This is a genomic window from Mycobacterium sp. UM_Kg27 (assembly GCF_000972905.1).
Taxonomy (GTDB): domain Bacteria; phylum Actinomycetota; class Actinomycetes; order Mycobacteriales; family Mycobacteriaceae; genus Mycobacterium.
Genome location: NZ_JRMM01000011.1, coordinates 1 through 55,139, shown reverse-complemented (window position 1 = coordinate 55,139; position 55,139 = coordinate 1). Strand labels below are relative to the sequence as shown.

Genomic DNA, 55,139 nt, shown 5'->3' with positions numbered 1-55,139 from the left:
CGCGGCCACCATGTCCCCGGATCGGTTGTAGATCTTGCCCTGGGTCAGCGCCCGGCCGGCGCCCGCCGAAGGTGATGACTGGTCATAGAGCAGCCATTCGTCGGCTCGGAAGGGGCGCATGAACCACATCGCGTGATCGAGCGACGCCACCTGCAAGTGGTCCCGCTCACTCGGGTGGATCGCCCAGGAGGTGCCCAGCAGGGTCAGGTCACTCATGTAGGCCAGCGCGCAGATGTGCAGCACCGGATCGTCGGGCAGCCGGTCGCGGTGGCGGAACCAGACCTGCTGCTCGGCAACCTTGCCCGGCATGTGCGGCAACTGCTCACGCGGCACCCGGCGCAGATCCCACTCGGCGAACGCTTTGAAGCCTTCGTCGTCGAAGGCCTTCATCGCAGCGATGTCGGGCAGGTCCTTGGGGTCGGGGGCATCGGGCATCACATCTTGGTGCTCAATGCCCTGTTGCTCGGTCTGGAACGAGGCCGACATGTTGAAGATGGTTTCGCCGTGCTGAACGGCGTTGACACGCCGCGTGCAGAACGAGCCGCCGTCGCGGACCCGCTCCACGGTGAACACCGTGGGCGCCTTGGCATCTCCGGGACGCAGAAAATATCCGTGCAGCGAATGGACCCGGTAACGCGGATCCACGGTGCGCACCGCCGAGACCAGGGCTTGACCGGCGACGTGCCCGCCGAAGGTGCGCTGGTTGTCAGCCGAGAGCGGGCTGAACACCGTCCCCCGGTAGATGTTGACCTCGAGTTGTTCGAGGTCGAGGATCTCTTCGATCGCCACACTAAGACCGTCTGCTCGTCGCGCGAGCGCTCATCGCCGTTGTCACCAGCCGCGTTCGGCAAGCCGGTGCGGTTGCGCGATGTCCTCCACGTTGATGCCGACCATCGCCTCGCCCAGCCCGCGCGACACCCGAGCCAACACGTCGGGGTCGTCGTAGAAGGTGGCGGCCTTGACGATGGCTGCCGCACGCGCGGCGGGATCACCGGACTTGAAGATGCCGGAACCGACGAACACGCCCTCCGCTCCGAGCTGCATCATCATCGCGGCATCCGCCGGGGTGGCGATGCCGCCCGCGGTGAACAGCGTTACCGGCAGCTTTCCGGCCCTGGCCACCTCTGCGACCAGCTCGTAGGGTGCCTGCAATTCCTTTGCGGCAACGAATAATTCGTCCTCTGAGAGCGACGAGAGCCGACGAATCTCGCCGCCGATGGATCGCATGTGGGTAGTGGCGTTGGAGACGTCACCGGTGCCGGCCTCGCCCTTGGAGCGGATCATGGCCGCACCCTCGGTGATCCGGCGCAGCGCCTCGCCCAGGTTGGTCGCCCCGCACACGAATGGCACGGTGTACTTCCACTTGTCGATGTGGTGGGTGTAGTCGGCGGGGGTCAGTACCTCGGACTCGTCGATGTAGTCCACCCCCAGGCTCTGCAGGATCTGCGCCTCCACGAAGTGCCCGATCCGCACTTTGGCCATCACCGGGATGGTGACCGCGGCGATGATGCCCTCGATCATGTCCGGGTCGCTCATCCGCGAAACCCCGCCCTGTGCGCGGATGTCGGCGGGCACCCGCTCCAGTGCCATCACCGCGACGGCGCCGGCGGCCTCAGCGATGCGGGCCTGGTCCGGGGTGACGACGTCCATGATCACGCCGCCCTTGAGCATCTCTGCCATGCCGCGCTTTACTCGCGCAGTACCCGTTTGCCCGTCGGGTGCCGAACCGTTCTGCGCCGCGCTGTCCACTGAATGTTTCTCCTTGCTGGCCTGTAATACCCGCTCAGTGTAGTGGGCCGCCGCCAGCCGTTTTCCCGCTCATTGCCGCTACGTGGTGAACACCAGCCCCGCCGGTGGTGGATCGGCGAGCAGCGCGGGCAATACGAACACCCGCACGTAGCGGCGGACCTGGTCGGCGTCCTGGGCGCCGGGGATAAGGCCCAGCAGCAGTCCGAGTGCTGTCGAGAGCACGAATCGGGCCGCGTCGCGGGCATGCAGACCGGGCCGCAACTGCGGGCCGGCCTGGCGGAATCCCATCTCGTAGAGCGCGGCAAGCAACTCGCCCAGCGTCGCCGAGCGCGCGATCAGCGCGGCGATGTTGCCCTCGTCGGTGTGCTCGGAAATGACCCGCAGCAGTGGGTCCTGGGCAACCTCGGTCGCCACGATGACCAGGGACTCCGTCACCAGGTGGCCCGCGTCATGGGGCGGTGCCAGCCGCGCGGTGATCTCGGCGATCTTGCGTGCGGCCACCCGCACCACCAATGCGTCCAGCAGTTCGTCCCGGGTGGCGAAGTGGCGGTAGATCACCGCACGGGTGTATCCGGCTTCCCGCGCTATCACCTGCATGGTCGAGGCCCGATATCCGCGCAGAGCGAAGGATCGCTCTGCTGCGTCCAACAGTAGCTCTCGGGAGTGCTCGGGCGGGTTCCCGCCGCCGCGCGGTCGCCCCCGGCCGCGAAGCGTCACGTCTCGCCCGGCCGAGTTATATGGACATTCCAAGGCATATGTCTATTATTAACCGCACTGCATCACCCCGCGTTTCCGACGGAAGGCTCGTCGTATGGCGGCAACGACTACCGGCGTTCCCGAGCAACGAGACTGGCGGGCCGTGGCCGGCTCCTGGCGCCTGCTGGCCGATCCGGGCCGCAACGGAGGATCCGCCTTCGAGTTGATCGTCGGCTTGGCGGCTCCGATTCTGGCCCGCAGTTATCACCAACTGCGCGCGCATCCCAACGGCCGGCGCCTGTTCGCCGAGAAGCCCGATCTGTTAGCGCTGCTCGGCGACGACGACTATCTGGCCTCGTTGCCGCACGGCTCGCTCGGCCACGCCTACCGCTCGTTTCTGCGCACCAATCGTTTGGACGCCGGGGTGTTCGACGTGGACACGGTGATCCGGCCGATCGCGGAGCGTCGCGGCTGGGACGACGATTTCTTCTACATGATGCGGCGCGGCACCGCCCTACACGACATGTTCCACACCCTGGGCGGCTACGGTCCGGACATGGGCGGCGAGTTCGGCAATCTGGGGTTTCACTGCGGCCAGATGGAACCGTCCGGCGCACTCAAGGCGCTGACCCTCGGGCTGCTCGGACCCCTCATCCCGGCCTCGCCAGTGCGCAAACTCCGTTACTTCCGCGAAGCGGTCCGCCGCGGCCAACGCGCCGACAACCTGATGGCAGCGCCCTATGAGGAGCTGCTGGACCAGCCGATCACCGAGGTTCGCGCGGCGTTGGGCGTGATGCCGACGCCTAGCGCCCACCCGGCCGGTCATATGTTCATCAGCTGGATGCCGCCGGGCATGAGACCGCCGACCCGCTGGGATTACGACGCGACGTTGCCGGCCGCCTGAATCCGGCCGTCGGTCAGACGGTCAAGACCATGCGGTAGCGGGCCCGCCCCTCTGCCATGGCGGCATAGGCTTCGGCGGCCTGGGCAAGCGGACGCTCTTCGACACGGGCCCGAACCCCGGACAGCACCGCGAAGGACATGGTTTCCTCGACATCTCGGGCGGTGCCCGACGGGTGGCCGGTGACGCTGAGCCCGGGGGTGATCAGCTGCACGGGGGCGATCGGGAGCGGATCGCCGGTGACCCCGATGATCACGAGCTCCCCCCGTGGCGCCAGCCCGCCGAGGGTGTCGGCCATCGCGCGCGAATTGGCCGCCGTGGCCAGCACCACCGACGCACCGCCGAGCGCGGCCAGCGCCGCGGCGACGTCCCCGGCGGTCGAGTCGATGTAGTGATGGGCGCCGAGGGCAAGGGCGTCAGCTTCTTTGCCGGCGCCACGCGCGATCGCGATCGTCTCAAAGCCCATCGCCCGGGCGAACTGCACGCCCAAGTGTCCCAAACCACCCAGGCCCAGCACCGCCACCCGGTCCCCCGGCCGCGCCCGGGTCGATCGCAGCGCGTGGTAGGTGGTGACGCCGGCGCAGCCCATGGGCGCGGCTTCGACGAAGGACAGCTCGTCGGGGATACGGGCCAGCGCATTGGCCGGAACCACCACCGATTCGGCATAGCCGCCTGGATAGTGCCAGCTGGGCACCTGCCCGTTGGTGCAGTGAATGAAATCGCCTTTGCGGCAAGGAATGCAGTGGTTGCAGTGTCCTCCGAACCAGCCGACCGCAACCCGCTCGCCGAGCTGCCAGTCGGTCACGCCCGGCCCCAATTCGGCGATCGTGCCGGCGATCTCGTGCCCCAGCGTCAGCGGCCAGGTCATGGCGGGGAAGCCACCGCTGACGAAGGCGTGATCGGTGCCGCAGACACCGCAGGCGGCGACGGCGATACGGACCTGACCGGGCCCGGGCGCGGCGGTCTCGACATCGACAAGCGTCAGCGGCGCATCGACAGCGGCTACGTGAACAGCGCGATGTGTTGGCATGGCGGCTCCCTGGGTAGCGAGGATGACGGGCCAAGGCCAGTTCAGCCTAAGCCGCGTCGGTCAGGAAATCCGCCGAAGATCGGCATCGGCTCCGGCGACGCCGTCGGCCGCGCGAGCCGCCTCGGCCAGACGGTCACCCAGTTGCAGCGGGTAAACCTTTTGACCGCTGGCGGCCAGGGACGCGATCTCTGCGGGATCGCACCAGCGGTGACCGTGCAGGTAGCGCTGCTCCAGCCCGGTCCGGCCCACCCCAGACGGCTCGAACCGCGCAGTGCGGTGGACGAAGAAGAACTCCTGGCTGTCGAGGCGCTCGCCGTTGAACTCGAACACCGCGTCGCGCCGCCAGATCGGTCCGACCAGCGCACCGGGTTCGACCCGCAGACCGGTCTCCTCGGCCAGTTCGCGGGCCGCCGCCTCGGCCAGTGACTCGTCCGGCAGCACCTGCCCGCCGACGGTGAACCACCACCGTGGCGCCGGGTTGGCCGCATCATCGGCCAGCGCCGGATCGTGACCGCACAACAACAGCACCGATCCGCCCTCGTCGAGCAGCACCACCCGCGCCGAGACGCGCGGGTCCAGCACTCCGAGACCGCCGTGGGCGACCATGCCTGCGCGCTCCACAATCTCGAAATACGTTGGCATCGAAGCCGTTCCACCCAAGTGCAGGACCCGAACCAGCGGTCGTTCCCGCAGTGCCACCGTGTCACGGACCGCGTCATTGTGGAACCGGCGGGCCAACAGCACTCGCGCTTCGGCGTCCGCCAATTCGGCGACCATCACATGCGGCAGCGACTGGGCATCGACCATCGCCAGCTCGGCCGACAGCGCGTTCTCGGCGGCCTCCCGCGCGTGGCGCGGCGCCCGCTCGGCGGCATCGGCAACGGCCGCCAGCCGCCGGCCGGCCACCTGGTCCCCGTAGGCGTCGATCGCGACCGCCCGGGCCACCACCGCGCGGCGCGCCAGCGCCCCGTCCAGCGCCTGCCAGGACAGGTCACAGCGCACATGCAACCGGTTGAGCCGGTTGGCGGTCTGGTACGCCCAGGCCACCGCGGCGGCCAGCACCGCCACCACGACCAGCACCAGCACGGTTGCCACGATGGTCAGCTCCATCAGTCGCCCACCGTCACCTTGCTGCCGACCCCGGCGACCGTCTCGTAGACCCGGATGATCTGGTCGGCGACCACCGGCCAGTCGAAGCGGCGGACCGCCTCCGCGCCGGCCGCCACATACGACGCCCGCAGCACATCATCGTCGAGCACTTCGATCAGGGCGGCGGCCAACGCCGCGGAGTCGTCAACCGGGACCAGCCGACCGGCTTCTCCGTCGCCCAGCACCCGGCGAAAGGCGTCCAGGTCGCTGGCGACCACCGCGGTTCCGGCGGCCATCGCCTCGGCCAGGACGATCCCGAAGCTCTCCCCGCCGGTGTTGGGAGCGCAGTACACATCGGCGCTGCGCAGGGCCGAGGCCTTCTCGGCATCGTCGACCTGACCCAAGAAACGCAGGTGGCTCGCCAATTCCCCTGCGTTGCGGCGTAAGTCGTCCTCGTCGCCTCGCCCGACGATCAACACCTGCACGTCGGCGTGTTGCTCGACCAGAGCCGGCAGCGCTCCCAGTAGTACCGACATCCCCTTGCGCGGTTCGTCGTAGCGGCCGAGAAACAGCACCGTGCGGCCCGCCCGCGGATAACCCGGCAGGGGCTGCGCCGTCGCGAACGCAGCCACGTCGACCCCGTTGGGGATCTCGACCGCATCAGAGCCCAGGGCCTCCATCTGCCAGCGCCGGGCCAGATCGGAAACCGCGATGCGGCCGATGATCTTCTCGTGCATCGGCCGCAGCAGGCCCTGCACCACACTCAATGTCAGCGATTTTGTGGTCGAGGTGTGAAACGTCGCCACGATCGGGCCCTCGGCCACGTTCAGCGCCAGCATCGACAGGCTGGGGGCGTTCGGCTCGTGCAGGTGCAGCACATCAAAGTCGCCCTTCATGAGCCACCGTTTGACCTTGCGATAGGCAGCCGGGCTGAACTGTAGTCGGGCCACCGAACCGTTGTACGGGATCGCGACGGCCTTGCCGGCAGACACCACATAGTCGGGCAGCACGACATCGGGCGACGCCGGCGCCAACACGCTGACGTGGTGTCCGCGGGCGCGCAGCACCTCCGCCAGCTGCAGCACATGAGCCTGCACCCCGCCCGGCACATCGAACGAGTAGGGGCAGACCATGCCGATCCGCATCAGGTCTCCCCCAAGCGCGCCCGTCGCGATTCGGGAAGGTCGGCGATCCACTGCGGCTGCATCATGTGCCAGTCCTGCGGGTACGTCGCGATGCCCTCGGCGAACTTGTCGGCCAGCGCCTGGGTGATCACGCCGACCTCCCCGCTGCTGCAGTCCAGCGGGGCCTGGATATCGATGCCCCAGCCCGCTCCGTCGAACCAACAGTGCACCGGTAGCAGCGGTGCGCCGGTCTCGATCGCGAGTCTCGCCGAACCGGCCGGCATCCGCGTGACGTCGCCGAAGAAGTTGACCGCCACTCCGTTGCGGGTCAGGTCACGGTCAGCCATCAGACACACCAGGCCGTTGCCGGAGAGTCGCTCGGCGAGAACCTCGAACGGTGGCCGGGGGCCGCCGGACAACGGCAGCACCTCGAAACCCAGGCTCTCCCGAAACGCCAGGAACCTCCGGTAGAGCGATTCGGGTTTGAGGCGCTCGGCGACAGTGGTGAATCCGCCGTGGGTCTGGGCCAGCCATACCCCGGCCATGTCCCAGTTGCCGCTGTGCGGCAACGCCAACACCGCCCCACGTCCGGCCGCCAGCGCCGCGGTGACGTGGTCGCGGCCCCGCACCGTTTCGTGCAGCTGCGCCGCCAGCGCCGCGTGGTCCATGGCGGGCAGGCGGAACGCCTCACGCCAGTAGCGCGCATAGGACGTCAGCGAGGCCCGCATCAGCTCCGCCGAGACCTCCTGCGGCGCCACCCCGACGACGCGGGCCAAATTCTTGCGCAACTGCTCGGGTCCCCCGCCGCGCGAGGCGAACAGGGCGCCGGCGTCGAATGCGTTGCGAGCGAAGAATTCCGGCATCGCACGCACCAGCATCCAACCCGCCGCGAATCCGGCGTCGGTGGCCCAGGCATCCAGCTGGCTGAGCCCGGGAACTCGCAGGCCGCTCGGAATGAAGGTCACGGTCCCGCGGCTTCCTCACCGTCGGAACTGTCGGACATCTGCGGCAAGGGCTCCACCGCGCCCGGCGAGGTCCGCACGGTGTGCAGCCGCTGGGCGCAGGTGATCAGGCTGGCCACTGCCAGCAGCCACATCGCCACCGGCAACGCCCACGGCAGCGGGAAGACCGGCAGGCCGGACAATCCGGCGCCCACCAGCACGATGATCAGCCGTTCGGGCCGCTCGATGTAGCCGCCGTCACCGCGCAGTCCGCTGGCCTCCGCGCGGGCCTTGATGTAGGAGATCACCTGCGAGGTGACCAGGCAGATCAAAGTGGCCACCACCAGTGGCGGGTTGTCCAGACCGAACGCCGCCCACCAGGCCAGCCCGCAGAACACCGCGCCGTCACTGATCCGGTCGCAGGTAGCGTCCAGGACCGCACCGAACGCGCTGCCGCCGCCGCTTTGCCGAGCCATCGCCCCGTCGACCATGTCGAAATGCACGAAGAACCAGACGATCAGGGTGCCGGCGAACAGCTGACCGGTCGGGAACAGTGTCAGCGCCGCCAGCACCGCGCCGGCGGTGCCCACCATCGTGACGATGTCGGCGGTGAGTCCGGCTCGCAGCAGGACCCGCGCCACCGGCGTGGTGATGCCGGCGAACGTAGCCCGCGACAGAAACGGCAGCCTGCTCATTACTGCTTGGCCCACTCGTCGGCGAGCAATCGGCGGGTGTCGCGCAGCAGTTGCGGGATCACCTTGGAGCCGCCGACGATCGTGATGAAGTTCGCGTCACCGCCCCAGCGCGGCACCACATGCACGTGCAGGTGCTCGGCCAGTGACCCGCCGGCCGACTCGCCGAGGTTCATCCCGACATTGAATCCGTGCGGACGTGACACGGCCTTGATGACGCGGATCGCCTTCTGGATGAACGCCATCAGCTCGCTGCCCTCGTCATCGGTGAGGTCTTCGAACTCCGAGAACCGCCGGTAGGGCACCACCATCAGATGGCCCGGGTTGTACGGATAGAGATTGAGCACCGCATAGACGTGATCACCGCGCGCCACCACCAGCCCGTCCTCATCGGAGAGCGTGGGGATGTCGGTGAACGGTTGGGTGGATCGCGCCGACCCGGAGTCCGCACGCTTCAGCGGCGCCTCGGCCAGATAGTTCATCCGGTAGGGCGTCCACAGTCGCTCCAGTCGGTCGGGATCACCGGCGCCGGTGTCGACGATCGCCTCCTCGCCGGTCTGCTCGCCGCTCACTTCGCCTCACTCGCCTCGGAGCCCGCCTCGAGGCCCACCTTGACCGTCTCCGCGGTCGGCACGGTGTTGGCGCGTGCGGCGATCCAGCCGACGATGGCCGCCACCGCCTCATCGCGCGGCACCCCGTTGATCTGCGTGCGGTCGGCGAACCGGAAGCTGACCGCGCCCGCCTCGACATCGCGGTCGCCGGCCAGCAGCATGAACGGCACCTTCTGGTTGGTGTGGTTGACGATCTTCTTCGGCATCCGGTCGTCGCTGGCGTCGACCTCGACCCGCACCCCGTGGCGACGCAGTTGCCCGGCGAGGTCGTCCAGGTAGGCCACGTGCTGGTCGGCGACCGGGATGCCGACCACCTGGACCGGCGCCAGCCAGGCCGGGAAGGCGCCGGCGTAGTGCTCGGTCAGCACACCGAAGAAGCGCTCGATCGAACCGAACAGCGCCCGGTGGATGAGCACGGGCCGCTGCCGGGTCCCGTCGGAGGCGGTGTACTCCAGCTCGAAGCGGTCGGGCATGTTGAAGTCGAGCTGGATGGTCGACATCTGCCAGCTGCGCCCGAGCGCATCTTTGACCTGCACCGAGATCTTCGGTCCGTAGAAGGCGGCACCGCCCGGGTCCGGTACCAGGGTCAGTCCGGACGCCTCGGCGACCTCACGCAGGGTGTCGGTCGCCTCCTCCCACACCTCGTCGGAGCCGACATATTTCTCCGGGTCCTTGGTGGACAGCTCCAGGAAGTAGTCGTCCAGGCCGTAGTCGGCGAGCAGGTCCAACACGAAGCGCAGCAACGAGGTCAGCTCGTCACGCATGCTTTCGCGGGTGCAGTAGATGTGCGCGTCGTCCTGAGTCATCCCGCGCACCCGGGTCAGCCCGTGCACCACGCCGGAACGCTCGTAGCGGTAGACGCTGCCGAACTCGAAGAGCCGCAACGGAAGTTCCCGGTAGGAGCGTCCCCGCGACCGGAAGATCAGGTGGTGCATCGGGCAGTTCATCGGCTTGAGGTAGTAGTCCTGGCCCGGCTTGCGCAGCGTGCCGTCCTCGGCGAACTCCGCGTCGATGTGCATCGCCGGGTACATGCCCTCGCGGTACCACTCCAGGTGTCCGGAGGTCTCGTAGAGTTCGGACTTGGTGATGTGCGGGGTGTTGACGAACTGGTAACCGGCCTCGATGTGCTTGCGCCGCGAGTATTCCTCCAGCTCCCGACGGATGATTCCGCCCTTGGGGTGGAAAACCGGTAGCCCCGAACCGATTTCGTCGGGGAAGCTGAACAGGTCCAGCTCGACCCCGAGTTTGCGGTGATCGCGGCGCAGCGCCTCCTCGATCAGTTCGAGGTGACTGTCCAGTGCCTCCTGCGATTCCCATGCGGTGCCGTAGACGCGCTGCAGGCTGGCGTTGTTCTGGTCACCGCGCCAGTAGGCGGCCGAGGATCGGGTGAGCTTGAAAGCCGGGATGAACCGGGTGGTCGGGATGTGCGGGCCGCGGCACAGATCACCCCAAACCCGTTCCCGGGTGCGGGGATTCAAGTTGTCGTAGGCGGTGAGTTCGTCGCCGCCGACTTCCATGATGTCGCTGTCACCAGACTTGTCGTCGACCAGCTCGAGCTTGTAGGGCTCGCCGGCCAATTCAGCGCGTGCGGCATCCTTGGATTCGTAGACGCGCCGAGAGAACAGCTGCCCGTCCTTGATGATGGCGCGCATCCGCTTCTCCAGCTTGGCCAGATCCTCGGGGGTGAACGCCTCGGGTACGTCGAAGTCGTAGTAGAAGCCGTCGGTGATCGGCGGGCCGATGCCGAGTTTGGCGGCCGGAAACAGGTCCTGCACCGCCTGGGCCAGCACGTGGGCGCACGAGTGCCGGATCACGCTGCGGCCGTCGTCGGTGTCGGCGGCCACCGGGGTCACCTCGGCGTCGACCTCGGGAGTCCAGCTCAGGTCGCGCAGTCGGCCCTCGGCGTCGCGCACCACCACAACGGCGTTCGGGGCTCCCCGGTCGGGCAGGCCCGCTGCGCGCACCGCCGCGGCCGCGGTGGTCCCGGCAGCCACCCGGATCGGGCTTGCCGGGGCGGGGATGGCGGGCGCGGTCATGACGTGGTCTCCAAGGGGGTAGCTAGGGGCTAGAAACGTCCGCGACCATGCTATCGGGGCGCTGGTGGCCAGCCGTTCGCGAGTACGCCGGGTTCATGGTTGGCCGGGTTTGAGCACCACGAACAACGCCTCGCCGTCGGTCAGCACGGTGTCGCCGTCGCAGAGTCTGGTCTCGACGAAGATCTTGCGTCCCTCCGTCCGGCTGATCCACGCTTCGACCTGCAACTCCTTGTCGATCGGGACGATCTGGCGGTAGTTGAGGTGCAGGTAGGCGGTGCGTTGATAGGGCCCACCGGTCAGCAGCCAGGACGCGGTTCCCAGCACCGAGTCGAACAGCAACCCGATGGCCCCGCCGTGCGCCGCGCCGTTGCGCCCCAGGTGGAATCGCCGGAACCGGGCCCAGCCGCGCAACCGCCCGTCGTCGCCCTTCTTGAGCTTCATCGGCACTGCCAGCAGGTTGCCGCGCATCGGCAGGTCCAGCCGTCGCCCGGACGGTGAGGACCATTCATCGGTGTCGAACGGCGCCAGCAGCGCGCACACCTCTGCCAGTGCGTCGGCGGCGCGGCTGATCACCTCGGCGGGGGCGTCGGCGGCACGGGCGTGGTCCTGCAGGGCGCGCACGTTCTCCAAGAACCGGCCGTAGTCCGGCCCGCCCTTTTCGGTCGGTTCGGGCGGGTTGAAGCCGCCGCCGGCATGTGGGGCACTCACTCCCCTATTTAACGTTCCGGCAATTGGGGTGCCGGCGGCGCTCCCGCGATGGCAAGGTTGGGCCGTGGACTTGAGCACGCTGCGCGGGTTGCCGCTCACCTACGCCGAAGTGGGCGCTACCGCCGCAACGCTGCCCGACGGGTATCACCACCTCGACCTGAGCGCACCGATCGGCAAGGGTCGCCGGCGTTTCGAGGAGGCCGGCGATGCGGTGCTGCGCTGGGGCATGTTGCGCGGCGCTGGGCTGGGGGTTCGGGTGCACGCCGACAGCGACATCGCCGCGGTGGACGCGGTGGCGCGCGTACGTCTGGGCGTGCTGAGCGCGCCGTGCCGGGTGGTCTACGTCGTCAACGAGCTCAACCGGCGCGGTTTCGCCTACGGCACGCTGGCCGGGCATCCCGAATCCGGTGAGGAACTGTTCTCGGTGCGCTACGACCCGGCCGACGAGACGGTGTACGCGCAGGTGCGGGCGTTCTCCCGGCCCGCCACCTGGTGGACCAGGGCAGCCGGTCCGATCGGGCGGCTGGCGCAGCGCACCATCGCCAAGCGCTATCTGCGGGCGGTGTGACGCTGCCGCGGGTCAGCTCCAGCGCGCCAGCAGGCGCTGCGCCCCGGTGCACAGCTCGTTGAGGACCGTTGCCGCCGGGCGGCTGTCGGTGAGCATGCCCACGCCCTGACCGGCATCGACCGGGGCGATGCGCTGATCGTCGGCGGCAATCCCGGCGGCCAGTTCCGCGCCCGCCTCCCGGTCGCCGGCCAGATCGTCCTCGCGGCCGATCCAGCGGCCGGTGAAGTCATTGCGCAGCACCCGCGACGGAAACCGTGCCGGCCAGTCCAGGCGCTGCCCGACGTCGAAGACGCGGGTGGTGATAGTGTCGGTGCCGGCGGCCGAGATCAGTGTGCGGCGGGCAGCCTCGCCGGTCAGGGCCTCGGGGCACGCCGAGAAGACCGTGCCCAGCCACGCCCCGGCCGCACCGGCGGCCAACACGGCGGCCAGGCTGCGCGGCCCGGAGATGCCGCCCGCGGCCAGCACCGGAACCTCGACGCTGTCCAGGACCGCGTCGAGCAGTGGCAAGGTGGCCAGCCGGATCTCGCCGTGGCCGCCGCCCTCGGCGCCGCGCGCCACCAGCACGTCCAGCCCGGCGTCTTCGGCACGTCGGGCGGTGTCGGTGTCATAGACCTGGGTGGCAGCCAGAATCCCGGCCGCGTGGGCGCGCTGCACCCACGACAGGTCAGCTCCGAAGCTGACCGACAGTAACGCCGGGCCGGCAGCCAGCGCGGCATCCAGCAGGTCCGGCTGATCGCGGATCACCCAGTCCACCAAGCCGATCCCGAACCGCGGTGCGGCCCCGAGCGCGGCCAACTCGGTGGCCAGCGAGGCCGCCGTGGCGGTACTGCCCATTCCGATCATTCCCAGCCCGCCCGCGGCGGTGACGGCGGCGGCCAGCCGCCCACCGGCCACCCCACCCATCGGGGCGTTGAGGATGGGCACCCGCAGACCGGCCCCCTGCGACCAGGGTGTGCTCAGCGGCACGCTCAGTGCGAGGCGCTCTTGGCGACGGTCAGCAGCACCACGGCGTCTTCCAGCGACTCCAGGGCGTGGCGGGTGCGCGGCAGCGTGACGAGGTCGCCGGCCGCCCCCTCCCAGCTGTCGTCACCGGCGGTCAAGCGCACCCGGCCGCGCAGCACCTGCAGGGTCGACTCTCCCGGGCTGTCATGCTCGGCCAGCGACTGGCCGGCCTGCAGTGCGACCAAAGTCTGGCGCAGGTGATGCACCGATCCGCCGTAGACGGTGTGGGCCGCCCGGCCGCTGTGATGTTGGGTGGCCTCGGCGAGCTTCTCGTCGGCCAACACATTCAGCGAGGTCGATTCCATCGGGTTCTCCTTCACACTCGGTGGGACGGTTCAGCGGGACAGCAGCAGGACGCCCAGCGGCACCAGCGCGGCGACCTTGACCAGCTCGAGTGCGACGTAGGCGTAGTGCGCCCGCGAGCGGGGCGCCTCCAGCCCGGACAGCACCTGATCAGCGCGTCGACCTAATGCCGGGCGCACCGCGACCACCTGCGCCAGCAGCATCCCCAGGGCAACCGCGTAGGTCACCACGACGCCCATGGTCGGCCGCTCGATCGCGAAGGTGACCGCGATAACGGCGGCCAGCAGGAATTCGGCGGAGTTGAGGGCCCGAAAGACCAACCGGCCGATGCCGAGACAGATCGGGATGGTCGCGTTGGGCGCCCGAAACTTCAGCGGCGCCTCCATGAACGAAATCGCGGTCACCATCCCCAGCCAGATGAATGTCGCAGCGATCGCGACCGAGGCGCCGGCACTCACCCGGTGGGCCCTTCCGCACGTACCGCGGTGGGGGGCGAGAGATCGACCGGGCTTCCGTTGCGGGTGGCCGACTTCAGGTGCGCCACGCACAGATCGGGTTTGGCGAACGGATCGAGTCGGTCGACGGTCACCGGCGAGTCCCAGGCCTCCAGGGCTCCCTGCATCAGCCCGAGATGGATCGGGCAGACCACTTGAGTGGAGGTTTCAGCGAGCTCCAGAAACGGGCAGTGTCGCAGACCGAGTTGCTCGTCTCCCGGGTCATTGGATTCCAGGCGTTCGGGTTCGAAGCCCAGCTCGTCGAGCATCTCGAGCAGGTGGTCGGTGGATTCTTCGGCGTCGACGGGACCGGATGGCTGGTGCAGCGGCCGCAGCCGATGCCCCCACGCCCGGCCGGCAGCCAGTGCTTTGCCGCTGGGGTCGGCGTCGGCGGCCAGCCCGATGGTGAGGATCTCGGCGAGCAGCCGGAACCGGCGGGTTCCGCCCCGGTCCATCTGGCGGATGGCCTGGAACATCAGCGCGGGGCGTCCGCGTCCTTTGTGATCGGGCTCGGTGTGCTCGACGCGACCTTCTTCAACCAGGGTGTCCAGGTGAAAACGCACCGTGTTGGGGTGCACCCCCAGCTCGTCGGCGATCTGGGCGATGCTCAGCGGTTCGTCGGCGGCCTGTACCAGCCGCAGAACGTCGAGGCGACGTCCTCCAGGTGGTACAGGCGGCTTGGCGATGTCGCTCACTCCCCCTGGGGTGGGTAACTGGCCACCAGCGGGGTGTCGATGCCCAGCGGGCCGATCTTGGCGGCGCCGCCGGGCGAGCCGAGCGCCTCATCGCGCCCGGGCAGCGCCTCGGTAAAGAACTCCGCGTTGTCGGCCAGGTGCGGCTGGAGCTCGTCCGGGAGGTCATCTTCGTAGTAGATGGCCTCGACCGGGCACACCGGCTCGCAGGCTCCGCAGTCCACACACTCGTCCGGGTGGATGTAAAGGGCTCGTCCGCCTTCGTAGATGCAGTCAACCGGGCACTCCTCCACGCAGGCCCGGTCCATCACGTCAACGCACGGCTTCCCGATCACATATGCCATGGGCAGAGAGTTTACACAAGGGATTTTGTAGAAACTAGAAAGGCAGACCTAAATCTCGGGGGGCCGAATGCGGGGTCTCGGCACTCCCCCGCGGCGGCCACCCGACTGACCCGAGAACGCTTGTGCTCGTTGCGGATTCACTCAGAACAGCAGTCCACTGCGGGGCGGTTTCACGGACGTGCCAGTGGGAGGCCGCAGTGTCGCGGCGTGGGGCCGTCGAGTAGAAACGAATGATGACTGACGCCCCGCGTTACCGTGCCTCCGCCGACTTCCCCAGCCTTCGGTTGGAGCCCGGCGACAACGGCGTGCTGGAGCTGGTGCTGGACGCGCCGGGATTGAACTCGGTGGGCCCGCAGATGCACCGTGATCTCGCCGACGTGTGGCCGGCTCTCGACCGCGATGACGACGTGCGGGCGGTGCTGGTGCGAGGTGAGGGCAGGGCCTTCTCTGCCGGCGGCAGTTTCGAGCTGATCGAAAAGATCGTCGGTGATCACGCCGGACGGATGCAGGTGCTGCGCGAGGCCCGCGATCTGGTGCTGAACATGGTCAACTTCTCCAAGCCGGTGATCTCGGCGATCAATGGCCCGGCCGTCGGCGCAGGACTGGTGGTGGCACTCCTCGCGGACATCTCGGTGGCGGGGCGCACCGCCCGACTGATCGACGGCCACACCAAGCTCGGGGTGGCCGCGGGGGATCACGCGGCGATCTGCTGGCCGCTGCTGGTAGGCATGGCCAAGGCCAAGTACTACCTGCTGACCTGCGAAACGCTGCACGGCGAGGAGGCCGAGCGAATCGGACTGGTCTCCAAGTGCGTCGACGACGACGAGGTGCTGGCCACCGCGACCCGCATCGCCGACGACCTGGCGCACGGCGCCCAAGACGCGATCCGCTTCACCAAGCACAGCCTCAACTACTGGTATCGGCAGTTCGCGCCGGCCTTCGAGACCGCGTTGGGGCTGGAGTTCCTCGGTTTCTCCGGTCCCGACGTGCACGAGGGGTTGGCCGCCATCCGGGAGAAGCGCAAGCCGCAGTTCGGCTGAGCCGGCGGCCGCTCAGACCCGTTGCGCGCCGAGCGCCTGTTCCTTGGCCCAGCGGTAGTCGGCCTTGCCCGACGGTGAACGCTGCAGCTGGGCGCAGAACACCACGTCCTTGGGCAGCTTGTAACGCGCGATGTAGTTGGCGGCCTCGGTGACGATGTCCTGCGCCCCGGCGTCGGCGCCCGGCGCCAGCTGAACCACCGCGACCACCTCGTTGCCCCACCGCTCGCTGGGCCGGCCCACCACCACAACGTCGTAGACCGCGGGATGATGCGCGATCGCGGCTTCGACCTCCTCGGCGAAGATCTTCTCGCCGCCGGAGTTGATCGTCACCGAGTCTCGGCCCAGCAGCTCGATGCCACCGTCGGCGTCCCAGCGGGCCCGGTCGCCGGGGACCGAATGCCGGATCCCCTCGATGACCGGGAAGGTGCGCGCGGACTTCTCCGGGTCGCCGAGATAACCCAGCGGCACATATCCCTGCTGTGCCAGCCAGCCGATCTCGTCGTCGCCGGGCCGCAGAATGCGGGCTATGTCCTCGCTGACCACGACCGCGCCCGGGTTCGGGGTGAAGCGGCCGGTGGAGGCCTGAGCCCGGCTGGTGGTCTGCCCCATCTGCGCCCCGGTCTCCGATGAGCCGCCGGCGTCGAGGATCGACAGCTGCGGCAGCAGATCCAAGAGGCGTTGCTTGATCGGCACGGTGAGCGGCGCTCCGCCGCTGGCCAGCACCAACAGTCCCGACAGATCGTCCGCCAGAGCGGCGCCTCCGGCTTCCAGTGCGTCGGCGAGCGGGCGCGCGAAGGCATCGCCGACGATCGAGAGCGATATGACCCGCTCTTTGGCCGCCAGTTCCCAGGCCCCGACCGGGTCGAACCGGTCGGTGGTCGCCGACATCACGAAGGGCCGCCCGCCCAGCAGGGTGATGAAGGCGGCCCACTGGGCTGCGCCGTGCATCAGCGGCGCCACCGTCATCGAGCCGGCGGCCGCTGCCGTTCGGGCGCGTTCGACGATCTCTTCCACGGTGGTGGGCACGGCGCCGGTGCCGAACTGACGGCCGCCCATGGCGCCAACGAAGATGTCGTGCTGGCGCCACAACACGCCTTTGGGCATGCCGGTGGTGCCACCGGTGTAAAGCAGGTATAGATCGTCCGGGGACAGCGCCAGGCCCAACGGTTCGGCGGAGGTGTTGGCCAGCAGCTCCTCGTAGCGCACCGCACCGGGCAGCGGCGCATTCCCCGAGGCGTCATCGACGTGGATCAGCGGCATCGCGGGCAGCAGGTCACCGGCCTGCTGCAGCGCTTCGGCCAAGGTGGGGGCGTACCGGGCGTGGTACATGATCGCCTCGGTGGAGGCGTTGGCCAGCAGGTAGACCAATTCGTCCGCGACGTAGCGGTAGTTGACGTTGAACGGCGCGACCCGGGCGTTGTAGGCACCGAGCATGCCTTCCAGATATTCGTTGCCGTTGGCCAGGTACAGCGCGAGGTGACTCTGACCGGATTCATCGGGGGCCAGCTCGGACCGCTCGCGGCGTGCGCCCAGGCCGCGCTCATGCAGCGCCCGCGCCAACCGGCGGGATCGGTCCTCGATCAGCTGATAGCTGAATCGCCGGTCGCCGAAGACGATGCAGTCCCGATCGCCGATGGCCGCCGCAACTGCTGAGAACACTTGGGCGAGGTTGAATTCCACTACCCCTCCTCGATCGATCGCAACGCCTGGGCAACGCTACTAGGTGACACATCTCCGGGCCGCCGACGGTCGTGACGGGCTTTCCTGGGCAACGTCAGGCATGCTTGGCCGCATGTCGGTGGATGTCCTTCTGTACTCGATCCCGCCCGTCTTGATCTATCTGCTCGTCGGCGCGGTCATCGGGGTAGAGAGCCTGGGCGTCCCGTTGCCGGGCGAACTCATGCTGGTCGGCGCCGCGCTGTTGTCATCGCGGCACGAGTTGGGGGTCGATCCGGTCGGTGTCGCGGTGGCGGCGGTGATCGGTGCGGTGATCGGTGACTCAATCGGCTATTCGATCGGCCGGCGATTCGGTATGCCGCTCTTCGACCGCCTGGGCCGTCGATTTCCGAATCACTTCGGCCCCGGCCATGTCGCCTTCGCCGAACGGTCCTTCGGCCGTTGGGGCGCCAGCGCGGTGTTCTTCGGTCGATTCGTGGCACTGCTGCGTATCCTGGCCGGCCCGCTGGCCGGGGCTCTGAAGATGCACTACCCGCACTTTCTGATAGCGAACGTGACCGGCGCGATTTTCTGGGCCGGCGGGACTACCGCCCTGGTGTATTACGCCGGCGTCGCAGCCGAACACTGGCTGTCCCGGTTCTCCTGGGTGGCGCTGCTGATCGCGCTGCTCGCCGGGCTGATCGCTGCCCTCGCACTGAAGGGCCGCGTCGGTGCCCAGATCGCGGAGCTAGATGCCCAACATCGAGCCCAGCGGGACCCCGTCACCGAATAGCCAGCGAATTGGTGGGCGAATAAGGGTTGTCCCCGCACCCAAGCGAGAGCATGGTGGAAGGGACCGGCGGCGCCGCCGGGGCGTCGCCCGATCACCCGGAGGCCCTTATGTTCGCGCGCGCAACCACCATTCACGCCCATCCGTCCTTCCTTGATGAGGGGATCACCCACGTCCGCGGCGTAGTGATGCCGACCCTGGCCGACATGGACGGCTGTGCGGGGATGTCAATGCTGGTCGACCGCGACGCCGGCCGGTGCATCGTCACCTCGTCCTGGCTGGATGAGGACACCTTGCGAGCAAGCGAGGCCGGCGCTCAGCAGATGTGCGACCGTGCCGCGGAGATCTTCCACGCCACTGCCGAGATCACCCGCTGGGAGATCGCCGCGGTGCGCCGTGATCACCGGTCTCGGCGGCACGCGGGTGTGCGCGTCACCTGGCTGCGGACCGACCCGGCGGGCTGCGAGCGGATGATCGACACCTACAAGCTGGCGCTGATCCCTGAGTTGGAGGATCTGCACGGTTTCTGCAGCACCACCTTGCTGGTGGATCGGCATTCGGGACGCGCGGTGTCGTCGGTCAGCTTCGACGACCGAGCGGCGCTGGTGGCCAGTCGCAGCAGCGAGCAGGGGATCTGGGCCCGCGCCGTCAATGACGCGGGTGCCGAGGTGCTCGAAGTCGCGGAATTCGATCTGGCGATAGCCCATCTCAACGTGCCCGAGATGGCCTGAGCTCCCGGCGGAGTTTGCTCTGGCCTAGCCGGGGCTGAAATTGCCGTGAAACCCCTGCGGGATGTGGTGGGTCAGCTGGGCGGTGGCAACGGGGCCGCGGTCGAGATCGCGCGCGTCGAAGATCACCAATCGTGACCTGTGCTGCGCGGCATGGTATTCCACGGTGAGCAGCCAACCGTCGTCCTCCGCGGTGGCGTTGGGCCGCGGGGTGAAGACGGGCTCGCAGAAGCTGTCGCCGGTCCCCTGGGCGGTGTAGGTGGTTTCGGTGCGCTCGATCAAGTCGAGCTTGGTGATCGAGTCGTAGAACGAGCCCAGTCGCCTGCGGCTGCTGACATAGGCGTATCGGTGCGGCCGTCCCTCGTAGCCGCCGTGGTGGCGGGGAAACTCGCAAGGCGTGTCACTCAACGGTTCACGGGTGACACGACCCGATGCGGTGATGCGGAATCGGGTGAACTCCGACCGGGCATCCACCAGGGTGCTGGTGTGAAATCGTGCGATGCGCTCCAGCAGCCGGCCGTCGGCGTAGGTGATCGAGTCGACGACCACATCGCTGCCGTCGTCGTAGGCATTGCTCAGATGGAACTGGAGCACGGGGTCGCACCCGACCTGGCGGATGTCACCGCCGTCGCGCGGGACCAGGATGAACGCGCTGCCACGCTCGGGTCGATAGTGCATGGCGTCGCCGAGCGGCTTGAGCCCTAAGGCGATCGGCACCGCGTCGGGAATGATCGGCGACACCAGGAACACCAGGTAGCGCTCCGTGAGCGCGAAATCGTGCACCATGGCGACGTAAGGCAGCCCCGCCGAGCGAAAGTGCGTCAGGCGTCCACGCACATCGGTGCGGTAGATGCGCAGGTGCGGCCGCGGGATGAATTCGACCCCGAAGTTGAACATCTCCCCGCTGCGAGGGCACAAGCTCGGGTGCGCCGAGTAGGAACCCATCCATCGCAGCCGCCCGCCGAATCGGCGAACGCCCCGCGTCTCCAAGGTGACGGGGTCGATCTCGTGTGGCGGACCGCCCTCCCACAGTGCATAAAGGTGCCCGGCATGCTCAACAATGTTGGTGTTGGCCAGATTTGGCGGGATCCTGCCGATGTTGGTCCGCCAGCCGCCGGCCGCGGCGGTACCCAAGTGCCGGGTTCCCGTTCTGCCGAGGTAGTGGCGCGTGCGGACGTAGCGATTGCGGTAGTGCACGTTCCCGTCGCCGATGGTGAACGCCGAGACCATGCCGTCGCCGTCGAAGAGGTGATGCAGCGGCCGCCCGGTGTGGTCCTCCCACCGTCCGGGGCCATTGCGATAGAGCGTCCCAGCCAAGTCGGCGGGCAGCGATCCCTCGATCTCGGTGACGCGGTAGTCGTACTCGACGGGTTGCGGTTCACTGACTCCGAGGCTGCAGTAGTCGGCGTCGGCGAGGCCGGCGAGCCGTGCTGCCGCACAATGCCGCTCGCCGGTCGTCAACGTCGCCAGATATCGCTCCAGGCCCGGGTGCGCGGCGGAGGCTGCATTCGGCGTCGGACTGTAGGACGTCACGGGAACTCCTCACCTAGCGGCGCTCGCCAACGAACCAAACTGAAGACGCAGCTGCAGATTAGTCTCAGTTTGAGCGCCGGAGCATCGACACCGTCGTTGACACGGTCTGGCTTGCCACAGAACGAGAAAAGCCACCTGTCACCAGGTGGCTTTCTTGTGGTCCCGGCTGGGATCGAACCAGCGACCTTCCGCGTGTGAGGCGGACGCTCTCCCCCTGAGCTACGAGACCGGATGAACGAGGACGAACACTAGCACGCCGAACCCGCTAAGCATCAATGCGCAGGCCGCCTTTCGGGCGACTCGCCGCTCTGACATGCAAAGTTGTGTTGTCTCACATCAGTCGGCTAATGTTCTGCATCGCACCGGGCGACGATCTCGCCCGAGGCACGCGGATGTAGCGCAGTTGGTAGCGCATCACCTTGCCAAGGTGAGGGTCGCGGGTTCGAATCCCGTCATCCGCTCGAGGGTGTCAAGTGGCATCAACCCCTTGCGGTGGAGTGGCCGAGTGGTGAGGCAACGGCCTGCAAAGCCGTGCACACGGGTTCGATTCCCGTCTCCACCTCCGTCCCAAGGCTCTAAGCGCGGTTAGCTCAGCGGGAGAGCGCTTCCCTGACACGGAAGAGGTCGCTGGTTCAATCCCAGTACCGCGCACCAGACTCAACACTGTGAAGACCCCTGCCGCCACCGCGTGACGACAGGGGTTTTTCCGTTTCGAACAACTAGGCCTTGTTCGCCTTTGAGCGCCATGCCGACGAGCGCGGTCACGATGGTGCCCAACACGCTGCCACCGACCAGCCCAACCCCCGGGCGTCAACTAACAGTTGACGACTCCTTAGCGTCAACCTAACGTTGACGATATGGCCGAACCGACTCCACTCGTGCCGTCCGTCCGCCTCGACGACCTGATCAACGCCATCACCGGCGTGCACGACGACGTCCTGAAGCGGTTGACCGATGCCGTACTGGCCGCCGAGCACCTCGGCGAAGTCGCCGACCATCTGATCGGGCACTTCGTCGACCAGGCGCGCCGATCAGGGGCTTCGTGGACCGATATCGGAAAATGCATGGGCGTCACCAAGCAGGCGGCGCAGCAGAAGTTCGTCCCGCGTCCCGAGGCCGCCACGCTCGATCCCGAACAGGGCTTCGCCCGCTTCACCCCGCGGGCGCGCAGTGCCGTGGTGGCGGCCCAGAACGCCGCCCACCGAGCACGCAACACCGAGATCACCCCCGATCATCTGGTCTTGGGACTCCTGCACGATCCCGGCGCGCTGGCCACCGCATTGCTCACCGCACAGCAGATCGACCCGCAAGCCCTTGCTGCCGCGGTCACCCTTGAGCCCGGCGACACCGAACCGCCCGCACTGATCCCGTTCAACGGCCCGGCCCGCAAGGCACTGGAGCTGACCTTCCGCACCGCACTGCGCCTCGGCCACAACTACATCGGCACCGAACACCTGCTGCTGGCGCTGCTGGAAGCCGAGGATGGCACCGGCCCCCTACACCGTGCCGGAGTCGACCGGGACCGGGCCGAAGCCGATCTGGCTCGAGCGCTGGAGGCGATCACCGTGAACCCGGCCTCCCCCGGTCCTGAAACCGCGAACTGACCCGCCAAACCCCAAGGCCGCTGCACCCGCGATCTCGATGTGCCATCATGCCCAGATGCACCGCTGGATTCTGGCCCTGGTCACTTCCGTCGTCACCGCGTTGGCTGCCCTGATTGCGCCGGCCGCCGGGTACGCCACGCCGACCACCACCCCGGAAGCGCCGATCGGTCGCCTCGGCGACACCCTGCGCATCTCCTACCACGATGAGGCATTCGGCCCGATCGTCGCCGACGTCACGGTGCATGACGTGGTGCCCAGCGAGATCCCCCCGGGCTGGGGCGCGAACGGCTCGCCGCGCTGGCGCAACCAGGGCGGGCCGTGGCGGGCGAACGTGACCGTGCACCCGATCTCGGTGCCCAACCCCTACATCATGGCGGCCTCAGTCACCTTCGACGGTGTCACGCCCGGCGGCGACGCATACGTGGCCAAGCACACCGATGACCCGACCACCCTGGACGCGGTGCTCACCAACGCTCCCGCGGGCTCCACCGTCGACGGTGGCGTGTACTGGGACGTCTACCGCGGCTTGGTCACCCACGTGGTGATGCTGTCGCGCAATACGGGTCTGCGTCTGGCGCAGTGGAATCTGTGAGTCCAGCGTCGCCTCTCCTACGTCGAGGCTCGCTAACCTCCGGGTTTGATGCGGTGGTCCAGCGTCGCCTCTCCTACGTCGAGGCTCGCTAACCCCCGGGTTTGATGCGGTGGTCCAGCGTCGCCTCTCCTACGTCGAGGCTCGCTAACCCCCGCTGCTGAGCGCAAGCAGCCGGGAGGTGGCCCGCAGGTACTTCTTGCGATAACCGCCCGCCAGCATCTCGGCGCTGAAGATCTGGTCGAGTTTGGCCCCGGACGCCACCACCGGAATGCCCGCGTCGTACAGACGGTCGGTGAGAGCGACCAACCGCAGTGCCACATTCTGATCGTCAATGGGGTGCGCACCGGTGAGAAACACCGCGGTGACCCCCTCGATCAGAGTCAGGTAGCGCGACGGATGCATGGTGGCCAGGTGGACACACAGCCCGTCGAAGTCGTCCAGTGTCGCCCCGGGGCTCGCCGCTGCGCGCTGCGTGACCTGTTCCGCTGAGGGCGGTTCGGGCGCCGGCGGCAGATCCCGGTGCCGATAGTCCGGACCGTCCACGCGTACCGGGGTGAAAATACTTGCCAGCGCACTGATCTCGCGTAAAAAGTCCTGCACCGCGAAACGACCTTCGCCGAGCTGCTCAGGCAACGTATTCGAGGTCGCGGCAATCGAGACCCCGCGCGCCACCAGCTCCGACAACAACCGTGACACCAGGGTGGTGTTGCCCGGATCGTCGAGTTCGAACTCGTCGATGCACACCACGGTATAGCCGCCGAGCAACTCGATGCACTCGGTGAAACCGAACACCCCGGCCAACTGGGTCAGCTCCATAAACGTCGCAAATGCCGTGCCAGGCGCCTGCCCAGCGCCATCGCCGGCGCCGGTGATCGTGTGATAGATCGAGGCCAGCAGGTGCGTCTTGCCGACACCGAAACCGCCGTCGAGGTAGATACCCACTCCCGGCAACACCTCACGCTTGCCCAGCAGCTTGCGCCTTCCGGCGCGCCGGGTCACGGCCTGCGCGCAGAACGCGGTGCACGCGGTCACCGCGGCCGCCTGGCTGGGTTGCGCCGGGTCTGGCCGGTAGCTGGCGAAGCTGGCACCCGCGAACGTCGGCGGCGGCTTGAGCTGCGCGATCAACCGTTCTGGGGATACCGCCGGATGCCGGTCCACCAGATGGTCTATCGACTCGGCGGCTGGATTGGGCACGCACGAACTGTAGTCACATGGTGCAATCGAGGCCATGTCCGACCTCACCGCAGACCCCGGATTCATCCTGCTGGGCTCCACGGCGCCCGTCGACGACGCCGAACTGGGCCGGCTGTACGCCTATCCCGAAACCGACGCGCCACGCGTGTGGCTGCGCGCCAATTTCATCGGCAGCATCGACGGCGGCGCAACGGTGGCCGGCACCTCCGGCGGGCTGGCCGGAGCCGGTGATCGATCCTTGTTCATGCTGCTGCGGGCGCTGGCCGACATCGTGCTGGTCGGCGCGGGCACGGTCCGAGTCGAGAACTACGGCGGAGCGCGGCTCGGTGTTGCCCAACGCCAGGGCCGCCGTGACCGCGGACAGTCCGAGCTACCCCGGCTGGCGATCGTCACCCAGTCCGGGCAACTGGACCGAGACCTGCGGGTGTTCAACGACACTGAGCTGGCACCGCTGGTGTTGACCTGTTCCGCGGTCGCCGACGACACCCGGCGGCGGTTGGCCGGTTACGCCGAAGTACTGGACTGTTCGGGCGATGACCCCGGGCGGGTCGATGAAGCCGTAGTGCTGGCCGAGCTGGCGCAGCGCGAGCAGTTCCGGGTCCTCACCGAAGGCGGCCCGACCCTGCTGGGATCGTTCATCGAGCGAGAGCTGCTCGACGAGCTGTGCCTGACCATGGCCCCCTATCTGGTCGGTGGCCTGGCCCGCCGGATCGCCACCGGCCCGGGTGAGCTGACGACGCCGATGCGATGTGCGCATCTGCTCTCCGACGAATCCGGCTACCTCTACGGCCGCTACGTCAAAAGCGCGCGCCTATAAGGTGAACGGCATGACCAGCTCTTCGAGGTTCGCCCGGATCGCGGTGGTGACGGCTGCCGTCGTGCTGGCCGGGTCCGCGCCCCTGCTGGCCGGTTGCGCGCCCGGGCTGGCCGCCGACCCGCGTTTCGCAACCAACTCCGGCGCGGGACCCCAGGGGCAACCGGAATCCACCTCGGATCACGCCGGGCCGCCGCCGGTGGAGGTGCCCAAGAACGACCTGCCGTGGCATGACTGCACCGCCCGGGTCTTCGGCGACGCCGCGGTTCCCGCCACACCCGGGGTGCGGCTGGACTGCGCCAGTTACGACGCCGACGTCGACCCACTCGGCGGCGGCTCCGGGTCGATCGGCATCGGGGTGGTGCGGGCGCGCTCCGTGCAGACCCCGGGCGATGCCGGTCCCGTCGTGTTCACCACCGGCTGGGACCTGCCGTCGTCGCTGCAGCTGCCGATCTGGCTGGCGCGGGCCGGCGCGGACGTGCTCAAGAGCCACCCGATCGTCGCCGTGGACCGGCGCGGCATCGGGATGTCCAGCCCGGTGGATTGCCGCGATCGCAGCCAGCGCGACGAAATGTGGAATCAGGCGCAATTCGCCCCGGGCGACGACCCGGTGGCCAGTCTCGGCACGGTCACCATGGAAGCCACCACCGACTGCACCGACTCCATCTCGCCGGGTGAATCCTCCTACGACAACACCCACGCCGCCACCGATCTCGAACGGCTACGCAGCATTTGGGACATCCCCGCGCTCGCGCTGGTCGGCATCGGCAACGGCGCTCAGATCGCCCTGGCCTACGCCGGTTCGCATCCCGGGAAGGTGGCCCGGCTGGCACTGGACTCCCCCATCCCGCTCGGAGTCGCCGCCGAGGCCGCGGCCGAGGAACGGGTCAAGGGCCAGCAGGCGGCCTTCGAGGCGTTCGCCGCGCAGTGCGTCGCGGTGAGCTGTGCACTGGGTCCGGATCCGAAGGGTGCGGTCAACGCGGTGCTGGACTCCGCCCGCTCCGGGCAGGGTCCCGGCGGCGCCTCGGTGGCCGCGGTGACCAATGCGATCGTGACGGCCCTGGGTTATCCCACCGGCGATCGCGTCAACACCACCAACGAGTTGGCCAAGGCGCTGGCCTCGGCCAATTCCGGCGACGCCAACCTGTTGAACAACCTGATCAACCGGGCCCAAGGCACCACCGGCAGTGACGGCCACTTCATCAACTCATGCGCCGACGCGCTCAACCGGCCTACGCCAGACCGGGTCCGGGAACTGGTGGTCGCCTGGGGCAAGGAATACCCGCAGTTCGGCACGGTCGGCGCGCTGGACATGGCGCAATGCCTGAGCTGGCCCAGCAGCAGCACCCCGGACCTGCCCAAGGAACTCAAAATCGATGTGCTGCTGCTGGGAGTGCAGAACGATCCGATCGTCGGGGAGGAAGGTGTGGCGGCCACCGCCGCGGCCGTCATCAACGCCGGATCGGCCAGCAAGCGGGTGATGTGGCAGGGCATCGGCCATGGCGCCGCGGTGTATTCGGCGTGCACGCTGCCGCCCCTGATCGGCTACCTCGACAGCGGCAAGTTGCCCGACACCGACGTCTACTGCCCGGCCTGACCCGGACTCCCGGGACCGGTCCGGGGTACGGTTCGCTGGTGACGGCAGCCGACTCCTTGACACACCGGGCGGGCAGCGCCCTACAGGCCGCGTTCCGGCCCCCCACGTCCCCGCCGAGCACCGCCACCGTACTGCGTTCGGTGCTGTGGCCGGTGGCCATCATGTCGTTGATCCATCGGGCCATCATCCTGCCGCTGAACGGCAACATCACCGATGACTTCAAACCGGTGTACCGGGCCGTGCTGAACTTCCGGCACGGCCTGGACATCTACAACGAGCACTTCGACTACGTCGATCCGCACTACCTGTACTCCCCCGGCGGCACCCTGCTGATGTCACCGTTCGGGTATCTGCCGGAGACCCTGTCGCGCTACACGTTCATCGCCACCAACACGATTGCGATCGTGCTCGCCGCCTACCTGCTGTTGCGGATGTTCGGATTCGGATTGAGCTCGGTGGCCGCGCCGGCCCTGCTGGCCGCGATGTTCCTCACCGAAAGCGTGAGCAGCACACTGGTGTTCACCAACATCAACGGCGTGATTCTGCTGGCCGAAGTGTTGTTCCTGCGTTGGCTGCTGGACGGCCGGGAGAGCCGCCAGTGGTGGGCCGGTGTCGCCATCGGGCTGACCATCGTGGTCAAACCGGTGCTGATACCGCTGCTGCTACTGCCGCTGCTGAGCCGGCAGTGGCGGCCGTTCGTCGGGGCGATAGCGGTGCCGGTGTTGTTCAACGTGGTGGCGTTCCCGCTGGCCAGCGATCCGAAAAGCTACTTCACCCAGACGGTGCCCTACATCATGGGCACCCGCGACTACTTCAACTCCTCGATCCTGGGTAACGGCGTGTTCTTCGGGCTGCCGTCGGGTCTGATCCTGTTCCTGCGGGTGCTGTTCACTGTGTTGGCCGCCGTCAGCCTGTGGTTGCTCTACCGCTACTACCGCACCCGCGACCCCCGGTTCTGGATGCTGACCTCGTCGGGTGTGCTGCTGACCGCGTCGTTCCTGGTGCTGTCACTGGGGCAGGGCTACTACTCGATCGTGCTGTTCCCGTTCCTGATGACCGTGGTGCTGCCGAACTCTGTGCTGCGCAACTGGCCGGCGTGGCTGGGGGTCTACGGCTTCATGACCCTGGACAAGTGGCTGATCTTCCGGTGGATGAACATCGGACGACCGCTGGACTACCTCAAGATCACCTACGGCTGGTCACTGCTGCTGATCGTGATCTGCACGGTGCTGTGTTACCGCTACCTGGACGCCAAGGAGCAGGGCCGCCTGGATGACGGGATCGATCCGGCGTGGCTGACGGCGGAGCCGAACCGCGCTAGCGGTGATGCTGGCGCGGCGGAGCCGGGCGCAGCGGGTCACCGCGAACGCTAACGTGGAGGCATGACCTCTCCCAAGGTGTCGCTCACCGACGACGAGTGGCGCGCGAAACTGACCCCCGAAGAGTTCGCGGTGCTGCGCCGCGCCGGTACCGAACCGCCCAACACCGGCGAATACACCGACACCACCGCCGAAGGCGTCTATGAATGCCGGGCGTGCGGTGCCGAACTGTTCCGCAGCACAGAGAAATTCCCTTCTCACTGCGGTTGGCCCTCGTTCTTCGACCCGGCCGATTCCGACGCGGTGATACTTCGCTCTGATGACTCACTGGGGATGCGGCGCACCGAGGTGCTGTGCGCGTCCTGCCACAGCCATTTGGGCCACGTGTTCACCGGCGAGGGTTACCCCACCCCCACCGACCAGCGCTACTGCATCAACTCGATTTGTCTGCGGTTGGTGCCGCCGTCCTGACGAACGCGTCGCGTCCTGAACACCGAGCCTGTTGTTACCGTGGCCACCACCTAGCACTTTCCCGCGCTAACTACAGCTTCGAGGGCCGCTACGGCAGCGACGCCACCAGTTGGTCTACCTCGACCCGGGGGCCGGTGAAGAACGGGGTTTCCTCCCGGGCATGCAACCGGGCCTCGGTGTTGCGCAGATCGCGCATCAGGTCGACGATCCGGTCGAGTTCGGGCGCCTCGAACGCCAGAATCCACTCGTAGTCCCCCAGGGCGAACGCGGGCACGGTGTTGGCCCGCACATCCTTGTACTCCCGGGCCGCCATGCCGTGCTCGGCCAGCATCCTGCGGCGGTCCTCTTCGGGCAGGACGTACCACTCGAGCGACCGCACGAAGGGGTACACGCAAACGTACGCACCTGCCGGTTCACCGGCGATGAAGGCCGGGACATGACTGCGGTTGAACTCGGCCGGCCGGTGCAACGCCACGCTGCTCCACACCGGCGCGCAAGCCCGGCCCAGTGCGGTGCGGCGGAACCCGGCGTAGGTGGCCTGCAGATCCTCGATGCGCTCGGCGTGCGTCCAGATCATGAAGTCGGCGTCGGCGCGCAGACCGGCGACGTCATACACCCCACGGACCACCACGCCGCGCTCTTCCTGCTGCTTCAAGAAGGTGGCGACCTGGTCGGCGATCGCCTCTCGGGTCTGCGAACCCGCGTCGAGTCCACTCGGATTCACCGAGAACACCGAGAACATCACGTAGCGGAGAGTGGAGTTCAGCTTGTCGTAGTCGAGGTGCGCCATGGCCCATATGCTGCCACGATGCGCTGTGAAGTTCGCTAGGGCGCCGGGGTGGCGCTGATCACGGCCGCTACGGCCCGGTCGGCCGCGGCGATGCAAGCCGGCACCCCGATGCCGTCGAGGTAGTTGCCGGCCACTGCCACGGTCGGTGGCAGCGCGGCGCGCAGTCCGGTGACCAAAGCGGCATGGCCGGATCGATATTGCGGCATCGCCGCAGGCCAGCGTTGCACGCGCACGTCGATAGGGTCCACCGTGAGGCCGAAGACGGCTTCCAGGTCCTGCACCGACCACGCCACCAGTTCCGCATCCGAGGCGCTGGTGCGGGAGTCGCCGAACCGACCGAAGGACAACCGCAGCACCTCGACCCTGCCGCCGTATCCCCGGTCGCCCCATTTGCGCGATGTCAGAGTGATCGCCTTGGCGTGCAGTCGTTCCCCGGTGGCAACCAGCACTCCGGAGTTGTTCGGGAACGCCGCACCGGCGGGTACCGCCATCGCCACCACCACCGAGGACGCGCTGCCGATCCGGCTGGCCGCTGCCGATGCACGCGGCGCGAAGCCGGTGGCCAACCGGGCCAGCACGGGGGCGGGCACCGCGACCACCACCCGGTCGGCGCGATGATGCCCGCCGCTGGCGTCTCGTAATAGCCAGCCGTCGCCGGTCGGGTCGATCTGGGTCACCGCCGACTGCACCCAGCGCGGCCTGGCGCTGCGCACCAGCGCGTTGACCAGCACTTGATACCCGCCGGTGATCGCCCCGAATACCGGCCCACCCGTGGTCGTGGGCAGTGCTCGCCGCACGGCCTCGGTCAGGTTGGACGCACCCTCATCGAGCAGGGTGGCCAGGCCCGGAACCGCCGAGCGCAGCCCGATGGTCGCCGCCGAACCCGCATACACCCCGCCGATCAGCGGATCCACCGAGCAGGCGACCACCTGTGCCCCGAATCGGTCGGCCACCAGCGCTCCCAGAGCCGGATCACTGCCCGGTTCGAACGCCAACGGCCGGGTGGGCTCGCTTGCGATCCGGGCGAGAGTTCCGTTGTCGACCAGCCCAGCCATCGACTCCGGCGACGACGGAATCCCGCTCAGGGTGTCCGGCGGCAACCGATGCAGCAGCCGGCGGCTGTAGAGCAACGGCCGCACTCCGGTGGTACTGCGCTGCCGATCGGCCAAACCCAGCTCGGCCAGCAGTACCGGTACTTCGGGCCGGCGGGCGATGAATGCCTCGGCACCCACGTCCACGGCCATCCCGCCCAGGGTCTCGGTGCGCAACAGCCCCCCGAGCCGGTCGGCCGGATCGAAAATGGTGATGTCGACTGCGTCGCCGAGTGTCGCCCGCAGGCGGTGCGCGGCGGCCAGACCGGAGATTCCGCCCCCGACGACGCAGTACGACGTGGTCACAATGAATGAACCAGCGAGACCAAGTCGGTCAGCACCCCCGGGTCGATCTCCGGCAGCACGCCGTGGCCGAGGTTGAACACGTGCCCCGACGCCCCGGCCGCGACAGCGGCACGCCCGTCGGCGACGACGGCCTTGGCGGCACGCTCCACGGCGGGCCAGCCCGCCAGCAGCACCGCCGGATCCAGGTTGCCCTGCAAAGCCCGACCGGCGCCCACTCGGGCGGCGGCGTCGGTCAGCGAAGTACGCCAGTCCACACCGACGACCGTGGCGCCGGCGGCGGCCATCTCACCCAAGAGCTCACCGGTCTGCACGCCGAAGTGCGTCATCGGCACCTCCCGGTAGGCGAGGGTGGCGAACACCCGGGCACTGTGTGGCGCCACGAAGCGCCGGTAGTCGGCCAGGCACAGCGTTCCGGCCCAAGAATCGAACAACTGGATGGCGTCCACGCCGTGGTCGAGCTGCACCGTCAGAAACGCGATAGTCAAGTCCGTGAGCCGGGTCATCAACTCATGCCAGGTGTCCGGATCGGCCAGCATCATCGCCTTGGTGCGGGCATGGGTGCGGCTGGGGCCGCCCTCGACCAGATAGGAGGCCATGGTGAACGGCGCGCCGGCGAAGCCGATCAGCGGCACCGTTCCGAGCGCGTCCACCAGCAGCGATACCGCCGCCGCGACGGCTGTCACCTGCTGTGGTTCCAACGGCCGCAGGGCGGCGACGTCGGCCGCGGTGCGCACCGGGTTGGCGATCACCGGGCCGACATTGGGCACGATGTCCAGATCCACCCCGGCGCCGCGCAGCGGCACCACGATGTCGGAGAACAGAATCGCCGCATCGACGTCGTGGCGACGGACCGGCTGCAGCGTGATCTCGCAGACCAGTTCGGGGTCAAAACAGGCCGCCAGCATGCTGTGCTGGGCGCGCAGCTGACGATATTCCGGCAGGGATCGGCCGGCCTGGCGCATGAACCAGACCGGTATCCGGTCGGGTTGCCGGCCGGTAGCGGCGGCCAGGTACGGGGAATCAGGCAGTTCACGACGGGCACTCATCGAGCTCAATGCTGCCACGCCGGGTTGCCGCAGGCCGAACCGTGCCGTTTCCTGCGGCGGTCCCGGCTTCCCCTCGTGCCGTTTCGGCGCGCCTGTCTGCGCCGATCGGCGACGGGGGTTAGCGTGAGATTCGGTGACCCGCGTCGCGGCGGTGCGCAACAGAGTCCTGTGTGCCGGCCGCCGGCGGCGTGGCGCACGGCAATCAGTTAAGGAGCGGCACCAGTGACATCAGCCGAGCCTGCACCCTTTCGGGAAGCGGTGGCAACGATGCACGCCGCGACCGTGCGGTCGGAAATCGAGCTGGGCCCGATCCGGCCGCCGCAGCGCCTGGCACCCTACAGCTACGCGCTGGGTGCCGAGGTCAAACATCCCGAGACCGACTTCGTCCCGGAAGACTCCGACGGCGACGCCTTCGGCCGGCTGATCCTGCTGTACGACCCCGACGGCACCGACGCTTGGGACGGCACCATGCGGATGGTGGCCTTCATCCAGGCTGACCTGGACCCGCACGAGGCAATCGACCCGTTACTGCCCGAGGTCGCCTGGAGTTGGCTGGTAGAGGCGCTGGGCGCCCGCACCGAGCACGTGACCGCATTGGGTGGCACCGTGACCGCCACTACGTCGGTTCGGTACGGCGACATCTCCGGCCCGCCGCGGGGGCATCAGTTGGAGCTGCGCGCGTCGTGGACCGCCACCACCCCGGAGCTGGGCACCCATGTCCAGGCGTTCTGTGAGGTGCTGGAACACGCCGCGGGCCTACCGCCGGTCGGGATCACCGATCTGAGCTCGCGAACCCGCGTCTGAGATGTCCGACCAGACCACCGAACCGGCCGTCACCGAAAAGCCCGAGCTGACACCACTGCCGCATCCTGCCGATGGGGTGCCGGAGGTGTCGGTCACCCGCAGGCAGATCGATGCCGCCGCCGGCCTGCTGGCAGGCGGCCACGGTCCGTTCGCCGTGGACGCCGAGCGGGCGTCGGGTTTCCGCTATTCCAACCGGGCCTACCTCATCCAGATACGCCGAGCGGGAGCCGGAACGGTGCTGATCGATCCGGTCGGCGCCGGCGAGGACCCCGCTGCCCTGCTGCGGCCGGTGGCCGAGGTGCTCGACGACGACGAGTGGATTCTGCACGCCGCCGACCAGGACCTGGCCTGCCTGGCGGAGGTCGGCATGTGGCCCAAGGCGCTCTACGACACCGAACTGGCGGGACGGCTGGCCGGCTTCGACCGGGTCAACCTGGCCGCGATGGTGCAGCGACTGTTGGGACTGGGCCTGGCCAAGGGCCACGGCGCCGCCGACTGGTCGAAACGACCGCTGCCGGCCGATTGGCTCAACTATGCGGCTCTCGACGTCGAGGTGCTCATCGAACTGCGCCAGGCGGTCGCGGAGGTACTGTCCGAGCAGGGCAAAACCGATTGGGCGGCACAGGAATTCAATCACGTCCGGGTAACCGACTTCACCACGACCACGCGCCGGGACCGCTGGCGGCGGACGTCGGGTATCCACAAGGTGCGCGATCGGCGCGGGTTGGCCGCCGTCCGAGAGCTCTGGACGGTCCGCGACCAGATCGCAGCGCGCCGTGACATCGCGCCCGGACGCATCCTGCCCGACTCGGCGATCATCGCCGCTGCCGTCGCCAACCCCACCACCGTCGAAGAGCTGCTCGCCCTGCCGGTCTTCGGCGGACCCAAACAGCGGCGCAGCGCATCGACCTGGCTGGCAGCGCTGGCCGCGGCGCGTGACAACCCCGAGCCGCCGGAAGCCGGCGAGTCCACCAGCGGCCCACCGCCGCCAACGCGCTGGGCGCGACGCAAGCCCGAGGCCGCCGCACGACTGGAGGCCGTCCGCGCCGCGCTGGGTGCGCTATCCGAGCAGGTGCACGTGCCGACCGAGAACCTGCTCACCCCGGACCTGGTGCGCCGGTTGTGCTGGGATTGGAAACCGGCGGCGCCGAACGCGGCAGCGGTGATCGAGGAGTTCTTGGCCGCCGGCGGCGCGCGCCCCTGGCAGCGCGAGCTGACGGTGCCGGTGCTGGCACAGGCTCTCGGCACCTAGCCGGGTCAGACTCTCGGCAGCCGTGGCCCGGCGCAGCGGTTGCTAGACTTGTCTGTGGAGCAAGCCGTATTCACGTTTCGGCCAGTGCTTCTCACGTCACGCTGACCGTGGACGCGAACCGTCAAGGACTTCCCATGGTTGATTTTCCTGGGAGGACCTCGTGTCACCAATTTTTCGTCGCATCGTCTACGTCATCAGCTACGAGCTTGTCGCTGTTGCGCTGACCACCGTGGGATTGACCCTGCTGGGGTTCGGCAGCGGCGGTTCAGGTGCCGTCGCGGTGGCGGCATCAACAGTCGCGGTGGTGTGGAACTACGTCTGGACCACCCTCTTCGAGGCATGGGAGCGCCGGCAGGACTCCGCGACCCGCACGGTGGGCCGCCGGATCGTGCACGCCATCGGCTTCGAAGGCGGCCTGGTGGTGCTGTTGTTGCCGATCGTGGCCGCGCTGTTGAAGGTCTCGCTGGCGCAGGCGTTCGGTCTCGAGATCGGCCTGCTGGTGTTCTTCCTGGCCTACACGTTCGTGTTCGCCTGGTTGTTCGACGCGGTGTGGCCGCCGGTCAGGGCAGCTAGTCCAGCCGCTCGCTGACCTCAGCGACGCAGTTGGTGGCGCCCATCGCCGCCACCCAACCGGTGATCTGGCGGGCCACATCCTGAGCGGTCAGACCGACCTCGGCCAGCAGCTCACCGCGCGAGGCGTGCTCGTAGAAACGCTGCGGCAGCCCGACGTCACGGCAGGGCACGTCGATGTCGGCACGCCGCAGGGCCGCCGAGACCGCCGAGCCGATACCACCGGCCACGCCATTGTCCTCGCAGGTCACCACCAGCTTGTGTGCGCCGGCCAGCTCGACGAGCACCTCCGGCACCGGAAGCACCCAACGCGGGTCGATCACCGTCACCCCGATGCCCTGGTTGTGCAGCCGGTCGGCCACCGCCAACGCCATCGGCGCGAACGCGCCGACCGCGACCAGCAGGACGTCTTGGGGCAATCCGTCGGCCGGCAGCGCTAGGACGTCCACCCCCGAGCGTCGCTCGATGGCGGGAATGTCTTCGCCCACATCGCCCTTCGGGAAACGCAAGGCAGTGGGCCCGTCATTGACGTCGAGCGCTTCGCCGAGGGCTTCGCGCAGCCGGATGCCGTCGCGGGGTGCGGCCACTCGGATACCGGGCACGATCCCCAAGATCGACAGATCCCACATGCCGTTGTGACTGGCACCGTCTGGCCCGGTGATCCCGGACCGGTCCAACACCAGCGTGACCGGCAGCTGGTGCAGTGCGACATCCATCACAAGCTGGTCGAAGGCACGGTTGAGGAACGTCGAATACACCGCCACCACCGGGTGCAAGCCGCCCATTGCCAGCCCGGCCGCGGACGTCATCGCGTGTTGCTCGGCGATCCCGACGTCGAACATCCGGTCCGGAAAGCGCTGTCCGAACGGCGCGAGCCCGGTGGGACCCGGCATCGCGGCGGTGATGGCGACGACGTCGCGGCGCTTGGTGCCGTACTCGATCAGCGCGTCGGAGAACACCGCCGTCCAGCCGCGCCCCGCGGTTTCAGTTGCGTAACCGGTCAGCGGATCGATCACCCCGCAGGCGTGCATCTGCTCGGCCTCGTCGTTCTCGGCCGGGCCGTAGCCCTTGCCCTTTTGCGTGACCACGTGAACGATCACCGGCCCGCCGAACCCCCGCGCGCGGCGTAGCGCGGATTCCACCGCGGCCTCGTCATGACCGTCGATCGGCCCCAGGTATTTCAGGCCCAGATCGGTGAAGAGTGCCTGCGGCGCCAGCGCATCTTTGAGACCAGCTTTGAAGCTGTGGATCACCTGGTAGCCGAGTTCTCCAACGACCGGCACCCCGCGGATCGCGGTGCGGCCCCGCTCCAGTAGTCGCTCGTAGGCGGGCTGCAACCGCAGCGCGGCCAGATGGTCGGCGAAGCCACCGATGGTGGGCGCGTAGCTCCGGCCGTTGTCGTTGACCACGACCACCACCGGTCGGTTGCCTGCGGCGATGTTGTTGAGCGCCTCCCAGCACATCCCGCCGGTCAGGGCGCCGTCACCGACAACGGCCACCACATGCCGGTTGCGGTGCCCGGTCAGCTCGAAGGCTTTGGCCAGGCCGTCGGCGTAGGACAGCGCCGAGCTGGCGTGACTGGACTCCACCCAGTCGTGCTCGCTCTCGGCGCGCGACGGGTAACCCGACAGTCCGCCCCTTTTGCGCAGGGTGTCGAAGTCGCGGCTACGCCCGGTCAGCATCTTGTGCACGTAGGACTGATGCCCGGTGTCGAAGATGATCGGGTCATGTGGGGAGTCGAACACCCGGTGCAGCGCCAAGGTCAGCTCCACCACACCCAGGTTGGGGCCCAGATGCCCACCGGTCGCGGCGACCTTGTGGATCAGGAACTCACGGATCTCCGCCGCCAGATCGGTCAGTTGAGCCTGCGAGAGGTGCTGCAGATCGGCGGGGCCGCGGATCCCTTCAAGCATCCGGCCAGTCTACGCATGGCTGCGGGCACCCCCCGTATGGTCGTCGTATGCGCGCCCAGGAGATCACCGAAGACTTCCCAGTGGTGACCATCGACTCCAATGCGTTGGAGGCCGCCAAATTATTGGCCGAGCACCGGCTACCCGGGATCGTCGTCACCGACTCGGCCGGCAAACCGTATGCGGTGCTGCCGGCCTCTCAGGTGGTGCGCTTTATCGTGCCGGGCTACATCCAAGATGACCCATCTCTGGCGGGAGTCCTCAGCGAGACCATGGCCGACCGTGCCGCCGAGAAGCTACGCGGCAAGACCGTGCGCGACGTGCTCCCCGAGCACCTCCATGACTTCCCGACCGCCGATGCCAACGAAACCATCATCGAAGTCGCCACTACGATGGCCAGAATGCGCAGTCCACTAATTGCCGTCGTCAAGGGCGGCGAATTGCACGGGGTGATTACCGCGTCGCGGCTGCTGGCCGCGGCGCTGAAGGTCTGATCCCGCGGATGGCCTTTATCGCGGTAGCGGTGTTTCTGACCGCCTACGCGTTCATCGCCGCCGATCGGATCAACAAAACGGTGGTAGCGCTGACCGGCGCGGCGGCAGTCGTCATCTTGCCGGTCATTTCCTCCGATGACATCTTCTATTCCCGCGAGACCGGCATCGACTGGGATGTCATCTTCCTGCTGCTGGGCATGATGATCATCGTCAGCGTGTTGCGCCAGACCGGCGTCTTCGAGTACATCGCCATCTGGGCGGCCAAGCGCGCCAAGGGTTCTCCGCTGCGGATCATGATCCTGCTGGTGCTGGTGACCGCGGTGGCCTCAGCGCTGTTGGACAACGTCACCACGGTGTTGTTGATCGCCCCGGTGACGCTGCTGGTCTGCGACCGGCTCGAAATCAGCCCCGCGCCTTTCCTCATGGCCGAGGTGTTCGCATCCAATATCGGCGGCGCCGCAACCCTGGTCGGTGATCCACCCAACATCATCATCGCCAGCCGAGCGGGATTGTCGTTCAACTCCTTTCTGCTTCACCTGGCACCGATCGTCGCGATTGTCATGGTGGTGTTCATCGCCATGCTGCCCCGGCTGTTTCCCGGATCGTTTTCCGTCGAGGCCGAACGGGTCGCCGACGTGATGGCCTTGGAAGAAGGTGAGGCGATCCGAGACCGCGGCCTGTTGATCAAATGCGGTCTGGTGCTCGCCGCGGTGTTTTCCGCGTTCATCGGGCATTCGGCGATGCATCTGGAGCCCTCGGTGGTGGCGCTGCTGGGTGCCGGCGTGCTGATCGTGATCTCTCGCTTGGAGCGCTCGGAATACCTGTCCGGAGTCGAGTGGGAGACGCTGTTGTTCTTCGCCGGGCTGTTCGTGATGGTCGGCGCCCTGGTAGACACCGGCGCGATCGCCGCCCTGGCCAAGGCCGCCACCGAGGTGACCGGCGGTAATGCGCTGCTGACCACGATGGGGATCCTCGGAGTGTCCGCACCGGTGTCCGGAATCATCGACAACATCCCCTATGTCGCGACCATGACGCCGATCGTGGCGGAGCTGAGCACCACCCTCCCGAACGATCTGCATCCCGATTCCCTGTGGTGGGCCCTGGCGCTGGGCGCCGACTTCGGGGGCAACCTGACCGCAGTCGGCGCGAGCGCCAATGTGGTGATGCTCGGAATCGCCCGTCGGGCAGGAAGTCCCATCTCGTTCTGGGAGTTCACCCGCAAGGGAATTGTGGTCACACTGGTGTCGGTGACGTTGTCGGCGCTGTACCTGTGGTTGCGCTACTTCGTATTCGGCTGACAGCGGCCGCCCCCGGATCGCGACCCCAGACCCACCCGCGCTACGCGGCCGCTGGCACCGGGAGTCAGCGGGTTAGCAGCGCCACGCACTCCACGTGATGGGTCAACGGGAACGCATCAAACACCCGGATCTGCTCCACGGCATACCCCTGGGCACGGTACAGACCGATATCCCGAGCGAAAGACGCTGCCTCACAACCGATGTGCACAATTCGCGGTACACCCGCGGCGGCCAGCGCCTCGATCACCTCCCGCCCGGCACCAGCGCGCGGCGGGTCCAGCACCGCGACGTCGGCGCCGGAGTGCGCATCACTCAACACCCTGCGCACCGAATCGGTACGCACCGAAACCTGCGGCAGGTCGGCCAACGCGGCCCGCGCGGCCCCGGTCGCGGCCCGCGACGTGTCGGCACTGATCACCCGGCCCGACTCCCCCACCGTCTCGGCCAGCGCCGCGGCGAAGATCCCGGCGCCGCCGTAAAGATCCCAGGCCGTCATCCCGGTGTCGGCCTGCGCCCACTGGCCGACCAGCGCGCTGTAGAGCGCGGCCGCCCGGCGATGCGCCTGCCAGAACGAGGTCACCGGAATCTGCCAACGCCGCCGGCCCACCCACTGAGTGGCGTGGTAGTCACCCTCCAGGACCTGCGGACGGTGACCGCGCCCGGTGCTGACCACATGCCGGACACCGTCGTCGTCGGCCACCACGTGCAGGTGATCGCCGGGCCGCCAGCTCTGCTCGGCCAGTCCTTTGATCATTCCGGCTGGAAGCTGCCCGCACCGCAGGTCGGTGACCAGCTCATCACTGTGATACCGGTGAAATCCGGCCCGGCCGTCGGCACCGACGTCCAACCGGACCCGGGTGCGCCAGCCGGTCGGACCGTCCTCACCGACGGGTTCGACAGATCCCTCCCAGTCGTAGCCGCCCAGCCTCGCCAGTTGGTTGGCCACCACCTCCCCCTTGAGGGCACGCACCGTGGCCGGCTCGGCGAACGCCAGATCACAGCAGCCGGCACCGTCCGCCCCCGCGATCGGGCACAGCGAGTCGATCCGGCCCGCCGCGGGTTCGAGCACCTCGACACATTCACCGTGCCAATACGATCCCCGCTCAGCGGTGATCCGAACCCGAACCTGCTCACCGGGCAACGCGTAGCGCACGAAAACAACTCGGCCGTCGTAGCGGGCCACACAACTGCCGCCGTTCGCCGGTGCGCCGGTCGTCAAAACCAACTGCTGGTCGATCACTCCAAGAAGCCTCTCCGGGTGTCGCCGGGCGCGTGATGCGGTTCCAAGACCTTGCGCCGCTCCGAAGAGTTCAGCTGCCAGGGCACCGAGGTGACCATGACCTGCGGCATGAACAACAGCCGGGTCTTGAGCCGCAGCGCACTCTGGTTGTGGAGCAACTGCTCCCACCAGTGGCCCACCACGTATTCGGGGATGTAGACGGTCACCACGGTGCGCGGCGACTCCTTGCTGATGCGTTTGACGTAATCGAGCACCGGCCGGGTGACCTCGCGGTACGGCGATGCGATCACCTTGAGCGGGACGGTGACCTCGCTATCCTCCCACTCGCGCACCAGCGCGCGGGTTTCGGTGTCATCGACATTGACCGTGATCGCCTCCAGTGCGTCGGGTCGCGTCGCGCGCGCGTAGGCCAGCGCGCGGCGAGTCGGCAGATGCAGCTTGGACACCAGGACCAGAGCGTGGTTGCGACTGGGCAGCACCGCCTGGTCGTCCAGGGCGGCCGACTGCTCGGCCAACTCCTGACTGACGGTGTCGTAGTGCCGGCGGATCATTTTCATCAAGAGGAACAGCACCGACATCGCGACGATCGCGATCCACGCACCGGCCACGAACTTAGTGGCGATCACCACGATCAATACCACCCCGGTAGCGAGGAATCCGATCGTGTTCACCACCCGGGAACGCATCATCTTGACTCGGGCGGCATGGTCGGTTTCATTGCGCAACAACCTGTTCCAGTGCCGAACCATACCGATCTGACTCAGCGTGAAGGAGACGAAGACCCCGACGATGTAGAGCTGGATCAGCGCGGTCACCTCCGCCCCGAACGCCACGATGAAGGCGACGGCCACCACCGCGAGGAACACGATGCCGTTGGAGAACGCCAGCCGGTCGCCGCGGGTGTGCAGCTGGCGGGGCAGGTAGCGGTCCTGCGCCAAGATCGAACCCAGAACCGGGAAGCCGTTGAACGCGGTGTTGGCGGCCAGCGCCAGGATCAGCGCCGTGACTCCGGCGATGATCCACAAACCGGGCGGAAAGCCCCTGAACACCGTTTCGGCCAGCTGAGCCAGCAAGGTCTTCTGGTCATAGTCCGCCGGCGCCCCGATCAGCTGTTCGTGCGGGCGCGCGGCGATCTTCACCCCGGTCTCGCGGGCCAGCACGATGATGCCCATCATCAGTGTCACCGCGATCACCCCCAGCATCAGCAGCGTGGTGGCGGCGTTGCGCGACTTCGGCTTGCGGAAGGCCGGCACACCGTTGCTGATCGCCTCCACCCCGGTCAGTGCGGCACACCCCGACGAGAACGATTTCGCCACCAGGAACACCAGGGCAACCCCGACCATTTCGCCCTGGGTGGAGTGGATCTTGAACTCGGCCGACTCGGCCTGCAATGGGTTGTCCATCACGAAGATCTGGAACAGCCCCCACCCCAGCATGGCGAAGACCCCGATCATGAACGCGTACGTCGGGATGGCGAACGCGGTGCCCGATTCTCGAATGCCCCGCAGATTGGCCGCCGCCACCACGATCACGGTCCCGACCGCGAACGCCACCTTGTGGTCGGCGATGAACGGTATCGCCGAGCCGATGTTGGCGATCCCCGATGAGATCGAGACCGCAACCGTCAGAACGTAATCCACCATCAACGCGCTGGCCACGGTGAGGCCAGCGGTAGCACCCAGATTGGTGGTGACCACCTCGTAGTCGCCGCCACCGGAGGGGTAGGCGTGCACATTCTGGCGGTAGGAGGCCACCACGGTAATGAACACGAAGGCGACAGCCAGGCCCACCCACAGCGTCATCCGATAGGCGGCCAGGCCCGCCACCGACAACACCAGAAAGACTTCTTCGGGTCCGTAGGCCACCGAAGACAGCGCGTCGGAGGCGAATACCGGCAGGGCGATGCGCTTGGGCAGCAGCGTGTGACTCAGCCGATCGCTACGAAAGGGCCGACCCAGAACCAGGCGCCGTGCAGCGGTGGAAATCTTCGACACGAGAGCCAAGGGTAAGCCAGGCGGGCACTGGCGGTAGCGTTCACCGAATACAGGCACTATCGCAGTCGATAACCAGCCGAAAGTCGGCCCAGAGAACCTGAAAGGACACAGCACGTGCGGGTAGTTGTGATGGGTTGCGGCCGGGTGGGAGCCTCGCTCGCCGACGGACTGTCCCGGATCGGCCACGAGGTCGCCATCATCGACCGAGACAGCACCGCGTTCAACCGGCTCAGCCCGGAGTTCAACGGTGAGCGAGTGCTCGGCATGGGCTTCGACCGCGATGTGCTGCTGCGAGCCGGCATCGAAGAAGCCGCTGCGTTCGCCGCGGTGTCCTCGGGTGACAACTCCAACATCATCGCGGCGCGGCTGGCCCGAGAGACGTTCGGCGTTTCGCGGGTGGTCGCCCGTATCTACGACGCCAAGCGGGCCGCGGTATACGAGCGCCTGGGCATTCCGACCATCGCCACCGTGCCGTGGACCACCGACCGGCTCCTCGACGCACTCACCCGGGAAAGTGAGACCACCAAGTGGCGTGACCCCACCGGCACCGTCGCCGTGGCCGAGGTCGTCCTGCACGAGGACTGGATCGGCCGCCCCGTCACCGACCTGGAGGCGGCAACCAACGCCCGTGTGGCGTTCTTGATCCGGTTCGGCACCGGAATCCTGCCCGAGCCCAAGACGGTGATTCAGGCCAGCGACCAGGTGTACATCGTGGCGGTGTCCGGCCGGGTCGCCGAGGCGATCGCGATCGCCGCGTTGCCCCCGAGCGAGGACCTGGACAAATGAAGCGCGCCGTCGATGAAGGCGCGGACGGAGCCCGGGTAGCCAGGGTTGAGGAGCGGCGCAAATGAAAGTAGTCGTAGCCGGCGCCGGCGCGGTCGGACGATCGATTGCGCGCGAGCTGCTCGACAGCGATCACCAGGTGACGCTGATCGAGCGCAACCCGGACCACGTCGACACCGAGGACATCGCCGACGCGGAGTGGCATCTGGGCGATGCCTGCGAGCTCAGCCTGCTGGAGTCGGTGCACCTGGAATCCTTCGACGTGGTGATCGCCGCCACCGGCGACGACAAGGCCAACGTGGTGCTGTCCTTGCTCGCCAAGACCGAATTCGCGGTACCGCGGGTGGTGGCCCGGGTCAACGATCCCCGCAACGAGTGGCTGTTCACCGACGCGTGGGGGGTAGATGTCGCGGTCTCCACGCCGCGCATGCTGGCCTCACTGGTCGAGGAGGCGGTCGCGGTCGGAGACCTGGTCCGGCTCATGGAGTTCCGCAAGGGTCAGGCCAACCTGCTGGAGATCACCCTGCCCGACGACACCCCGTGGGGCGGAAAGCCGGTGCGCAAGCTCGTCCTACCGCGCGATGCCGCGCTGGTGACGATCCTGCGCGGGACACGGGTGATCGTGCCGCAGGACGACGAGCCGCTCGAAGGCGGCGACGAGCTGTTGTTCGTCGCATCCAGTGGCGTCGAGACCGAACTGCGCGCGCTGCTGCTACCGGCCCACTGAGCGCGGTTCGGGCTCGGCCTCGCCGACGGCCGGGCGCTCATCCAGCGCGCGCTGCACGTATTTGACCGCCAGGTAGGTGACCACCGCTGCCACCGCGGTCAACGGCCAGCCCATGGCGATGCGCGCCACTCCCAGCCAGCCGGTCTGATCGGCGTTGTAGAGCAGTCGCTGGACCACGAAGCGGGAGCCGAACACCAGCGCCCAGGTCAACGTCGCGAGATCATAGGCGTAAATGGCCGACCGCAGCTCGCGCCAGGTCTGGGGCTGGCCGCTGGCCCATGACCAGATGTAGCCGACCGCTGGACGGCGGATCAGGATCGATGCGGCGAACACGACCGCCCACACCAGCGATGTCCAGATTCCGAGCAGGAAATAGCCCTTGGAGTCGCCCATCAGATAGGCGATCAAGGTGCAGACGGCGACCCCGAAGAACCCGGAGATGGCCGGTTGGCTGGATTGCTTGCGGATTAGGCGCCAGACCAGCACCGCCGCGGCCACACCCAACGCCGCCAGGACGGCGGCGCGCAGTCCGAAGAGATTGGAGGTCGGCACGAACACCACGATCGGTAACGAGGAGTAGATCACCCCGGCCAGGCCGCCGATCTGTTCCAGGAGCCGCTGCGGTCCCTGGGCGCCCTCGGCGCTGTATTCCTCGCTCATCGCTGCACCGGCCCGAAGGAAGGCGCGATCACTGCTGGATTTCGCGCGATCACTGCTGGATTTCGTAGTGGGGGTTGTAGATGGCCTTGCAGCCGCTTTCGAGTTTGCCCAGCCGGCCGTGCACCCGCAACGTGCGGCCGGAGTCGATTCCGGGGATGCGTCGCTGCCCCAGCCATACCAGCGTCACCGTGTCGGTGCCGTCGAAAAGCTCGGCACGGACCCCACCCACGCAGCCCTTGGCGTTGGCTTCGACGCTGCGCAGTACCCCGACCATGGTGACCTCTTGGCCGCGTTGGCAGTCGATCGCACGCTGCGCGCCGGTATTGAGCGCCTCGTCCGACAGCTCTTCGACGTCACGCAGCTCGGGATCTTCTGTCAATCGCCGAGTCAGCCGGCGCAGGTACCCTTTCGGAGCAGCCATTGCCCTCTCCCTCAATCGTGTGCGCACGCTACGGTAGACCTGTTGAATATCGAATGCCACATGACCTGCCCACGGGGTGGCTGACAACACCCAAACACGATCAAGGGGTGGCATGGTTCTGCGCGGCGTGACGGCCGTCCTGCTGCCGGGGACCGGATCCGACGACGACTACATCCGCCGAGCGTTCTCGTCTCCGTTGCAGCAGGTGGGTGCCGAATTGGTCACTCACCGCCCGCAGCCCGGCCGTCTTGTCCAGGGCTACCTCGAGGCGCTGGATGCGGCGGCCACGCGCTGTGGCCCGATCCTCGCCGGCGGGGTTTCGATCGGCGCGGCGGTGGCCACGATGTGGGCTCTGCGCCATCCCGAACGCGTGGTCGGGGTGCTGGCTGCGCTGCCCGCTTGGAGCGGCACCCCCGAGGACGCCCCGGCAGCCCAGGCCGCGCGCTATAGCGCCGGGCAGTTGCGCAGCGACGGCCTGGCCGCCGTGCTGGCCCAGATGCGGGCATCGAGCCCGACGTGGCTCGGCGACGAGTTGACCCGCTCATGGACTGCTCAGTGGCCGCAACTGCCCGACGCGCTGGAGGAGGCCGCGAGCTACGTCGCGCCGACGCACGCCCAGCTGGCGGGCCTGACCGTGCCGATGGGTCTGACCGCGGCGGTTGACGACGCGGTTCATCCGCTGCAGACCGCCGCCGAATGGGCCGCCGCCGCGCCGCGCGCGGCGCTGCGCACCGTCACCCTGGACCAGATCGGCGCCGATCCGGCCGCCTTGGGCGCCGCCTGCGTCACCGCGCTGACCATCGCGGCCGGCTGATCGGCGGTCCAGCTTCGCCTCTCCTGCGTCGAGGCTCGCTAACCGCACCGGCTGATCGGCGGTCCAGCTTCGCCTCTCCTGCGTCGAGGCTCGCTAACCGCCGGTGATAGTGCGCAACTGCTGCATCGCGGATCCCTCCACGCTGCGGCGTGCGGCCGGCGCCGGCGGTACGTCCCCGCCGCCGCCGAACACGCCGGCCTGCTGCGCCGCGGCCAGCTGTTGGGCTGCGGCCTGCTGGGCCGCCGCCTGCTGCGCTGCGGCCTGCTGCGCCGCGGCAGCCCGCAACTGCTCGGCCATCGGCTCAGGTAGCCGGACCGGCAGCGGGGTGCGCACCGGCAGCGGAGTGTCGCCACGCCGGACGACCGTGTCCGCCAGCGCGTCTCGGGCCTGCTGTGCGAGCACATCCATGGTCTCGGGCCGACCGTTGATGACACAGCGCACCATCCAGCGGTAGCCGTCGACACCGATGAACCGGACAGCACCGGTGGCCGAACCGAGCACTTCCCGGCCCCACGGCCCGTCGACGATGCTGACCATCGCGTTGTCCCTGCGCAGCGCGTCGGCCAGCTCACCGGCCACCTCGCGCCACAGACCCGGCGACTTCGGCGCCGCATAGGCGGCGATGTTGAACCGGCCGTTGGGCGTCACCAGCCACACCGCGCTGGGGACACCCGCCTCACTCAGTTCCACCTGGACCTGAGCGCCCGCGGGCATGGGCAGCAGCACCGAACCCAGGTCGAGTCGGGCCGTCGTCGCCGCTGCGGGGTCGTCGAAATCTTCGATGTCGAAGGGGCCCTCCAGCTCCTCCGCATCGGATGCGAACTCGTCCGCTGCTCCGGAGGCTTCCGGCTCGGCGCTCGTCGGCTCCTCGGCCTCGCGCTTGCCTTTACCCCTACCGAATGCCATCACAGCCGCCCATCTTCATCGCTTCTTCGTCACAAGCCATCACAGGCTCGCGTGCCCACCGGAGGACCCGTGTCCACCGGAACCACGGGTCGTCGGTTCCAGCCCGGCCTCATCGAACGAGGTCACCTCGACCAGTTCCGGAAGCTCGACCCGCTGTACCAGCAGCTGGGCGATCCGGTCGCCGCGGTGGATCTCGATCGGCACCGCAGAGTCCAGGTTGATCAATGAGACCTTTATCTCACCACGATAGCCCGCGTCGACGGTGCCGGGACTGTTGACAATCGAAAGGCCCACCCGCGCAGCCAAACCCGACCGAGGGTGGATGAGGCCGACCATGCCGAACGGAATTGCCACGGCGATTCCGGTGGGTACCAGGGCACGTTGACCTGGGCCCAACTCGACATCGATCGCGCTGCAGAGGTCGACGCCGGCATCGCCGGCGTGCGCACGGCTCGGCAGTGGAAGATCCGGATCCAGGCGAACAACCGCAAGACTGGGTGACACGAGGCGCAAGACTACTCTTAGCCGGATGTCGGGGTCGCGCGTGAACCATCGGGCATCGCAAACAGTGCGCTACAGCGAACAGCTGTGGGTGCCGTGGTGGTGGTGGCCACTGGGGTTCTTGGGTAACGGTCTGATGGCCTACGAAGTCCGCTTGGGCCTGCGCAATCTGCCCGGCTGGCTGCCGTTCGCGGTGTTCTTCGCGATCACCGTCGGCGCCCTGTTGTGGCTGGGACGCATCAAGGTCCGCGTCGTCGAATGCGGCGGGGAAACGCAGTTGTGGGCAGGTGACGCGCACCTGCCCACCACGGCGATCGCGCGCTGCGCCGAGGTCCCGCAGTCGGCCAAGTCAGCAGCGCTGGGCCGCCAGCTCGACCCGGCGGCATATGTCGTCCATCGCGGCTGGGTGGGGCCCATGATCTTGGCCGTCCTCGATGATCCCGACGACCCGACGCCGTACTGGCTGGTCAGCTGCCGCAATCCGCAGCGGCTGCTGGCGGCGTTGCAGGCCTAGCGCCGATCATCGACGCGACGGGGTCAGGCACTGCGGAACGCCCACACCTACCGGGTGGGCCGGCCCTCCCGGGAAAGGGCCGTCGCCGCCGGACTAAGCAGGATTGAGCGGGACAGGCCCGGTCAGGCCGCGCAGTCGGTGCAGATCATCACACCGTTCTTCTCACTGGCCAGACGGCTGCGGTGCTGAACCAGGAAACAGCTGGAGCAGGTGAACTCGTCGGCCTGCTTCGGAACGACACGCACCGACAGTTCCTCACCGGACAAGTCGGCGCCCGGCAGCTCGAACGACTCGGCCGATTCGGACTCGTCGACGTCGACCACAGCGGACTGCGCCTCGTTCCGCCGCGCCTTGAGTTCCTCTAACGAATCCTCGGAAACGTCGTCGGTCTCGGTGCGCCGCGGGGCGTCGTAATCGGTAGCCATGGTCTTCATCCCCTCAAGTCCCCTCGAAACCCTGCGCGAGCTTTGTACCAGCGTCGAACGCATCCACCAAATGATTCGTGCCCGGATCGCGGTCAGATTAAGTGTGATTTACGTCACATTGCATTCCTGACCACGGTGATCGCCCCCGCGGACGCCCTCTAGAGTGCGTACGTGGTCGCGCAAATCACTACCGGTACCGAGTTCGACAAGCACGGTCGGCCGTTCCGGCGACGCAACAACCGACCGGCCGCCTACGCCCTGGCCGCGTTGGCATTGCTGACCGCCGTGGCATGGGGGGTAGCACTCACCCGGCCGGTCGATATCCATGAGGTCGCGGTGTGCAACGCGCCGCCGGCGCCGACTGAGCCCGACCAGCCCCGCCTGGGCACTCAGGTACCGCGTGCCGCCATGATCAGCACCACCCCCGCCAAACTGGCCGACATCAAGTCCCGCGTCCTCAACGCCAGCGGCCGAGCCGGGCAGGCCGCCGATGTCGCCGACGCGCTGCGCGACGACGGCTTCGCCCAACCGACCGCCGCCAACGACCCCATCTACGCCGAGGACCGGCTGGACTGCCAGGGTCAGATTCGGTTCGGCCCGGCGGGCCAGGCCGCCGCGGCAGCACTGTGGCTGGTGGCGCCGTGCACGGAACTGTTCCGCGACGACCGCGCCGACGATTCGGTGGATCTGGCGGTCGGCAGCGACTTCGTCAGCCTGTCGCACAGCGATGACATCGAGGCCGCGCTGGCCGGCTTGCGGCCGGACGCCACCGGGTTGCCCGACCCCGCATTGCTGACCAAGATTCATTCCGGCACCTGCTGACGACCTCTCGCCGAACAGGAGATCCGATGACCGGCCCCGACCCCGTCCCCGCCCCGATCGAGGACCGTCCGATCGCCGGTGCGCGACGTCAGCGACGGGCCTTCGGCGTCGACGTCGGCGGCAGCGGCATCAAGGGGGGCGTCGTCGATCTGGACACCGGCGCTCTGATCGGTGAGCGGTTCAAGCTGCCCACGCCCAGCCCCGCCACTCCGGTCTTGGTCGCCCAGACCGTCGCCGCGGTGGTCCGGGACTTCGGGTGGACCGGCCCGCTGGGTGTCACCTATCCGGGCGTGGTGGTCAACGGCGTCGTACAGACCGCCGCCAACGTGGACAAGTCCTGGATCGGGCTGAACGCGCAGGAGACGATCGCCGCCGAACTCGACGGTCAGCGGATCGTCATCCTCAACGACGCTGACGCCGCCGGGCTGGCCGAGGAGCGGTTCGGGGCAGGCAAGAACAACAGCGGCGTAGTCGTGTTGCTCACCTTCGGGACCGGAATCGGTTCGGCGGTGATTCACAACGGAAAGCTGCTGCCCAACACCGAACTCGGCCACATCGAGGTGGGTGGCAAAGAAGCCGAACACCGGGCCGCCGCGTCGGTCAAGGAGCGCAAGAACTGGTCCATGGAGAAGTGGGCCAAGCAGGTGACCATGGTGCTGATCGCGATTGAGGACGCACTGTGCCCGGACCTGATCATCGTCGGCGGCGGTATCAGCCGCAAAGCCGATCGGTGGGTGCCGCTACTGGGCAACCGGACCCCGGTGGTCGCCGCGACACTGCAGAACACCGCGGGCATTGTCGGGGCCGCGATGGCGTCATCGGCCGACGTGACCCGCTGAATAACGCCCGCTCGACGATTACTGCCTCACCCTGTCGTTACAATGGTCGACGGCGGCCGCCTAACCGATAGCGGCGACTATCCCAGTTGATCACCAACTGAAATAGAGCCGACATTCGACATACCCGACACTTTCGGTTGCGCACGACGCTGCGACCCGAAAGTCAGTCCGACCGAAGGGGTGGACGTGGCAGCGAGCAAGGCACAGCCGGCGACTGAGGAGCCCAAGAAGGGCAGTGCCACCAAGGCACCCGCCAAAGCCGCCGTGAAGTCGCCTGCCAAGGCTCCCGCCAAAGCTGCCGCCGCGGCGCCCGCCAAGCGGACCGCGGCCAAGGCCACCAAGGCAGCGGCGCCCGCCAAGAAGGCCGCCAAGTCGACGACGCGTGGCGCCGCCGCTGACGGCGCCGCCAAGCCCGCGACCCGGTCGACCCGGGGCCCGGCGAAGAAGGCCGCCAAGGCCACCAAGGCCAGCGCGAAGAACGCCGACGCCGGCGCGGCACCCGAAGATCTCGACACCGACGTAGAGCTGGACGGCGAGCCCGGCGTTGACGACATCGACGACGCCGACCTGAGCCTGGACGAACTCGATGACGACGACACCGACTCGGCTGCCGAGGGCGACGGCGCCACGTCAGGCGCGTCGGCGGACTCGGCCGAGGACGGCGAGGAGGGCGACGACGACGAGATCGCCGAGCCCAGCGAGAAGGACAAGGCTTCCGGCGACTTTGTCTGGGACGAAGAGGAATCCGAAGCGCTGCGGCAGGCCCGCAAGGATGCCGAGCTCACCGCCTCGGCCGACTCGGTGCGCGCCTACCTCAAGCAGATCGGCAAGGTCGCGCTGCTCAACGCCGAGGAGGAAGTCGAGCTGGCCAAGCGCATCGAGGCCGGCCTGTTCGCGACCCAGAAGATGGCCGAGCACACCGAGAAGGGCGAGAAGCTCGCGGTCGCCTACCGGCGTGACATGGCGTGGATCTGTCGCGACGGCGACCGGGCCAAGAACCACCTGCTCGAGGCCAACCTGCGACTGGTGGTCTCGCTGGCCAAGCGTTACACCGGCCGCGGGATGGCGTTCCTGGACCTGATCCAGGAGGGCAACCTCGGTCTGATCCGCGCGGTCGAGAAGTTCGACTACACCAAGGGCTACAAGTTCTCCACCTACGCCACCTGGTGGATCCGCCAGGCCATCACCCGTGCCATGGCCGACCAAGCACGCACCATCCGTATCCCGGTGCACATGGTCGAGGTGATCAACAAGCTCGGCCGCATCCAGCGCGAGCTGCTGCAGGACCTGGGCCGCGAGCCCACCCCCGAGGAACTGGCCAGGGAGATGGACATCACCCCGGAGAAGGTGCTGGAGATCCAGCAGTACGCCCGCGAGCCCATCTCGCTGGACCAGACCATCGGCGACGAGGGCGACTCGCAGCTCGGTGACTTCATCGAGGACTCCGAGGCTGTCGTCGCGGTCGACGCCGTGTCGTTCACCTTGCTCCAGGACCAGCTGCAGTCGGTGCTCGAGACGCTCTCCGAGCGTGAGGCCGGCGTGGTGCGGCTGCGGTTCGGCCTCACCGATGGCCAGCCGCGGACCCTCGACGAGATCGGCCAGGTCTACGGGGTCACCCGTGAGCGCATTCGTCAGATCGAGTCGAAGACGATGTCAAAACTCCGGCATCCCAGCCGGTCCCAGGTCTTGCGCGACTACCTCGACTAGCGCGCGGCGATATGGCCAAGACACCCCCGGCGGCAGTGCTCAGTGCCGTCAACGCATTTCGTGGTGGCCTGCAGCGCCTACGCCAGGCCACCGTCCCGGCGTCGGTGGCGATCATGGAGCTGGGCTTCGGCGGATGGCTGACCCAGGCGCTTGCCGCCGCGGTGCGACTCGGTATCGCCGACGCGCTCAGTGCTGGTCCGCTGAGCGCGGACGAGGTCGCCCGCCGCGTAGGCACCGATCCGCGCGCCACCTACCGCCTGATGCGCGCACTGGCCAGCCACTCGGTGCTGAAGCTGCGCCGCGACGGCCGGTTCGCCCTGACCCGTACCGGGCGAGCGCTGGTCTCTGACAACCCGGCCGGCGTGGCGCCGATGCTGGCGTTCGTCGGCCACCCGGCGCACCGGGAGCACTGGTCGAACCTGGAGCACTCCGTACGGACGGGTGAAACCGCCGTCACCAAGGTGCGCGGAATGTCGTTCTTCGACTACACCGACACCGACCCCGAACTGGCGCAGGTCTTCAATGACGCCATGACCGGCGCGTCCGCTATGGCGATCGAAAGTGCTGTTCCCGCCTACGATTTCAGCAAAAGCAAGCTGATCGTGGATGTGGGCGGCGGTCACGGCGCGCTGCTGGCTGCGGTGCTGCGTCAGGCGCCGAATGCCCGCGGCGTGCTGTTCGACCTGCCGCAGGTGGTGGCCGGCGCCGGTGCGACGGTGGCCGACGTGGCGTCACGCTGCGATCTGAGCGGCGGGTCGTTCTTCGAGTCGGTCCCCGCCGGTGGCGACACCTACCTGCTCAAGACCGTTATCCACGATTGGAACGACGAGCAGTCGTTGGCGATTCTGCGCAATGTCCGGGCCGCCATCGCGCCGGGCGGCAAGGTGCTGCTGTTCGAGATGGTGCTGCCCGAGCGCGCGCCAGCCCACCTGGGGATGGTGCTCGACCTGGAGATGCTGGTTGCCGCCGGCGGACAGGAGCGCACCCGGCGGGAATACGCCGAACTGCTGTCCCAGGCGGGATTCGAGCTGCGACGGGTGGTGGCCACCGCCAGCCCGCTGGCGATCGTCGAGGCCCGAGCGGTCTAGGACGCCGATGCCTACGTTGCGGCGTAGGATCGCCCAGCATGCCGACCGAGGACGCAGCGCAGGCGACTTTTGCCGCGTTGTTGAAGCGTGCCGCCACCCACGGCCATCGGGTGCCACCCGAGGCCGATCTCAATCCCGCCGTGCTCGATGCGATCAACGCGGTCGCCGCCGCCTGGCCGCGAGTGCCCGCGATTTTGATCACCAAGGCGCAGACCACGTTCGCCCGTAGCGAACTCACCCGAGTGTCGGCAGCCAAGCCGACGACCCCGTTCCACCTCAACCGGCCGGAGCGAACACACCGTCCGGGCCGGGCCGGTAATCACTGACACCGATCACCGCCTCGACGGGCAACGGCCCGTACAGGTGCGGGAACAGCATGGACTCCGGATCGCTCGGTACGCCTGGCTCCCAGCGCACCGGTGCGCCGACTTTAGCCGGATCCACCTGCAGCAACACCAGATCCGCACAGCCTCGATACAGCCGGTTCGCGGGCAGGTGCACCTGTTGCGGGGTGGACATGTGCACGAAACCCACGCTGTCCAACGACTCCGGGCGCACTGTTCCGGAAGCCTGCGCCTGCGCCCAGTCCCCGGCGCTGCACAGGTGTACCAGCACATCGGGCGGGATCACGGATCGTGTCATGGCACCGATCCTGCCGCACCGGCGCTGGGGTGAGACACGACACAGCCGAACCGGGGAACAACGCCGAACGCTCAAGCGTCTGACACACTTGAGAACAACCGCGAGAAACGGAGGAGCCCATGAACGCGACTCTGACCAGTCCTGAGCTCACTCGGGCTGATCGATGCGACCGGTGCGGTGCCGCCGCACGGGTACGAGCCACGCTACCCTCCGGTGCCGAACTTCTTTTCTGCCAGCACCACGCCAACGAGCACGAAGCCAAGCTGGTCGAGCTGGCCGCCGTGATTCAGGTCAGCGCAGCGACTGACGCGTAACCGGAGCCGGCACGCAACACGCCCGGCTGCGCGATTGTGCAATAGCAGCACCCGTCAGGAATGCTGGGCTGGTCATGAGTGACCAGATCCCCAAACCTTCCCGTCATCACCTGCTCCGTATTGCACGCCGCACTCTGGTCAAGAGCTGGGACGATTCGATCTTCGCCGAATCGGCGCAGGCGGGGTTCTGGTCGGTGTTGTCACTGCCACCGTTGTTGCTGGGAATGCTGGGCAGTCTGTCCTACATCGCGCCGCTGTTCGGACCGGACACGCTGGCCACCATCCAGGACCGGTTGATCGGTATGGCCAGCAGCTTCTTCTCGAAGAACGTCGTGGTGGAGATCATCGAGCCGACCGTGCGGGACATTGTGGCCAATGCCCGCGGCGAGGTGGTCTCGCTGGGATTCGTGATCTCGTTGTGGGCCGGCTCGTCGGCGATCTCGGCGTTCGTCGACTCAGTGGTCGAGGCACACGATCAGACGCCGCTGCGACACCCGGTGCGACAACGCTTCTTCGCGTTGGGTCTCTACGTGGCGATGCTGGTGATCGCCGTGGCCACCGCGCCGTTGGCCGCACTGGGACCGCACGCGATCGCCGAGCACCTGCCGGCCCAGTGGACCGACGTGCTGCGGTTCGGCTACTACCCGGCACTGGTGCTGGGATTGCTGCTGGCGGTGACGGTGCTCTATCGGGTGTCGCTGCCCAAGCCGCTGCCCTCACATCGGCTGGTGTTCGGCGCGCTGCTGGCCACCACGGTGTTCGTGGTGGCGACGATGGGGCTGCGGATCTACCTCCGCTACATCACCAGCACCGGCTACACCTATGGGGCGCTGGCGACGCCGATCGCCTTCTTGTTGTTCGCGTTCCTGCTCGGCTTCGCCATCATGCTGGGCGCAGAGCTGAACGCAGCGGTGCAAGAGGAGTGGCCGGCGCAGGCCACTCACCTGCACCAGCTGCGTACCTGGGTGGTGTCACGAGCCGGCCAGACCGGTCCAGACCGCGATGACACCGATCCGGTCAAGCCTGCTTGAGCGTCGCGTAGATCTTCTTGCAGTCCGGGCAGACCGGGGAACCCGGCTTGGCCGACTTGGTCACCGGGAATACCTCACCGCACAGCGCCACAACGTGCGTGCCCATGACCGCGCTTTCGGCGATCTTGTCCTTCTTGACGTAGTGGAAGTACTTCGGGGTGTCGCCGTCGGTCCCGTCATCAACGCGTTCCTCGGAATCGGTGCGCTCAAGGGTGTCGGTCTGTATGCCCATATCCCCATTGTGCCCAGAACTGGAGTTGATCCAAAACCCCTCGTGCCACCGAATCGCTCGTGTGGGACAGTGGAGTAATGAAGCACGGCCCCGAGCTGGGTTTCGACGACGACGGCAGACCGGTTCTGATCACCGCGGCCGCGCCGTCCTTTGAGCAGCAGCACCGCGAACGGGTACGCAAGTACCTGACCTTGATGGCGTTCCGGGTGCCTGCCCTGATTCTGGCCGCGATCGCCTACGGAATGTGGCACAACGGCCTGATCTCCCTGCTGATATTGGTGGCGTCGATCCCGCTGCCGTGGATGGCCGTGTTGATCGCCAACGACCGGCCTCCTCGCAGTGCCGACGAGCCCCGCCGCTACGACGCAGCCCCGACCCGCACGCCGCTGTTTCCCACCGGCACCCGCCCTGCCCTGGAGCGGCCGAAGCACCCGGAATCGGGAGACGACGCCCCAGGCGAAGCGCCGCACGGTACCGGTTCTTAGCACATTCTCAAAGTCATTCCCGTATTTCCGCACGTCAAGTGGTGTGGAAAAGCGGTCGGCCGGGAACTCTGCACGCGTGTCGGACGTTGACACCTGTGACAGCAGAAGCCGATCAACGGGAGGCCGCAATGGCAAAGGCAGATGCCACCACCAGTCGGATCGACGGCGATTTGGACGCGCAGAGCCCAGCCGCAGATCTAGTGCGGGTGTACCTCAACGGGATCGGCAAGACAGCATTGCTCAATGCCGCTGACGAGGTAGAGCTCGCCAAACGGATCGAGGCCGGACTGTACGCCCAGCACCTGCTCGACACCCGCAAGCGTTTTGGCGAGAAGCGCAAGCGCGAACTCGCCGCGGTGGTACGAGACGGCGAAGCCGCCCGCCGGCACCTGCTGGAGGCCAACCTGCGCCTGGTGGTCTCCCTGGCCAAGCGCTACACCGGCCGGGGCATGCCACTGCTGGACCTGATCCAGGAAGGCAATCTGGGGTTGATCCGCGCAATGGAGAAGTTCGACTACGCAAAGGGTTTCAAGTTCTCCACCTATGCGACCTGGTGGATCCGCCAGGCCATCACCCGCGGGATGGCGGATCAGAGCCGCACCATCCGGCTGCCGGTCCACTTGGTCGAACAGGTCAACAAGCTGGCTCGGATCAAACGGGAAATGCATCAGCAGCTGGGCCGCGAGGCCACTGACGAGGAACTGGCCGCCGAGTCCGGCATCCCAGCGGAGAAGATCAACGACCTGCTCGAGCACAGCCGCGACCCGGTCAGTCTCGACATGCCGGTCGGCTCCGACGAGGAGGCCCCGCTGGGTGACTTCATCGAGGACTCCGAGGCGATGTCGGCGGAGAACGCGGTGATCTCCGAGCTGTTGCACACCGATATCCGCAGCGTGCTGGCCACCCTCGACGAACGCGAGCATCAGGTGATCCGGCTGCGGTTCGGCCTCGACGACGGACAGCCCCGCACGCTGGACCAGATCGGCAAGCTGTTCGGTCTGTCACGCGAGCGGGTCCGCCAGATCGAGCGCGAGGTGATGGCCAAGCTGCGCCACGGTGAGCGGGCCGACCGCCTGCGCTCGTACGCCAGCTGACACCTGTCTCTTATACACATC

At 67.8% G+C, this 55,139-nt stretch carries 61 protein-coding genes and 4 tRNA genes (1 of these 65 running past the window's edge); 32 read left to right on the top strand and 33 right to left on the bottom strand.

Annotation, left to right across the window (positions count from 1 at the left end):
- The 3 genes from tesB to LI94_RS03520 all read right to left on the bottom strand — a co-directional run.
- Positions 1–789, bottom strand: the 5' portion of a protein-coding gene (gene tesB / locus LI94_RS03530; RefSeq protein WP_046300315.1) for an acyl-CoA thioesterase II. Its footprint begins 57 nt before the window's first position; 789 of the gene's 846 nt are visible here — the first part of the coding sequence; it begins with the start codon at positions 787–789; its stop codon lies beyond the left edge, outside the window.
- A 42-nt stretch (positions 790–831) separates the two neighbouring features.
- A complete protein-coding gene (pdxS, locus tag LI94_RS03525; protein WP_046300314.1) occupies positions 832–1,749 on the bottom strand; it encodes a pyridoxal 5'-phosphate synthase lyase subunit PdxS in 918 nt (305 codons plus the stop codon).
- 78 nt (positions 1,750–1,827) lie between these two features.
- A complete protein-coding gene (locus tag LI94_RS03520) occupies positions 1,828–2,466 on the bottom strand; it encodes a TetR/AcrR family transcriptional regulator (protein WP_192830896.1) in 639 nt (212 codons plus the stop codon).
- A gap of 94 nt (positions 2,467–2,560) precedes the next feature.
- Here LI94_RS03520 and LI94_RS03515 point away from each other — a divergent pair, with 94 nt between their 5' ends.
- Complete coding sequence (locus tag LI94_RS03515) at positions 2,561–3,349, top strand: Coq4 family protein (protein ID WP_024441608.1); 789 nt, start codon at positions 2,561–2,563, stop codon at positions 3,347–3,349.
- 13 nt (positions 3,350–3,362) lie between these two features.
- Here LI94_RS03515 and LI94_RS03510 read toward each other — a convergent pair whose 3' ends face one another.
- The 8 genes from LI94_RS03510 to LI94_RS03475 all read right to left on the bottom strand — a co-directional run bounded on the left by LI94_RS03510 (position 3,363) and on the right by LI94_RS03475 (position 11,577).
- Positions 3,363–4,376 carry an alcohol dehydrogenase catalytic domain-containing protein gene (locus LI94_RS03510; protein WP_046300312.1) on the bottom strand — a complete coding sequence of 338 codons (1,014 nt, stop codon included), beginning with the start codon at positions 4,374–4,376 and terminating at the stop codon, positions 3,363–3,365.
- A 60-nt stretch (positions 4,377–4,436) separates the two neighbouring features.
- Complete coding sequence (locus tag LI94_RS03505) at positions 4,437–5,486, bottom strand: NUDIX domain-containing protein (RefSeq protein WP_046300311.1); 1,050 nt, start codon at positions 5,484–5,486, stop codon at positions 4,437–4,439.
- Positions 5,486–6,610, bottom strand: coding sequence for a glycosyltransferase family 4 protein (locus LI94_RS03500; RefSeq protein ID WP_024441605.1), 1,125 nt, complete (start codon positions 6,608–6,610; stop codon positions 5,486–5,488). Before LI94_RS03500 ends, LI94_RS03505 begins: the two co-directional genes overlap by 1 nt.
- The gene (locus tag LI94_RS03495) at positions 6,610–7,533 is read right to left on the bottom strand and encodes a phosphatidylinositol mannoside acyltransferase (protein WP_343252041.1); all 924 of its coding nucleotides are present in this window, start codon (positions 7,531–7,533) and stop codon (positions 6,610–6,612) included. The genes LI94_RS03500 and LI94_RS03495 overlap by 1 nt, the downstream gene beginning before the upstream one ends.
- A gap of 17 nt (positions 7,534–7,550) precedes the next feature.
- Positions 7,551–8,225 carry a phosphatidylinositol phosphate synthase gene (gene pgsA, locus LI94_RS03490; protein ID WP_046300309.1) on the bottom strand — a complete coding sequence of 225 codons (675 nt, stop codon included), beginning with the start codon at positions 8,223–8,225 and terminating at the stop codon, positions 7,551–7,553.
- The gene (locus LI94_RS03485; protein WP_024441602.1) at positions 8,225–8,794 is read right to left on the bottom strand and encodes an HIT domain-containing protein; all 570 of its coding nucleotides are present in this window, start codon (positions 8,792–8,794) and stop codon (positions 8,225–8,227) included. Before LI94_RS03485 ends, pgsA begins: the two co-directional genes overlap by 1 nt.
- The gene (gene thrS, locus LI94_RS03480; RefSeq protein WP_024441601.1) at positions 8,791–10,869 is read right to left on the bottom strand and encodes a threonine--tRNA ligase; all 2,079 of its coding nucleotides are present in this window, start codon (positions 10,867–10,869) and stop codon (positions 8,791–8,793) included. The genes LI94_RS03485 and thrS overlap by 4 nt, the downstream gene beginning before the upstream one ends.
- A gap of 93 nt (positions 10,870–10,962) precedes the next feature.
- Positions 10,963–11,577 carry a PaaI family thioesterase gene (locus LI94_RS03475; protein WP_024441600.1) on the bottom strand — a complete coding sequence of 205 codons (615 nt, stop codon included), beginning with the start codon at positions 11,575–11,577 and terminating at the stop codon, positions 10,963–10,965.
- Between the two features lie 64 nt (positions 11,578–11,641).
- Between LI94_RS03475 and LI94_RS03470 the strand changes: the two genes are divergently transcribed.
- Positions 11,642–12,145 (top strand): DUF1990 domain-containing protein, encoded by a 504-nt coding sequence (locus LI94_RS03470; protein WP_024441599.1) that lies wholly within the window; start codon positions 11,642–11,644, stop codon positions 12,143–12,145.
- A 12-nt stretch (positions 12,146–12,157) separates the two neighbouring features.
- Here LI94_RS03470 and LI94_RS03465 read toward each other — a convergent pair whose 3' ends face one another.
- From LI94_RS03465 to fdxA, 5 genes are all read right to left on the bottom strand, one after another.
- Positions 12,158–13,048: a nitronate monooxygenase gene (locus LI94_RS03465; RefSeq protein WP_046300322.1), complete on the bottom strand. Its 891-nt coding sequence runs from the start codon at positions 13,046–13,048 to the stop codon at positions 12,158–12,160.
- A 65-nt stretch (positions 13,049–13,113) separates the two neighbouring features.
- Complete coding sequence (locus tag LI94_RS03460; RefSeq protein ID WP_024441597.1) at positions 13,114–13,452, bottom strand: cupin domain-containing protein; 339 nt, start codon at positions 13,450–13,452, stop codon at positions 13,114–13,116.
- Between the two features lie 30 nt (positions 13,453–13,482).
- The gene (locus LI94_RS03455; protein ID WP_046300308.1) at positions 13,483–13,908 is read right to left on the bottom strand and encodes a hypothetical protein; all 426 of its coding nucleotides are present in this window, start codon (positions 13,906–13,908) and stop codon (positions 13,483–13,485) included.
- Complete coding sequence (locus LI94_RS03450) at positions 13,905–14,639, bottom strand: helix-turn-helix domain-containing protein (RefSeq protein ID WP_024441595.1); 735 nt, start codon at positions 14,637–14,639, stop codon at positions 13,905–13,907. Before LI94_RS03450 ends, LI94_RS03455 begins: the two co-directional genes overlap by 4 nt.
- The gene (gene fdxA, locus LI94_RS03445; RefSeq protein WP_024441594.1) at positions 14,636–14,980 is read right to left on the bottom strand and encodes a ferredoxin; all 345 of its coding nucleotides are present in this window, start codon (positions 14,978–14,980) and stop codon (positions 14,636–14,638) included. Before fdxA ends, LI94_RS03450 begins: the two co-directional genes overlap by 4 nt.
- A 233-nt stretch (positions 14,981–15,213) precedes the next feature.
- On the opposite strand from fdxA, the gene LI94_RS03440 reads away from it, so the two are divergent.
- Positions 15,214–16,020 (top strand): enoyl-CoA hydratase/isomerase family protein, encoded by an 807-nt coding sequence (locus LI94_RS03440; RefSeq protein ID WP_024441593.1) that lies wholly within the window; start codon positions 15,214–15,216, stop codon positions 16,018–16,020.
- Positions 16,021–16,032: 12 nt separating this feature from the next.
- Here the strand turns inward: LI94_RS03440 and LI94_RS03435 are convergent, their stop codons facing one another.
- Complete coding sequence (locus LI94_RS03435; protein ID WP_046300307.1) at positions 16,033–17,700, bottom strand: acyl-CoA synthetase; 1,668 nt, start codon at positions 17,698–17,700, stop codon at positions 16,033–16,035.
- A gap of 112 nt (positions 17,701–17,812) precedes the next feature.
- Here LI94_RS03435 and LI94_RS03430 point away from each other — a divergent pair, with 112 nt between their 5' ends.
- Entirely contained in the window at positions 17,813–18,469 is a 657-nt protein-coding gene (locus LI94_RS03430) for a DedA family protein (RefSeq protein WP_024441591.1), read from the top strand.
- 107 nt (positions 18,470–18,576) lie between these two features.
- Positions 18,577–19,197 (top strand): antibiotic biosynthesis monooxygenase, encoded by a 621-nt coding sequence (locus LI94_RS03425; RefSeq protein WP_046300321.1) that lies wholly within the window; start codon positions 18,577–18,579, stop codon positions 19,195–19,197.
- Between the two features lie 24 nt (positions 19,198–19,221).
- Here LI94_RS03425 and LI94_RS03420 read toward each other — a convergent pair whose 3' ends face one another.
- Positions 19,222–20,727: a carotenoid oxygenase family protein gene (locus LI94_RS03420; protein ID WP_046300306.1), complete on the bottom strand. Its 1,506-nt coding sequence runs from the start codon at positions 20,725–20,727 to the stop codon at positions 19,222–19,224.
- Positions 20,728–20,884: 157 nt separating this feature from the next.
- Positions 20,885–20,956: transfer RNA gene (locus tag LI94_RS03415), tRNA-Val, on the bottom strand.
- A 159-nt stretch (positions 20,957–21,115) separates the two neighbouring features.
- Between LI94_RS03415 and LI94_RS03410 the strand changes: the two genes are divergently transcribed.
- From LI94_RS03410 to LI94_RS03390, 5 genes are all read left to right on the top strand, one after another.
- Positions 21,116–21,188, top strand: a tRNA-Gly gene (locus tag LI94_RS03410).
- Positions 21,189–21,218: 30 nt separating this feature from the next.
- Positions 21,219–21,289 (top strand) — tRNA-Cys (locus tag LI94_RS03405).
- 17 nt (positions 21,290–21,306) lie between these two features.
- Positions 21,307–21,381, top strand: a tRNA-Val gene (locus LI94_RS03400).
- Positions 21,382–21,584: 203 nt separating this feature from the next.
- Positions 21,585–22,331, top strand: a complete 747-nt coding sequence (locus LI94_RS03395) for a Clp protease N-terminal domain-containing protein (protein ID WP_046300305.1) — start codon at positions 21,585–21,587, stop codon at positions 22,329–22,331.
- Positions 22,332–22,386: 55 nt separating this feature from the next.
- Complete coding sequence (locus LI94_RS03390) at positions 22,387–22,923, top strand: hypothetical protein (protein ID WP_046300304.1); 537 nt, start codon at positions 22,387–22,389, stop codon at positions 22,921–22,923.
- A 144-nt stretch (positions 22,924–23,067) separates the two neighbouring features.
- Here the strand turns inward: LI94_RS03390 and zapE are convergent, their stop codons facing one another.
- The gene (gene zapE, locus LI94_RS03385) at positions 23,068–24,153 is read right to left on the bottom strand and encodes a cell division protein ZapE (RefSeq protein ID WP_046300303.1); all 1,086 of its coding nucleotides are present in this window, start codon (positions 24,151–24,153) and stop codon (positions 23,068–23,070) included.
- Between zapE and LI94_RS03380 the strand changes: the two genes are divergently transcribed.
- From LI94_RS03380 to msrB, 4 genes are read left to right on the top strand one after another with little or no spacing between them, the layout of a single operon-like run.
- On the top strand, positions 24,152–24,934 hold the full coding sequence (locus tag LI94_RS03380) for a pyrimidine reductase family protein (RefSeq protein WP_046300302.1): 783 nt from the start codon (positions 24,152–24,154) through the stop codon (positions 24,932–24,934). The genes zapE and LI94_RS03380 overlap by 2 nt on opposite strands.
- A 10-nt stretch (positions 24,935–24,944) precedes the next feature.
- Positions 24,945–26,528, top strand: a complete 1,584-nt coding sequence (locus LI94_RS03375) for an alpha/beta hydrolase (RefSeq protein WP_024441584.1) — start codon at positions 24,945–24,947, stop codon at positions 26,526–26,528.
- Positions 26,525–27,901: an arabinofuranan 3-O-arabinosyltransferase gene (aftC, locus tag LI94_RS03370; protein WP_046300319.1), complete on the top strand. Its 1,377-nt coding sequence runs from the start codon at positions 26,525–26,527 to the stop codon at positions 27,899–27,901. The genes LI94_RS03375 and aftC overlap by 4 nt, the downstream gene beginning before the upstream one ends.
- 9 nt (positions 27,902–27,910) lie before the next feature.
- A complete protein-coding gene (gene msrB, locus LI94_RS03365; protein WP_024441582.1) occupies positions 27,911–28,318 on the top strand; it encodes a peptide-methionine (R)-S-oxide reductase MsrB in 408 nt (135 codons plus the stop codon).
- A gap of 88 nt (positions 28,319–28,406) precedes the next feature.
- Here the strand turns inward: msrB and hemQ are convergent, their stop codons facing one another.
- Genes hemQ through hemE form a run of 3 tightly spaced genes read right to left on the bottom strand, consistent with a single transcriptional unit; the run spans position 28,407 to position 31,551 of the window.
- Positions 28,407–29,108, bottom strand: coding sequence for a hydrogen peroxide-dependent heme synthase (gene hemQ, locus LI94_RS03360; protein ID WP_024441581.1), 702 nt, complete (start codon positions 29,106–29,108; stop codon positions 28,407–28,409).
- 35 nt (positions 29,109–29,143) lie between these two features.
- Positions 29,144–30,508: a protoporphyrinogen oxidase gene (locus tag LI94_RS03355; RefSeq protein ID WP_046300301.1), complete on the bottom strand. Its 1,365-nt coding sequence runs from the start codon at positions 30,506–30,508 to the stop codon at positions 29,144–29,146.
- Positions 30,502–31,551, bottom strand: a complete 1,050-nt coding sequence (gene hemE, locus LI94_RS03350; RefSeq protein ID WP_046300300.1) for a uroporphyrinogen decarboxylase — start codon at positions 31,549–31,551, stop codon at positions 30,502–30,504. Before hemE ends, LI94_RS03355 begins: the two co-directional genes overlap by 7 nt.
- Before the next feature lie 267 nt (positions 31,552–31,818).
- On the opposite strand from hemE, the gene LI94_RS03345 reads away from it, so the two are divergent.
- From LI94_RS03345 to LI94_RS03335, 3 genes are all read left to right on the top strand, one after another.
- Positions 31,819–32,355: a DUF3000 domain-containing protein gene (locus tag LI94_RS03345; RefSeq protein ID WP_230987616.1), complete on the top strand. Its 537-nt coding sequence runs from the start codon at positions 31,819–31,821 to the stop codon at positions 32,353–32,355.
- Position 32,356: 1 nt separating this feature from the next.
- Positions 32,357–33,607 carry a ribonuclease D gene (locus LI94_RS03340; RefSeq protein WP_046300299.1) on the top strand — a complete coding sequence of 417 codons (1,251 nt, stop codon included), beginning with the start codon at positions 32,357–32,359 and terminating at the stop codon, positions 33,605–33,607.
- Between the two features lie 160 nt (positions 33,608–33,767).
- Positions 33,768–34,196 (top strand): PACE efflux transporter, encoded by a 429-nt coding sequence (locus LI94_RS03335; protein ID WP_046300298.1) that lies wholly within the window; start codon positions 33,768–33,770, stop codon positions 34,194–34,196.
- Here the strand turns inward: LI94_RS03335 and dxs are convergent.
- Entirely contained in the window at positions 34,177–36,090 is a 1,914-nt protein-coding gene (dxs, locus tag LI94_RS03330) for a 1-deoxy-D-xylulose-5-phosphate synthase (protein ID WP_024441575.1), read from the bottom strand. The two genes, LI94_RS03335 and dxs, sit on opposite strands and share 20 nt — an antisense overlap.
- 47 nt (positions 36,091–36,137) lie before the next feature.
- Here dxs and LI94_RS03325 point away from each other — a divergent pair, with 47 nt between their 5' ends.
- Both LI94_RS03325 and LI94_RS03320 read left to right on the top strand, forming a co-directional pair.
- Positions 36,138–36,581: a CBS domain-containing protein gene (locus tag LI94_RS03325; RefSeq protein ID WP_024441574.1), complete on the top strand. Its 444-nt coding sequence runs from the start codon at positions 36,138–36,140 to the stop codon at positions 36,579–36,581.
- Positions 36,582–36,589: 8 nt separating this feature from the next.
- Positions 36,590–37,879: an ArsB/NhaD family transporter gene (locus tag LI94_RS03320; protein WP_024441573.1), complete on the top strand. Its 1,290-nt coding sequence runs from the start codon at positions 36,590–36,592 to the stop codon at positions 37,877–37,879.
- A 64-nt stretch (positions 37,880–37,943) separates the two neighbouring features.
- Here LI94_RS03320 and LI94_RS03315 read toward each other — a convergent pair whose 3' ends face one another.
- On the bottom strand, positions 37,944–39,119 hold the full coding sequence (locus LI94_RS03315) for a TRAM domain-containing protein (RefSeq protein WP_046300297.1): 1,176 nt from the start codon (positions 39,117–39,119) through the stop codon (positions 37,944–37,946).
- A complete protein-coding gene (locus LI94_RS03310; RefSeq protein WP_046300296.1) occupies positions 39,116–41,113 on the bottom strand; it encodes an APC family permease in 1,998 nt (665 codons plus the stop codon). The genes LI94_RS03315 and LI94_RS03310 overlap by 4 nt, the downstream gene beginning before the upstream one ends.
- Positions 41,114–41,227: 114 nt before the next feature.
- Between LI94_RS03310 and LI94_RS03305 the strand changes: the two genes are divergently transcribed.
- Both LI94_RS03305 and LI94_RS03300 read left to right on the top strand, forming a co-directional pair.
- Positions 41,228–41,899 (top strand): TrkA family potassium uptake protein, encoded by a 672-nt coding sequence (locus LI94_RS03305; protein WP_024441570.1) that lies wholly within the window; start codon positions 41,228–41,230, stop codon positions 41,897–41,899.
- A 61-nt stretch (positions 41,900–41,960) separates the two neighbouring features.
- Entirely contained in the window at positions 41,961–42,623 is a 663-nt protein-coding gene (locus LI94_RS03300) for a TrkA family potassium uptake protein (RefSeq protein WP_046300295.1), read from the top strand.
- Here LI94_RS03300 and LI94_RS03295 read toward each other — a convergent pair.
- Together LI94_RS03295 and LI94_RS03290 are read right to left on the bottom strand one after the other, a co-directional pair.
- Complete coding sequence (locus tag LI94_RS03295; RefSeq protein WP_046300294.1) at positions 42,609–43,283, bottom strand: DUF3159 domain-containing protein; 675 nt, start codon at positions 43,281–43,283, stop codon at positions 42,609–42,611. The two genes, LI94_RS03300 and LI94_RS03295, sit on opposite strands and share 15 nt — an antisense overlap.
- 49 nt (positions 43,284–43,332) lie before the next feature.
- Complete coding sequence (locus tag LI94_RS03290) at positions 43,333–43,704, bottom strand: OB-fold nucleic acid binding domain-containing protein (RefSeq protein WP_024441567.1); 372 nt, start codon at positions 43,702–43,704, stop codon at positions 43,333–43,335.
- 112 nt (positions 43,705–43,816) lie between these two features.
- Here LI94_RS03290 and LI94_RS03285 point away from each other — a divergent pair, with 112 nt between their 5' ends.
- On the top strand, positions 43,817–44,518 hold the full coding sequence (locus tag LI94_RS03285) for an alpha/beta fold hydrolase (RefSeq protein ID WP_046300293.1): 702 nt from the start codon (positions 43,817–43,819) through the stop codon (positions 44,516–44,518).
- 93 nt (positions 44,519–44,611) lie between these two features.
- Here LI94_RS03285 and LI94_RS03280 read toward each other — a convergent pair whose 3' ends face one another.
- Positions 44,612–45,427 carry a DUF3710 domain-containing protein gene (locus LI94_RS03280; RefSeq protein WP_239651143.1) on the bottom strand — a complete coding sequence of 272 codons (816 nt, stop codon included), beginning with the start codon at positions 45,425–45,427 and terminating at the stop codon, positions 44,612–44,614.
- A 36-nt stretch (positions 45,428–45,463) separates the two neighbouring features.
- Entirely contained in the window at positions 45,464–45,928 is a 465-nt protein-coding gene (gene dut / locus LI94_RS03275) for a dUTP diphosphatase (protein ID WP_024443813.1), read from the bottom strand.
- A 25-nt stretch (positions 45,929–45,953) separates the two neighbouring features.
- On the opposite strand from dut, the gene LI94_RS03270 reads away from it, so the two are divergent.
- The gene (locus LI94_RS03270) at positions 45,954–46,439 is read left to right on the top strand and encodes a DUF3093 domain-containing protein (RefSeq protein ID WP_046300291.1); all 486 of its coding nucleotides are present in this window, start codon (positions 45,954–45,956) and stop codon (positions 46,437–46,439) included.
- A gap of 122 nt (positions 46,440–46,561) precedes the next feature.
- On the opposite strand, the gene LI94_RS03265 is transcribed toward LI94_RS03270, so the two are convergent.
- Positions 46,562–46,864, bottom strand: a complete 303-nt coding sequence (locus tag LI94_RS03265; protein ID WP_013829371.1) for a DUF4193 domain-containing protein — start codon at positions 46,862–46,864, stop codon at positions 46,562–46,564.
- Between the two features lie 171 nt (positions 46,865–47,035).
- On the opposite strand from LI94_RS03265, the gene cei reads away from it, so the two are divergent.
- The 5 genes from cei (at position 47,036) to LI94_RS03240 (ending at position 51,646) form a co-directional block, all read left to right on the top strand.
- A complete protein-coding gene (gene cei / locus LI94_RS03260; protein ID WP_046300290.1) occupies positions 47,036–47,686 on the top strand; it encodes an envelope integrity protein Cei in 651 nt (216 codons plus the stop codon).
- Between the two features lie 26 nt (positions 47,687–47,712).
- Positions 47,713–48,525, top strand: a complete 813-nt coding sequence (locus LI94_RS03255; RefSeq protein ID WP_046300289.1) for an ROK family protein — start codon at positions 47,713–47,715, stop codon at positions 48,523–48,525.
- 186 nt (positions 48,526–48,711) lie between these two features.
- Complete coding sequence (locus tag LI94_RS03250) at positions 48,712–50,232, top strand: RNA polymerase sigma factor (protein ID WP_046300318.1); 1,521 nt, start codon at positions 48,712–48,714, stop codon at positions 50,230–50,232.
- An 11-nt stretch (positions 50,233–50,243) separates the two neighbouring features.
- Positions 50,244–51,320, top strand: coding sequence for a methyltransferase (locus LI94_RS03245; RefSeq protein WP_046300288.1), 1,077 nt, complete (start codon positions 50,244–50,246; stop codon positions 51,318–51,320).
- 38 nt (positions 51,321–51,358) lie between these two features.
- Positions 51,359–51,646, top strand: a complete 288-nt coding sequence (locus tag LI94_RS03240) for a hypothetical protein (RefSeq protein ID WP_024443819.1) — start codon at positions 51,359–51,361, stop codon at positions 51,644–51,646.
- Here the strand turns inward: LI94_RS03240 and LI94_RS03235 are convergent.
- On the bottom strand, positions 51,597–51,962 hold the full coding sequence (locus LI94_RS03235) for a DUF952 domain-containing protein (protein WP_081654639.1): 366 nt from the start codon (positions 51,960–51,962) through the stop codon (positions 51,597–51,599). The genes LI94_RS03240 and LI94_RS03235 overlap by 50 nt on opposite strands.
- A 119-nt stretch (positions 51,963–52,081) precedes the next feature.
- Between LI94_RS03235 and LI94_RS03230 the strand changes: the two genes are divergently transcribed.
- Complete coding sequence (locus LI94_RS03230; protein ID WP_046300287.1) at positions 52,082–52,276, top strand: hypothetical protein; 195 nt, start codon at positions 52,082–52,084, stop codon at positions 52,274–52,276.
- A gap of 74 nt (positions 52,277–52,350) precedes the next feature.
- A complete protein-coding gene (locus LI94_RS03225; RefSeq protein WP_024443822.1) occupies positions 52,351–53,307 on the top strand; it encodes a YihY/virulence factor BrkB family protein in 957 nt (318 codons plus the stop codon).
- Here the strand turns inward: LI94_RS03225 and LI94_RS03220 are convergent.
- Positions 53,294–53,533 carry a DUF3039 domain-containing protein gene (locus LI94_RS03220; protein ID WP_036458716.1) on the bottom strand — a complete coding sequence of 80 codons (240 nt, stop codon included), beginning with the start codon at positions 53,531–53,533 and terminating at the stop codon, positions 53,294–53,296. The two genes, LI94_RS03225 and LI94_RS03220, sit on opposite strands and share 14 nt — an antisense overlap.
- 65 nt (positions 53,534–53,598) lie before the next feature.
- Between LI94_RS03220 and LI94_RS03215 the strand changes: the two genes are divergently transcribed.
- Together LI94_RS03215 and LI94_RS03210 are read left to right on the top strand one after the other, a co-directional pair.
- Complete coding sequence (locus LI94_RS03215) at positions 53,599–54,024, top strand: DUF3099 domain-containing protein (RefSeq protein ID WP_024443824.1); 426 nt, start codon at positions 53,599–53,601, stop codon at positions 54,022–54,024.
- A gap of 128 nt (positions 54,025–54,152) precedes the next feature.
- Entirely contained in the window at positions 54,153–55,118 is a 966-nt protein-coding gene (locus tag LI94_RS03210; protein WP_036458705.1) for a sigma-70 family RNA polymerase sigma factor, read from the top strand.
- Positions 55,119–55,139: the final 21 nt, after the last annotated feature.

What these genes read in the sequence shown, in the direction of transcription:
- hemQ (WP_024441581.1), bottom strand. Translation starts at nt 29,108, where the DNA reads ATGGCGCACCTCGACTACGACAAGCTGAACTCCACTCTCCGCTACGTG.
- LI94_RS03300 (WP_046300295.1), top strand. Translation starts at nt 41,961, where the DNA reads ATGAAAGTAGTCGTAGCCGGCGCCGGCGCGGTCGGACGATCGATTGCG.
- hemE (WP_046300300.1), bottom strand. Translation starts at nt 31,551, where the DNA reads ATGAGTGCCCGTCGTGAACTGCCTGATTCCCCGTACCTGGCCGCCGCT.
- LI94_RS03395 (WP_046300305.1), top strand. Translation starts at nt 21,585, where the DNA reads ATGGCCGAACCGACTCCACTCGTGCCGTCCGTCCGCCTCGACGACCTG.
- LI94_RS03380 (WP_046300302.1), top strand. Translation starts at nt 24,152, where the DNA reads ATGTCCGACCTCACCGCAGACCCCGGATTCATCCTGCTGGGCTCCACG.
- thrS (WP_024441601.1), bottom strand. Translation starts at nt 10,869, where the DNA reads ATGACCGCGCCCGCCATCCCCGCCCCGGCAAGCCCGATCCGGGTGGCT.
- LI94_RS03465 (WP_046300322.1), bottom strand. Translation starts at nt 13,048, where the DNA reads ATGGGTGGGGTGGCCGGTGGGCGGCTGGCCGCCGCCGTCACCGCCGCG.
- LI94_RS03285 (WP_046300293.1), top strand. Translation starts at nt 43,817, where the DNA reads ATGGTTCTGCGCGGCGTGACGGCCGTCCTGCTGCCGGGGACCGGATCC.
- LI94_RS03265 (WP_013829371.1), bottom strand. Translation starts at nt 46,864, where the DNA reads ATGGCTACCGATTACGACGCCCCGCGGCGCACCGAGACCGACGACGTT.
- LI94_RS03240 (WP_024443819.1), top strand. Translation starts at nt 51,359, where the DNA reads ATGCCGACCGAGGACGCAGCGCAGGCGACTTTTGCCGCGTTGTTGAAG.
- LI94_RS03430 (WP_024441591.1), top strand. Translation starts at nt 17,813, where the DNA reads ATGTCGGTGGATGTCCTTCTGTACTCGATCCCGCCCGTCTTGATCTAT.
- LI94_RS03340 (WP_046300299.1), top strand. Translation starts at nt 32,357, where the DNA reads ATGTCCGACCAGACCACCGAACCGGCCGTCACCGAAAAGCCCGAGCTG.
- LI94_RS03225 (WP_024443822.1), top strand. Translation starts at nt 52,351, where the DNA reads ATGAGTGACCAGATCCCCAAACCTTCCCGTCATCACCTGCTCCGTATT.
- LI94_RS03500 (WP_024441605.1), bottom strand. Translation starts at nt 6,610, where the DNA reads ATGCGGATCGGCATGGTCTGCCCCTACTCGTTCGATGTGCCGGGCGGG.
- LI94_RS03325 (WP_024441574.1), top strand. Translation starts at nt 36,138, where the DNA reads ATGCGCGCCCAGGAGATCACCGAAGACTTCCCAGTGGTGACCATCGAC.
- LI94_RS03510 (WP_046300312.1), bottom strand. Translation starts at nt 4,376, where the DNA reads ATGCCAACACATCGCGCTGTTCACGTAGCCGCTGTCGATGCGCCGCTG.
- LI94_RS03425 (WP_046300321.1), top strand. Translation starts at nt 18,577, where the DNA reads ATGTTCGCGCGCGCAACCACCATTCACGCCCATCCGTCCTTCCTTGAT.
- pgsA (WP_046300309.1), bottom strand. Translation starts at nt 8,225, where the DNA reads ATGAGCAGGCTGCCGTTTCTGTCGCGGGCTACGTTCGCCGGCATCACC.
- zapE (WP_046300303.1), bottom strand. Translation starts at nt 24,153, where the DNA reads ATGGCCTCGATTGCACCATGTGACTACAGTTCGTGCGTGCCCAATCCA.
- LI94_RS03440 (WP_024441593.1), top strand. Translation starts at nt 15,214, where the DNA reads ATGACTGACGCCCCGCGTTACCGTGCCTCCGCCGACTTCCCCAGCCTT.
- LI94_RS03295 (WP_046300294.1), bottom strand. Translation starts at nt 43,283, where the DNA reads ATGAGCGAGGAATACAGCGCCGAGGGCGCCCAGGGACCGCAGCGGCTC.
- LI94_RS03320 (WP_024441573.1), top strand. Translation starts at nt 36,590, where the DNA reads ATGGCCTTTATCGCGGTAGCGGTGTTTCTGACCGCCTACGCGTTCATC.
- LI94_RS03210 (WP_036458705.1), top strand. Translation starts at nt 54,153, where the DNA reads ATGGCAAAGGCAGATGCCACCACCAGTCGGATCGACGGCGATTTGGAC.
- LI94_RS03515 (WP_024441608.1), top strand. Translation starts at nt 2,561, where the DNA reads ATGGCGGCAACGACTACCGGCGTTCCCGAGCAACGAGACTGGCGGGCC.
- msrB (WP_024441582.1), top strand. Translation starts at nt 27,911, where the DNA reads ATGACCTCTCCCAAGGTGTCGCTCACCGACGACGAGTGGCGCGCGAAA.
- LI94_RS03345 (WP_230987616.1), top strand. Translation starts at nt 31,819, where the DNA reads ATGCACGCCGCGACCGTGCGGTCGGAAATCGAGCTGGGCCCGATCCGG.
- LI94_RS03255 (WP_046300289.1), top strand. Translation starts at nt 47,713, where the DNA reads ATGACCGGCCCCGACCCCGTCCCCGCCCCGATCGAGGACCGTCCGATC.
- LI94_RS03460 (WP_024441597.1), bottom strand. Translation starts at nt 13,452, where the DNA reads ATGGAATCGACCTCGCTGAATGTGTTGGCCGACGAGAAGCTCGCCGAG.
- LI94_RS03505 (WP_046300311.1), bottom strand. Translation starts at nt 5,486, where the DNA reads ATGGAGCTGACCATCGTGGCAACCGTGCTGGTGCTGGTCGTGGTGGCG.
- fdxA (WP_024441594.1), bottom strand. Translation starts at nt 14,980, where the DNA reads ATGGCATATGTGATCGGGAAGCCGTGCGTTGACGTGATGGACCGGGCC.
- LI94_RS03290 (WP_024441567.1), bottom strand. Translation starts at nt 43,704, where the DNA reads ATGGCTGCTCCGAAAGGGTACCTGCGCCGGCTGACTCGGCGATTGACA.
- dxs (WP_024441575.1), bottom strand. Translation starts at nt 36,090, where the DNA reads ATGCTTGAAGGGATCCGCGGCCCCGCCGATCTGCAGCACCTCTCGCAG.
- LI94_RS03230 (WP_046300287.1), top strand. Translation starts at nt 52,082, where the DNA reads ATGAACGCGACTCTGACCAGTCCTGAGCTCACTCGGGCTGATCGATGC.
- LI94_RS03235 (WP_081654639.1), bottom strand. Translation starts at nt 51,962, where the DNA reads ATGACACGATCCGTGATCCCGCCCGATGTGCTGGTACACCTGTGCAGC.
- LI94_RS03270 (WP_046300291.1), top strand. Translation starts at nt 45,954, where the DNA reads ATGTCGGGGTCGCGCGTGAACCATCGGGCATCGCAAACAGTGCGCTAC.
- LI94_RS03390 (WP_046300304.1), top strand. Translation starts at nt 22,387, where the DNA reads ATGCACCGCTGGATTCTGGCCCTGGTCACTTCCGTCGTCACCGCGTTG.
- LI94_RS03375 (WP_024441584.1), top strand. Translation starts at nt 24,945, where the DNA reads ATGACCAGCTCTTCGAGGTTCGCCCGGATCGCGGTGGTGACGGCTGCC.
- LI94_RS03245 (WP_046300288.1), top strand. Translation starts at nt 50,244, where the DNA reads ATGGCCAAGACACCCCCGGCGGCAGTGCTCAGTGCCGTCAACGCATTT.